Here is a 51,340-nt window from a genome sequence, read left to right on the forward strand (position 1 = left end):
TCGAGACCGAGCTCATCCTCGCCGACCTGCAGACCCTCGAGAAGGCCATCCCGCGCCTCGAGAAGGAAGCCCGCGTCAAGAAGGACCGCAAGCCCCTGCTCGACGCCGCCAAGGTCGCCGAGGGTTTCCTCAACGAGGGCACCACCCTGTTCGCGGCGGGCAAGAAGATCGACGCCGAGTTGCTGCGTGAGCTGTCGCTGCTCACGATCAAGCCCTTCCTCTACGTCTTCAACGCCGACGAATCCGTCCTCACCGACGAGGCCAAGGTCGCCGAACTGAAGGCCGCCGTCGCCCCCGCCGACGCCGTCTTCCTCGACGCCAAGGTCGAAGCCGAACTCCTCGAACTCGACGACGAATCCGCCCTCGAGCTCCTCGAATCCATCGGCCAGACCGAACCCGGCCTGCACGCCCTCGCCCGCGCCGGCTTCCACACCCTCGGCCTGCAGACCTACCTCACCGCAGGCCCCAAGGAAGCCCGAGCCTGGACCATCCACCAGGGCGACACGGCCCCCAAGGCCGCAGGCGTCATCCACACCGACTTCGAACGCGGCTTCATCAAAGCCGAGATCGTCGCCTTCGACGACCTGGTCGAAGCCGGCTCCATGGCCGCCGCCAAAGCCGCGGGCAAGGTCCGCATGGAAGGCAAGGACTACATCATGGCCGACGGCGACGTCGTCGAATTCCGCTTTAATGTGTAGTTCGTTGCACATGGGCTGACTGAAAGAGCCAGGAGCAAAGGAGGCCGGCGTCGGTCGTCGACGCCGGCCTCGGATAGATGCGCGGAATCAGCGTGCGTTTACGCGCGTCTTCTCGCTCGGGTTCGCCCGATGCCGACGCTGCGCCACCAGAACCACGGCCGCCGCCGCGCTTGTGAAGACGGCGCTGCACAGCCATGCCGTGGCGGGACGGGTGGTGCGGTCGACGACGAGGCCGGCGGTGATCGGGCCGAGAACCGCGCCGACATTGAATGCGGTGGTCGCCAGGGCGCCTGCGATGCGCGGCGCGGTGGGGGCGGCGATTCGCACGATCGTGGCGATCAGTGTCGACCCCACGCCGAACGCGACCGTGCCGGTCACCACTGCCATGATCAGCACCCCGATCAGCAGGTGCGCGGTGAGTGCGGCCAGTAGCCAGACCGCGAGGAGCGCAATGGTTCCGGCGGTGATGATCCGGTGGCGATGGGTGTCGCTGTAGCGGCCGGTGATCGTGACGCCGACGGACGAACCGAGGCCGAACAAGGCGAGCGCGAGGGGGACCCACCGGCCGTTCGCGGCGGCGGCGTTCGTGATGGTGCCTAGGTAGGTGAACCCGGCGAAAGTCGCTGCGTTGACGAGGATTCCAGCCGCGACAGCTACCTGGACCTCTGGCAGCCGCACGACCGACCATTCATGACGCAACGACAGCGCCTGCGGGTCCGGCCGCTCGTCGCGACCGAACATGAACCACACCGGAACCAGCGCGGCCGCACTGATCACGGCAACGGCCCAGAAAGTCGACCGCCAGCCCCATGCCTGCCCGAGCAGGGTGCCCGTGGGCACACCGGCGATGCAGGCGACCGTCACTCCTGAGATCACCACAGATGTCGCTCGGCCGACCGACGCCGGGCCGACCAAGCGCGGCAACGCGGCCAGGGTGACCGCGAGGAACCCGGCGTTGGCGACGGCGGCGACCACCCGCGTCACCAGCAGGACCCCGAACCCGGTCGCGACCGCACCCACCACGTGGGCGGCGCAGAACAGCGCCAGGAACGCGGTGACCGAATACCTGACCGGCAACCGGCCCGCCGCCGTCGCCATCAACGGTGCACCCAGCACCATGCCTGTCGCGAACAGCGAGGTCAGCAGACCCGCGGCGCCGAGGGAGATTCCCACGTCACCCGCTATCTGCTCGAGCAATCCCGACACCATGAATTCGGATGTGCCCTGCGCGAACACCGCGACAGCCAGCACGAAAACCACAACGGGCATAAGAGAAGACTCCCCGGAAACAAGGGCGCCACCATCACCACGACGGCACCCGGGATGAGTGCGGAAGCGGGTGATCGGTCACCCGTCCGCGAAAAGCGACATCATCCGGCGTCGCGAGATGGGCGAATACCGCCGGGCGCACGGCGACCAGCGGGAACCACACTCACAACGCCGCCCGGCGCAGGCCGAGCGGCTACCGTCTCGACGCCTCCGGGGAATTCACGCCGCCACCTTAACAACCGGCGAGCCGACCTGCCGAAGACGACGTCGAGGAATTCCGTTTCGACGTCCAGCGTTGACAGGCGCTGTGGAATCCGAACGTTTACCTCGTTACCGCCTGCTGACCGGCCCCGACGACTCGAGCTTCTGCCGACGGGTCAGTGAAGCACTGGATATGGGCTATGAGTTGCACGGTGGCCCGGCCGCGACTCATGACGGCGAGCGCGTCGTCGTGGCTCAAGCTGTCATCTGGACGCGCGACGAGCCGACGCCTGGCGCGTGACTGCCAGGGCACCATATGGCCGAGATGCGTCGGAAGCGTGTGGGGTGAGGCGGTCGAGTTCGGTGAAGCCTGCGGAGGTGAGGACTTCGGCGAAGGTGTCGACGGGCCAGCGGTAGGCGGTGGTCACCTTGTGCGGAAACGGTTCGACAGCGGTTTCGTCGGTGAAGAAGCCGACGACGAGCCGACCCCCGGGGCGAAGAACTCGCCGGAATTCGGCCAGCACGCCAGGGAATTCGTCCGGCGGCAGGTGGATGAGGGAGAACCAGGAGAGCAGGCCCGCGACGGATTCGTCCGGTGCGTCCACGGCGCGGATCGAGCCGACCTCGAACGGAATCCCGGGGTAGGTCGCGCGGGCGTGCTCGATGAATTCGGGGACCATGTCGAGGCCTTCGGCCGCGATACCCGCCTCGGTGAGGATGTGTGTGAAATGCCCCGGCCCGCAGCCGAGGTCGAGGACAGGACCCTCGGTGAGGTGGCGGAGGACGAAAGCGGAGTCCTCGGGATCGACGGCGGCGGGAAAGCCGCAGACCTCGATGTAGAGCTCGTGCAAGTCGCTGTAGGCCGCGCGGACGGTGTCATCAATCACGATGCGACCGTATCAACGCGAAACAGGGCGGTCGGTCTGTTGTTCGTTTGTGCGGAGGGGGACAGGGTAAGGCGGGAAGCGAGGAACCGACAAGCCAGACGAAGGGACCCGACCATGCCGATCAGGCCTGTCCGCCGCATTGCCCGCACACTGCTGGGGACGACGTTCATCGCCACCGGAGTGAACGGTTTGATGAATCCGAAGCCGCGTGCCGAGGCGGCCGCCGCCCTTGCCGACAAGGGGCGCGACAGCCTGCCCGACGCGCTGGCCGCCAAGGTCCCCGACGACCCCGGCAAGATGGTGCAGATCAACGCGATGGTGCAGGTGGCCGGTGGTCTGCTGCTGGCGAGCGGTCGCGCACCCCGCCCCGCCGCCTTCCTGCTCGCCGCGACCGTCGTCCCGGGCACCGTCACCGAACAGGACTTCTGGTCCGAATCCGACCCCGATCGCAAGGCCGTGAAGCGGGCGGGGTTCCTGAAGGATCTCGGCCTGCTCGGCGGCCTGATGATCGCGGCGGCCGACACCGAGGGCAAGCCGTCGCTGGGCTGGCGGGGTCGCCGTGCCGCCCACAAGCTGATGGATCGCAGCCCGAGCCTGGCCGAGCAGGTGCGCGACGAAGGAGTGGTTGTCCTCGACGCCGCCAAGACGCGCGGGTCGCAGCTTGCCGAGGTCGCCAAGGAACGTGGCCCCCAGCTGGCGGAGCTGGCTCGCGCCCGCAGCGAGCAATTGGCCGAGCTGGCCAGGGAACGCGGCCCGCAGATCGCCGAAGCCGCCCGTGAACGCGGCGCGCACATCGCCGAGGTGGCGCGCGACCGTGGGCCCGAGGTTGCCGACGAGGCGCGCGGTCGCAGCTCGCATCTGGTCGAGGTCGCCAAGGAGCGCGGGGCGCAGCTGGCGGAGATCGCCAGGGAGCGTGGTTCGCAGGCGGCCGAGGTCGCGCGGGAACGCGGTTCGGAGGCGGCCGAGGTCGCGCGGGAACGTGGTGAGGAAGCCAAGATTCGCGGCAAGTACGCCGCCGAGCTGGCCCGCGAACGCGGTTCGGAACTGACCAACGGCAAGCACCGCCGGCTCCCCGCCGCAGCGGCCGACCTCGCCGACCTCGTCGAAAAGACCACGTCCACAACGGCATCCGCGGTCCGTCAGCGTTCGGCTCGCCGATAGCCGAGAGATCGACGCACCCGAAAGTCCGACTGCCGGATCACGAATAGGCGCAACCGCCGCACCGCCACAGCCGGTGCGGCGGTTGCCGTATCGGGCTGCCCTTGGGACTCCCCACAAGGATCTGCCCCGATATCCGTGGTCTGTCAGACCCGCCCCGCATGACGGAGGATGGGAACTCGCGCGGGAGATCGGGTAATCCCGGCGAATCGGGTTTGATGCCGCGCTCAGGCGTGAATACTGGGCTTTCGCAGTTGTTTTCGGAGAGTGGGATTCATCAGATGTTGTCCGGTCGTGAAACGTCCAAGCCGTATGCCGTTCGAGTCGCGTTGGTCGCGGCGGCGGTGACGATCGGGGTGCTCGGTTCGGCGGGCCAGGCGGCCGCGCTACCGGGCTCGGGTTCGGCGAGCGGGTCGGCCGATCTGGCGACCGGGTCGGCCACCGGTTCGGCGAACCTGGCGACGGGTTCGGCGGCGGGCTCCTCGGATACCGGTGCCGCGGGCGGCTATTTCGCCTGGCAGTCGTCGCAGTTCCTGAACAACACCCTGCGGTTCCTGCTGTCGCTGCCGCAGGGAAATCTGCGGTAGGCCACTTACTTCCAGGCGTTTTCCCAGCGCTCGGCGGCCCAGTCGCGCACATCGGGGCTCACCAGGATCGCGGGTAGCAGCAGGGCGAAACCGATGGCGAGCACCGCGAGTCGCACCCACACGCTGAGTTCGGCGAGCGCGCGCAACAACGCGGGCAGCACACACAGTGCCGCGAGGACGACCAGGATGATCGCGGCGAGGTTGCGGCCGGGGCCGGCGATCAATGCCGCGCAGATACCGAAGCACAGTCCGAGTACCAGCCCGACGACGCCGACGAAGTAGTTGTCCCAGGCCAACCAGCCTGGGCGCGCTGTCCGTTGCGTGGCCACGGCCGCAGCTTAACTCGAGCAGCTACTGGTTTGCGGCGTCTCGGACGGAGCCGTCGAGAAGCGGGCAGAAGGTGACGAGCGACCATTCCCGCCGGGGCACGATCGAGTCGTGCACCTGCATGGTCATCGCTACGGCCGCGCCCGTGTCGGGGTGCCGGAACCGCTGCACGGGCCGGTCGAGGTGGGAGGGCACGTCGGGCTCGGTGGTCCAGAACCGTTCCCATTCCTCGGCGACCGCGCAGGCCGCGAAGAGCCGGTCGATCCGCTCCTTGGGCACGACGCCGGGACTCATCACCCGGAATCCGTAGACGCACAGGTGAACCTGCTTGTCCCAGTCGAGCATCACCTCGCGGGAGCGCGGGTCGAGCAGCATCCATTCCAGCAGCGTGGTGCTGGTGTCGAGGCCGGGAAAGTACCGTGTCCAGGCCGAATTCGTGGCGACCACATCGTAGGTCGTGTACATCTGCAGGCTGGCTGGATACGAGATCGAGTTGAGCAGCACGAGATCGGCGGTGGGGATGTCGCTCGGGATGTCGGCCGCCGGGCTGCCGTAGCGGTCGGCCAGCGACAGCGACACCAGGTGATCGCGGAAAAGGGCGGGCACGTCGAGTGCGTCGAACAGCGCGGTGAGCGCCTCGAGGGTCGGTGTGCGCGAACCCTGTTCGATCTTCTGGATCAGGGCGGGGGAGATGCCCGCCCGCGCGCTGAGTGCGACGCGGGTGAGGCCTGCCGCCTCGCGACGTTCGCGCAGGTACCTGGCGATCGCCAGGTGCGAGTCTTCCACGTCGCGGTCCTCTTTCCTGCGGTGGGACAAACTGGGACAGTCGTCTAGCTTGACCGACCGTACGGCGTTCGCGAAAATTCTTACAGCCGGGCGGGGCAGCGCCGGGCTGTCCATCAGTAGTTCCGGAGCGGAACGGTCGCCGGAGGGGACGGCACGCGTGGTTGTCGCGCGCCGAGAGCGCCGTCGCCTGTCGAGGCGTCGATACCCGGGTGGCGCAGGGGTCCACCCGGTGATCACGATCCGCGTCCGCTCCGGGGCCACGCTGTGAGATTCTTCCGTAGACAGGGAACCGTCGGCCCTCGCGATTCGTCTAATGAAGCAGAGACCGATGAAAGCGGGGGGCGATGACGCAGCTGCAGACCGGGCGGACCGGGCGTGGTTCCAGATGGATCCTAGGTATTTCCGGGGTGCTCGCGGCCACGGCGGTGCTGGTCGCCGGGCTGGTGTGGTGGCAGCACGACTGGGGTGAGCCGTTCCCGGCCCTCGACAGCGAACACCTCGACGAACAGCAGATCGCACTGGTTGACGTGTTGCGCCGCGAATACGAGAAGCCAGGTGACGGACCCAAGTACGCCGAGGGCGTGAAGGAGGCGTGGTGCGCCGACTTCGTCAGCTGGACCATGCGCGAGGCGGGCAGGCCACTGAGCAACCCGAACTCCGGTTCCTGGCGCATCCCCGGGGTGTACACGCTGCAGGAGTACTACGAGACCGTCGGCCGGTTCACCCGTCCCGACGTGGGTTACCGGCCGCGCACCGGCGACGTGGTGCTCTACGGTCCCGACAGCCCGCTGGGTCAGCACACCAACATCGTGTTGAAGGCCGAGGGTGACACGATCACCACCATCGGCGGTAACGAGATGGGCACCATCCGGATCCGCACTATCGAGGTGAGCGAAACGCCCGACCTCGTGGGGTACGGAAGATTCTGAAAGTTACTGTCGCGCAAGGTAACCGACCCCACCGACGCGGCACGACCGGGCCGGTGCACGTACGATGGTTCACGCGGCGCCCGGCAGCGCCGCAGCCGACCCCTCCGTCCTGCTTCCCCCTCATCGGCAGGACGGGGGAGTTGCGCCGACACCTGGCCGCGCACTCCGATCCCGTACCGTGTTCGATGTGCGTGTGAAGGTGACCGGAGAAGCACGTCGTGACCCGAAGCGGATCGAGTACGCCGATTTCGGCGAGCGATTCGTCAGGTACGCGGTGACCGAGGACCGGATCGCCGCCGCCGTCGCGGGCATGACCGGGCGTGGTGTGCAGATCGGTCCGTTCTCCCTCGGCCCGGCGGGATTGGCCGGTTTCGCCGCCGAAGGCACCCTCGGTACCCCGGTGGTCACCCGCAATCCCGGCGACGCGCTCACCTTCGGCGTGAAGGTCCCCCTGAAACTCGCGGTGAACCTGATTCTCGGTGGCCGCAAACTCGGCGTGGCCGCCCTCGTCGAGATCGCCCTCACCCTGCACGCCCGCACCGCCGCACCACTGCTCCTCGTCATGGATGTCGGCACGGTGACGGCCAAGGACGTGAGTTTCACCCTGCGTGCCGAGGCCATCGACACCGCCTGGGAAATGCTGCTCGACCCCATCGCGGGCCTCGTTCAGCGCGAGGTCGCGGGCCGGGTCAACGCCATCATCAGCGATCCCAAGGCGCGAGCCGAGCGCGTGTTCGACATCGAGGCGATTCTCGACGGTTACCGCTCCCCGCACCGCAACGACACCGTGTTCGACTGGATCGACCACCGCGAATTCGGGCTGCGCTTCTTCACCCAGATCGTCACCCGCGACCGCGTGCACAGCGTGGTCGCTCAGATGGCGGGCGGGGAGATCGCGATCGGACCGCTGTCGGAGGGCCCGCGCGGCGCGGCGACGGTGACCGTGCGTGGCGCGATCGAGCAGCCGCGCGTGGTCGAGCGCGGTGCGGCGGTGCCCGGCGAGCTCCGGGTGTTCGACATGACCCTGCCGGTCGGCCTCGACATCACCGTCGACGTGCTCAAGGCCAACCACTACCGCGCCGACCTCGAGATCCCCCTGGTCCTCACGGCGCGCGCCGCCGAACCGCTGCAGATCGTGATCGAGGTGCCGCCGCCCGCCATCGAGGACATCTCGATGGAATTCACCGCGAAGGGTTTGCGCGCCGCGACGCTCGCCCGGCTGGCAGGTATCAAGAAACAGGTGATGGCACAGGTCGTCGCGGTGGTGAGTACCGAGCTCGCCGACCCGACGGGCCGGACCATCGACGTCGGCGCCGCCATCGACGGCGCTACCTGAGCTGTGACCGATGGTGCTGCTGTGATTACTGGGTCTAGCGGTGCTGGTGTTAGCTGTGGTGAAATGAGTCGCACGTTCTAGGCTCCCGGCGCGTACGGGGTTGACGCGCCGGGCTCGCTTGCCGGTTGTGGTCGGGTTGCGCGAAGGAGTCCTGTCATGCGTTCTGTTCCGGTCACCCGGCGTGAATTCTTCGGATTCGCCGCCGCCGCGACAACTCTCGGCCTCGGACTGGTTGCCACACCTGCCGCGGCACAGTCCTACGGCACCCTGGTCGACTACGCGGCAGGCGTCCCCTCGGCCGCGGCGATCAAGGCCGCGGGCCACATCGGTGTGATCCGCTACGTCTCCGACCGCAGGCCGGGTGCGGAGTGGATGGAAGGCAAACCGCTGCTGCCCGGCGAAGTGGAAGACCTGTGGGCGCACGGGTTGTCGATCGTGTCGAACTACCAGTTCGGCAAGGGCCCGACCGCCGATTGGCGCGGTGGTCTCGAAGCGGGCAAGCAACATGCCGAGCGCGGGTGGGAACTGCACACCGCCGCAGGCGGACCCGACACCGCCCCGATCTACGCCTCGATCGACGACAACCCCTCCGAGCAGGAGTTCGACGAGATGATCGCGCCCTACATCGCGGGCTGGCAGTCGGTGCTCGGCCCCGACCTCGTCGGCATCTACGCCAACACGCCGACCATCGACCGCGCCCTCGCCGCAGGCCTCGGATCCTGGTTCTGGCAGCACAATTGGGGCACCCCGAGAGGTTTCGTGCACGACAACGCCCACCTGCACCAGTTCGAGATCGACAAGCGCGCCATCGACGGCGTCGGCGTCGACGTGAACACCGTGCTGGCCTCGGACTACGGCCAGTGGTGACCCCCTGAGACAACTCGAGCCCGGCACCGTTCGCGAGAACGGGACCGGGCTCGAGCTCTGCCTACCTACACGGTGAAGAACCCGAGGGTCGGCATGAAGTTGCAGGTGCGTGGGGCGGCGCCCTCGGCGGCGGTGGTCAGCGACCCGGAGATCACCGCGACCACCCGGCCGTGGCCGGTGTTGGCGATGGTCGACAGCGTGGCGGGCCCGCCGGGGTTGATCTTCGCCTCGTCGGTGAGCGTCTGCACGCCCGACTGACGGGTGTCGAGATTGAGCCACTGCACCGTCATCGGCGGGTTCTGTTCGGCGGTCGGCGCCTTGGTGCCGAGCGCGGTGAACACGAAACCGGCTTGGCCGGCGGCGGGGCCGGGCGGAGGCAGCTGCGCCGGACCGGGGACCGCGAGCGCGGTGCCGACCGAGTCGGCGCCGTCGCCGATGCACGCCTTGCCGATGGTCGGGTACAGGAACTGCGCGATGACCGGGCCGTTCTCGGGGATGTCGGGGCCGCCGCCGCCGCTGCCGTCGAGGAAGGTGATGATCCGCTCCAGCGTCGCCTTGATGGCGGGCGGCAGATTCATGGTCGCCAGCAGGACCCGCGCCTGATCGAGCAGGGCGGTCTGCGGGCTCGCGACATCGGCGGGACCGGCGATCAGGCCGGTCACAGCGGGCGCGAAAGCGGCGAGCGCGTCGACCGGGACGCCCTCGGGCACCATCGGCACGCTGACCGGGGCCGCCTGCGCGGCGGGCGCGGCCGTTGTCGACGCGGGCACGGCGAGCATGGCGCCTGCCGCGAGGGCGAGAGCGGTCGTTGCGATCCGCGATGCTCGGCTACGAAGCACTTGTCCAGCCGTCCTTACCTCGGTGTTGCGATGGGCGAGGGTTGTCGGTCCCCATGACGGGGTCACTCTAAGGACAACGCTGCCGTGTTGTACAGCCGCCGGGCCAGTGAAGACATCCCGGCCGAAAATACTCTGCATCGAAGCTAGCCCTGTGAAGTGTTGCACGTGGGGACGTTGATGCAACTGTGACCAGCGGTGTCGCGTCAAGGGGAGAATCGACGCCCGCCAGGGCCGAAAACCCGCGGCGCCAGCCGCCAAACTATTGTGATCTGGCACCGCGTACGCGCCATTTCATACGACCGAAAGCACGGCCTTGAACCGACACCTCCGATGGGCTCTCGCGCTGCTCGGACTGTCCGTGCTCGCCCGGCTGGCCTGGATGCTGTTCGCGCCCAACGGGCTCAACGTCGTCGACCTGCACGTGTACGTCGATGGTTCGGCCTCGCTGCTCACCGATCGTCTCTACGACTTCACCTACGCGGAGAAGACACCCGACTTCCCGCTGCCGTTCACGTATCCACCGTTCGCCGCGCTGGTCTTCTTTCCCCTGCACTACCTGCCGTTCCCGGTGGTCGCGGTCGGCTGGATGCTGGCGACCGTCGCCGCGCTCTACGGCGTGATCGCGATCGGTTTCGAACTGCTGCTCGGTAGGAAGACGGCGCGGGAAACGAAGTGGGTCACCGCCGCGGTCGGCTGGACCGCGCTCGGTGTGTGGCTGGAGCCGGTGCGCACGACCATCGATTACGGCCAGGTGAATGTGTTCCTGGTGTTCGGCGCGATGCTCGCGGTGCGCAGCTCGCGGTGGTGGGTCTCCGGTGGGCTCGTCGGTGTGATCGCGGGGATCAAACTGACGCCCGCGATCACCGGCCTCTATTTCGTGGCGCGGCGTCGGTGGGCGACGGTGGTGTGGTCGGCGGCGGCGTTCGGCCTGACGGTCGCTGTGAGTTTTCTCATCAATGCGCACGAGGCGAAGCGCTATTTCGGCACGCTCCTCGGTGACGCAGACCGGATCGGCCCGGTGGGTTCGGTGTGGAATCAGTCGTTGCGTGGCGCGTTGAGCCGCATCCTCGGCTACGACGTGGGTTCGGGTCCGTGGTGGATCGCGGGCGTGCTCGTCACCGCCGTGCTGGCGTTCCTGGCGTGGCGCACCCTCGGCCCCGACGACCGGCTCGGCACCCTGGTGCTCGTGCAGCTGTTCGGCCTGATGATCTCGCCGATCTCCTGGTCGCACCACTGGGTGTGGCTGATCCCCACTGTGTTGTGGCTGCTCTACGGCCCGCTGAAGGCCGAGCGGATGGCGCGCGCGCTCGCCGCGTTCTGGGTGCTGACGATGCTGGTCGGCGTGCCGTGGGTGCTGTCTTTCGCGCAGCCGACGATCTGGGAGATCTCGCGTCCGTGGGTGCTGGCCTGGCTCGGCGCGGTGGATGTGATCGGGGTGTTCGTGCTCCTCGGCTGGCTGGTGTGGCACGGGCGCGACACCCTCGCCGCGCAGGTGCGCGGCCGTCGCGCGGTGGAGGTCGCGGCGGGCTGACTCAGCCCGCGACGATGTCGTCGATCACGTGCGCCATCGCCGTGTCCTGCCCGGTGAGCCCACCCGCCGAATGCGTGCTGAGCGTGAAACGGATTGTGCGCCAACGGATATCGATGTCGGGATGATGATCGGCCTGCTCGGCGGCGGTGGCGACCTTGCGGACGAGTTCGATGCCGTCGAGGAAACTCGGGGCTTTCACCGTCCGGGTGATGGCGTCGCCTTCGCGCGACCAGTCCGGCAGCGTGGCCAGGGCGATGGTGATCTCGGGGTCGGAGAGCAGCGAATTACCCATAACTGCAGTTCTACGCCTCATCCGGGCAGGGCGCATCGCCCGTCGTCGGATGCTCAGGCGGCGCGCGCCTGTTTGAGGGCCTTTTTGAGATCTTTACCGCTCAGACCGGCGGCTTCGGCCTTCTTCATACGCATGATGACGACGGGGCATTTGAAGCAGCGCGTCTTCTTCCGGCAGCACTTTTTCTTCGGCTTGAGGCTGGAAACCTTCTTCGCCTTTACCTTGCCCACGCGGGTTAGCTTACCCTAAGTACAAAGGCTGACACGTGCCCGCCACTTCGGTACCGGTAGTCTGGAACAGGCCGCGAGCAAGATTCATGCGTGCCAAATACATCAACAGCAGGAGGATCCAGGCGTGTCGTCTACACGCGATTTCCGCAACGTCGCCATCGTGGCCCACGTCGACCACGGCAAGACGACCCTGGTCGACGCCATGCTTCGTCAGTCGGGCGCGTTCGCTGAGCGAGCCGAACTGGTCGACCGAGTCATGGACTCCGGTGACCTCGAGCGCGAGAAGGGCATCACCATTCTCGCGAAGAACACCGCCGTCCACCGGCACCATCCCGACGGTTCCGTCACCGTCATCAATGTCATCGATACCCCCGGCCACGCCGACTTCGGTGGTGAGGTCGAACGCGGCCTCTCCATGGTCGACGGTGTCGTCCTGCTCGTCGACGCGTCCGAGGGTCCGCTCCCGCAGACCCGTTTCGTGCTGCGCAAGGCGCTCGCGGCCAAGCTGCCGGTGATCCTGGTCGTCAACAAGACCGACCGCCCCGACGCCCGCATCGCCGAGGTCGTCGAGGAGTCGCACGATCTGCTGCTCGACCTGGCCTCGGATCTCGACGACGAGGCCGCCGAAGCCGCCGAGCTCGCGCTCGACCTGCCGGTGCTCTACGCCTCGGGTCGTGAGGGCAAGGCGTCCAAGGAGCAGCCGGAGAACGGTCAGGCGCCCGCCGCCGAGAACCTCGACGCGCTGTTCGACGTGCTCATGGAGTACATCCCGGCGCCCAAGGGCGACCCGGAAGGCCCGCTGCAGGCCCACGTCACCAACCTCGACGCCTCGGCCTTCCTCGGCCGTCTCGCGCTGGTTCGTATCTTCAGCGGTGAGCTGCGCAAGGGCCAGAACGTGGCCTGGATCAACGCCGACGGCGTGAAGACCGTCAAGATCACCGAGCTGCTGCAGACCGTCGGTGTGGAACGTCTGCCCGGTGAGGTCGCCGTGGCCGGTGACATCGTCGCCATCGCGGGCATCTCCGACATCATGATCGGCGACACCCTCGCCGACGTGGAGAACCCGGTCGCGCTGCCGCGCATCTCGGTCGACGAGCCGGCCATCTCGGTGGTCATCGGCACCAACACCTCGCCGCTGGTCGGCCGGGTGCAGGGCCACAAGCTCACCGCCCGCATGGTGAAGGCGCGTCTGGATCAGGAACTGATCGGCAACGTGTCGCTGCGCGTGCTCGACATCGGCCGTCCCGACGCCTGGGAGGTGCAGGGCCGTGGTGAGCTGGCGCTGGCCATCCTGGTCGAGCAGATGCGCCGCGAGGGCTTCGAGCTCACCGTCGGCAAGCCGCAGGTGGTCACCAAGCAGGTCGACGGCAAGGTGCACGAGCCGTTCGAAGAGCTGACCATCGACTGCCCCGACGAGTACCTGGGTGCCATCACCCAGCTGCTGGCCGCCCGCAAGGGCAAGATGGTGCAGATGAGCAACCACGCCGCCGGTTGGGTGCGCATGGAGTTCATCGTCCCGTCGCGTGGCCTGATCGGCTTCCGCACCGTGTTCCTCACCGAGACCCGCGGCACCGGCATCGCCAACGCCGTGTCCCACGGGTACGCGCCGTGGGCCGGTGAGATCCGCGCCCGCCACACCGGTTCGCTGGTGTCGGACCGCGCGGGCTCCGTCACCCCGTTCGCGATGATCCAGCTGGCCGACCGTGGTCAGTTCTTCGTCGAGCCGGGCGCGGAGACCTACGAGGGCCACGTGGTCGGCATCAACCCGCGTGCCGAGGATCTCGACATCAATGTGACCCGCGAGAAGAAGCTGACCAACATGCGCAGCGCGACCGCGGACACCTTCGAGACCATGGCCAAGCCCCTGCAGCTCGATCTCGAGCTGGCGATGGAGTTCTGTGCCGGCGACGAGTGCGTCGAGGTCACCCCCGAGGTGGTCCGCGTGCGCAAGGTGGTGCTCGGTGCCAACGAGCGGGCGCGTGACCTGTCGCGTCGCAAGGCCCGCGACAAGGCCGCCGCCTCGAGCTAGCGGTCGGTAGGTGTTTCACGGCGTCGGCCGGGTACCGGAAACGGGCCCGGCCGACGCCTTTTGTGCAGTCCGGCAACGGATCGAGGGGTCAAGTAGAGTGCGCAGGGTGAATTCGGGGTGGCGCGCGATGTGGCGCGCGATGGTGCTGGCGATGATCGCCTCGACGGTGGTCGTGGCCGGGTGCACCGCGAATCCGCCGCCGCCGATCGAGAGCACCGATTCGCCCAAGACCACCCAGGCCAAGCCGGGCAAGAACACCGTCGTCGTCGCCATCGACGACATCGGGATCGGATTCAATCCGCATCTGCGTTCGGATCAGTCGCCCGCCACCAACGCGGTGAGTTCGATGGTGTTGCCGAGCCCGTTCCGGCCGGTGCCCAATCCGGCCCACCCAGGTGTGGTGGATTTCGTGCCCGACTCGGCGCTGATCGTGTCGGCCGATGTGACCTCGCAGGAACCGTTCACCATCACCTATACCCTGCGTAATCAGGCGAATTGGTCCGACGGCGCGCCGATCGCCGCCGAGGACTTCCGGTTCCTGTGGCAGCAGATGATCTCCCAGCCCGGTGTGGTCGATCCGGCGGGCTACCGGCTGATCTCCGACGTGGCGTCCTCGGGTGGGGGCAAAACGGTCACTGTGACGCTGACCCAGCCGTATCCGGCATGGCGTGAGCTGTTCGCGAACCTGCTGCCCTCGCATCTGGTGAAGGACTCCCCGGGTGGATTCACCAGCGGACTCGTGGATCGGATTCCGGTGTCGGGCGGCAACTTCACGATCAAGTCCGTGGATCGCGGGCGCGACGAGATCCTGCTCGAACGCAACGACCGGTTCTGGGGCACCCCGGCCGCACCCGATCAGATCCTGTTGCGGCGCGGCGGATCTCCCTCCCAGCTCGCCGAATCCCTGCGCACCGGCGACGCGCAGATGGCGCTGGTGCACGGCGGGGTCGCCACCCAGGCGCAACTCGGCGCCATCCCGTCGGTGCGCACGACGATCATGCCGCAGGCGCGGGAACTGCAACTCACCCTCAACGGCCGCTCCGGCGACCTGGTCGACGTGCGGGTGCGCAAAGCGCTGCTCGCCCTGCTCGATCCCGCCCTGCTCGCGACCGTCGGGGCGCAGAGCGGTGGCTGGGTGGAACCCGCTCGCGCTCAAGTACTTCCACCGTCGAGCCCCGGCTATCTGCCGACCGCCCCGCCCCGGCTCAGCGCCGACGAGGCGTTCGCCCTGCTGGCCGAGGCCGGTTTCGGACGGGCACCGGAGACGCCGCAGACGAGTTCGCCCACTTCGCCCGCACCACAGCCACGTTCGGTGGCGCGCAACGGCAAGGGCTTGTCGGTGCGCATCGGCGCGGTCGCCGAGGACGAGGCGGCACTGGCCGTCGCCAACACCGCCGCCGACCAATTGCGCAGTGCCGGAATCGATGCCACCGTGCGCGGCATCCCCGCCGACGAACTCTACGGTCGCGAACTCACCGAGTCGTCGGTCGACGCGATCGTCGGGTGGGAACTCGCGGGCGGTGATCCGGCGACGGTGCTCGCCTCCCGGTACGGATGTCCGCCGGTGGAGCCGCCGGGTGCCGACGGCCCGGTGCTGGCCGCGGCCGAGGCCTACCGGCAGGCGCCGAGCAATGTCGGCGGCGTTTGCGATCCGGGCTTGCAACCGTCGATCGACGAGGCGCTGCGCGGAATCGACGTGGGCCGGATCGTCGCCGAGGCCGAGCCCAAACTGTGGGAACTGTCGACGGTGCTGCCGATCGTGCAGGACAACGTCGTCGCGGCGGCGGGCCCTCGTGTGGACGGTGCGTCCCTGTCGGGCGCCATCCAGGTCGGCATCTTCGGTGATACGGCACAGTGGCGGAGGATCCCATGACGCGCGAGACCGGCGGCCTGCTCCTGGTGCACGCCCACCCCGACGACGAAACCCTCACCACCGGTGGCACTATCGCGCACTACCGCCGTCGCGGTGTGCCGGTGACAGTGGTGACCTGCACGCTCGGTGAGGAAGGTGAGGTCATCGGCGAACGCTGGGCGCGCCTGATCGCCACCGAGGCCGACCAGCTCGGCGGCTACCGCATCAGCGAACTCACCGCCGCCCTCGCCGCGCTGGACGCGGGTGAACCGCTGTTCCTCGGTGGGCCGGGTCGCTGGCGTGATTCCGGGATGGCGGGCACGCCGTCGGCCGAGCATCCGCGCGCGTTCGTGAACTCCGGTGACGCGGCGGTCGACGAACTCGTCGCGGTGCTGCTGGAACTGCGCCCGCGCGTGGTCGTCACCTACGACCCGCGCGGCGGCTACGGGCATCCCGACCACATCCGGGCACACCACGTCACAACCGCCGCCGTGGCCGCGGCCGCCGAACAGGGCTACGACGTGCCCAAGTTCTACTGGACCGTCACCGACGCCGACCTGCTGCGCCAGCACACCGCCGCCCTCGCCCGCCGCACCGTCGACGGGCTGCCCGGCGCCCTGCCGGAAGGGTGGCGGTTGCCCGTGGAGGCGGAGCTGGCGGCGATGTCGACCACCGCCGGGGTGAGCACCGTGGTCGACGTGTCGGACGTGCTCGTCGCCAAGCGTGCGGCCATGCGCGCGCACGCCACCCAGGTGACCCTCGCACCGAGCGGCCGGGAGTTCGCGCTGTCGAACAACATCGCCCTGCCGGTGCTGCCGGAGGAACATTTCACCCTGGTGCGTGGCACCCGTGGGCCGGTCGGCGACGACGGGTTCGAGCACGACCTGTTCGCCGGCCTCGAATGAGCCGACCGGCCGAATAGACTCGCCCGCATGGTGACCACCGACCAGTCCACCGCGCGCCGTGGCGTGCGTCTGCCCGCACCGCCCGATCCCCTCGTCGCCGGGCTCATCGTCGTGTTGCTCATGGTCGACGCGCTCATCACCCTCGCGCTCGAGGTGCTGTTCCTGCCGCTGTACATCGGGTCGGTGCCGTTGCCGATCGCGGCGCTGGTGGCCGGAGTGGTGAATGTCGGTCTGGTGTACGGGATGGCGAGCGTCACCGATCGGCTCGGTTTCGTCTTCGCGCCGATCGTGTTGTGGCTCTTCGGTTTCCTGCTGTGCGCGTCGCGGGGTCCGGGTGGTGACGTGATGCTCGGCAACGACGGTCGCACCCTGCTGCTGTTGGCCTGCGGGGTGCTCGCGCCCATGGGTTACCTGTATTCCCGGGCGAATTCGCCCCGCGCCCGCCGAGCGGGCTGATCACGCTCGACGGGTCTCGATCCCGTCGAGGATGAGGTCCAGTTCGCGGGTGAACTTGTCGAAGACGGCCGGATCGGGCTTGTCGCGCAACCGCGCGAGCTGGTCGGTATAGCGCTGGTGCAGGCGGGGGAACGGACGGGCGGCGGCCTCGCTGGCGGCCAGCACCTGGGTGGCCCACTGTTCGCTGGACAGGCCGCTCTGCGCGATCGTCATCAGCATGGCGGCCTCGCCACCGCAGGAGCCGACGACGAACTGGAAGACGGCGTTACCCGCGATGTCGACCACGTCGTCGGGCAGGCCCGCGGCGTCGAGGATCGCGATCATCGAGTCGGTGAGTCGCATCATGTTGGGGCCGAGGTACATCAGCGCGGCGGTGCTGAGCACGACGGTGATCCACGGGTGCGCGAGCAGGGTCTTGCGCACTCCGGCGGCTTGTTCGTGCATCACCTCGCGCCAGCGGTCGCCGTCGGGGGCCGGGACCGGAACCTCGCCGATCACCTGGTCGACGACCAGTTCCAGTAGCTCGTCCTTGTTGGCGACGTGAGTGTAGAGCGAGGTAGCTCCGGCGCCGAGCCGGGCGCCGAGTTTGCGCATGCTCAGGGCGTCGAAACCCTCCTCGTCGAGCAGGCGGATCGCCTCCGCCACGATCTGGTCGCGGCTCAGCGCGGGTTGGTCGCGGCGTTCGCGGGGCGGCCTGGTCCACACCGACGGGATCCCGGTCGGGCTCGCTGCCATCGCTGCCTCCTCTTCTGTGGCGGGTCTCGTCCAGCATAGCCGGTTCATGAACAGTGTTCGGTTGCCGTACAACGTTCCCCTTGCGGACGGCGTTCAGTAGACCGTACAGTGTTCGCATTGGCCGCACACTGTGCGGGTAGCTTCGGAAAGGGGAGCAGAGATGACAACGCTCACGAAGGTGCGCGATCCGCGCCGGTGGCTGATCCTGATCGTGCTGTGTCTGAGCAGCCTGGTGCTGGTCGTGGACAACATGGTGCTCACGGTCGCGATCCCGCAGATCGCCACCGACCTCGGCGCGAGCGCACCACAGATCCAATGGATCATCGACGCCTACCTGCTGGTCTTCGCAGGCCTGCTGCTCACCTCCGGCAGCCTCTCCGACCGGTTCGGCCGCAAGCTGGTGATGATCATCGGGCTGGTGATCTTCGGCGCGGCCTCCCTGCTCGCGGCCTATGCGGGCAGTCCGGAACTGCTGATCGCCGGGCGCGCGCTGATGGGCATCGGCGGGGTGCTCATCATGCCGAGCACGCTGTCGATCCTGATCACCGTCTTCGACGACGACGAACGACCCAAGGCCATCGGCGCGTGGAGCGCCGTGGCGACCGTTGGCCTGGTCGGCGGCCCCGTGGTGGGTGGTGTGCTGCTCGAACACTTCTGGTGGGGTTCGGTTTTCGTCATGAACGTGCCGATCGTCGTGGTCGCTCTCGTCGCCGCGCTCGTGCTCATGCCCGAATCGAAGGGCCCGTGGCGCACCCCCGACTTCCCCGGCATGCTCACCTCCATCATCGGCATGACGGCGCTGGTCTGGACGATCATCTCGGTGCCGCACGCGGGCTGGACCGATTCCGGTGTGCTCGCCGGCTTCGCCGTGACGGTCGTTGCCCTCGCCGCCTTCGTCGTCCGTGAGATGCGCACCGACTCCCCGATGGTTCCGCTGCACTTGTTCCGCGACCGCACCTTCACCGGGTCGAGCTTCTCGCTGGTGCTGGTGACCTTCGCCAACGGTGGACTCGTGCTCGTGCTCACCCAGTATCTGCAGTTCGTGCTCGGCTACACCCCGATGCGCACCGCGCTCGCCTTCACGCCGATGGCGGTGACGCTGCTGCTCGCCAACGGGGTCGGTGCGGTGCTGGTCGGCAAGCTGGGGGCGCGGATCGTCACCATCGCCGGACTCGTGGTGGTCGCCGCCGGTTTCGCGGTCCTCGCCACTCTCGACGCCGGAGCGAGCTTCACCCTGCCCGCCGTGGCGATGGCGCTGCTCGGTGCCGGTGGTGGTCTGGCCATGCCCGCCGCGATCGGCGCGCTGATGAGTGCGGTTCCCGAGGACCACGCGGGGGTGGGCTCGGCGCTCAACGACACCATCCAGCAGGCGGGCGCCGCGCTCGGTGTCGCGGTGCTCGGCGCCATCCTGGCGGGCACCTTCGCCGGCGCCATGCCGGACTCCGCGCCGCACGCGGCGCGGGAGTCCATCGCGGGTGCGCTCGGCACCGGCGACGCCGGGCTGATCGGCCTGGCTCGCGACGCCTTCTGCACCGCCATGCAGGTCACCTTCGGTGTGGGTGCGCTCGCCTCGGTCGCGGCCTCGGTGCTCGCGGTGGTGCTGATGCGGGACGTGAAAAAGCCTGCGGCCGAGACTGATTCGGCGCCGGAGACGGTGGGCGTCTGACGCAACGGCGCGGCGCGCTCAGGTTCTCGGCCGCTGCGGTGTCATGGATTCAGCGGTGCCCTTGCAGCCCGGGGGTGACGGCGTCGATCAGGGCGACCGCGTCGGTGTAGGGGATGTCGTCCACCAGGTACGCCTTCTTGCCCGCGGCCGTGGCGGCGACCACCGTGGCCAGGCCGACGCGGCGCTGCCAGAAGGTCTGGCGGATGGTCCAGCCGATGATGCCGGGGGCTTCGAGGCAGTCGCGATTGCGGTCGAGGCTGCCGCGGCGGGTGATGAGCCAGGTGGGGCCGGTGTCGGCGGGCAGGACGCGGTGGCCGAGGCTGCGGTACCTGTCCTCGGCCAGCGCCGCCATCAGCCCGGCGAACACCACGGGCACGACCCAGATCCACACGGGCAGTGGACCTTCGACCAGCGCGAGCACGATCATGGCGACCAGCAAGATGCCCACCGGCCAGGCCGCCCGCACATACCGACGCCGGTGCGCCGCGCGACCGTGCGAGATCAAGTCGGCAGTGCCCAGCATGGTGCCGGAAATGCCCTGCGGCACAGCAGGGTCCGTCTTGGTGAGCTGTGGCCGTCGATGAGTGCGCAGGAGTTCGTCGAGGGTGCGTTCGACGGCGGCGCGCGGCGCCTGGGGGAGCACCTTCTGACGCGGATTCTCCCCGGTCATGATCATTTCCAGCTGGGCGGCGCGGGCCGCACGCAGCAGCAGCGGATCGTTGAGCGTGGCGCCGCGGAAGCGGGCCAGGTCGAGGGTGATCTGGCGGGTGGTGAAGAGCCCGTGTCGCAGGTGCAGTGTCGAACCGTTGTCGAGGACACGCAGTCCGTACCACGTGGCCAGGTACTGCCCGCAGGCGGCGAGGCTCACCAGCAGCAGGGTGAGGACGACCATCGCGGCGATCACGAGGGCGACCACGGCGACGCTGTCGTGCCCGATCTCCTGTGCCGGAGCGGATTTCACGATCCACTCGAGCACCCCGTACTGCGCCGCCAACCCGGCGATCGGGGCGACGATGGCCAGCCCCGTCAGCGACAACGGCGCGTACCGAACCCACGCGGGTCGCCAATGCCCGATCTCGACACCGGATTCGTGGATGGGTGTGGCGTCGTCGGCCGGCCGTTCTTCGGATCGACCTGTGTGCGCGAGCAATTCGGTGCGCAAGGTGGGAATCCGGCTCGTGTCGAGCGCGTCGAGCTTGAATTCCTCGTCCTTGGCGGTATCGGTTCCGGTGCCGATGGTCAGCACCGCAAGACCCAGAACCCGGTGCAGCAGATCGGCTTCCACGTCCACCGAGCGGATCCTGGGCCGTGGCACCGACAGCGTCCGGCGGCCGACTACCCCGGTGCGCAACTGCACGTGATCGGCGTCGATGCGATAGGTCGTGGTGAACCACCGCAGCACACCGAACGCGGCGACGAGCAGCACCGGGATCAGGCTCCACAGCGGATTGCCGCTGGTGGTACCGACGATCACCGAACCGAGCAGGACCGGAATGTATTTCACGATCTCGGTGACCGGATACACCAGCAGCATGCGTGGATCGAGCCGCTGCCATGGTGTCTCGCTCATGTGGCGTCTCCGCGATGCTGGGCGGCGATGGCGGTCAACCGAAGCACCGTCTGCTCGGCGACGGGCAGGTCGAGCGCGCTGATCTTGACCGCGCCGGCCGACGACGCCGTTGTGACCGTCACCGTGGCCAGCCCGAGTATCCGCTCGAGCGGGCCGCGCTCGGTGTCCACCGTCTGCACCCGCGAGATCGGCGCCACCCGGGACTCCTGATCCAGCCAGCCCACCCGCGTGTACACGGCCTCGTCGGTGACCTCCCACCGGTGCACCGCGAACCGCCACAGCGGAACGACGACCAGCCCGAGCACCGTGAGCGCGACCAGCGCCAGCCCGGCGACCAACTGCCAACCGCGCCGGTCGTCGACGAACACCCACACCGCGAGTGCCACCGCGAGCACCACGATGCCGACGGCGTTCTCCAGCGCCCACAGCAGTTTCGCCTTGGGACTCGGCCGCCAGGCCGGGTCGGCGAGGATGGTTGAACGCGGCAACGACATGCTGCCATCGTGGCACGAGGGTGCGACGAGTTCGCCCGGCTCGGGAATATGTGCCCGCGCGGCCGAGGTTGTGGCCGAGGAAGACGACCCTCGCGCGCCCGCTACGGGCGGCGTGACCAGCCCACCACACGTTCGGGAGAGAAGTAGCGCATGATCGACGGGGTGAGCGACCTTCCACTGCCGAGCGTTCCGCCGAACCCGCCGAGTGCCTCGGCCATGCGCCGGGCGCTGCGACGGGCCCGCGACGGCGTCACGTTGAACGTCGACGAGGCAACCGTCCTGCTGCACGCCACCGGCGACGACCTGGCCGATCTGTGCGCCAGCGCCGCCCGGGTCCGCGACGCCGGGCTCGAATCCGCGGGCAGACCACGCACCATCACCTACTCGCGCAATGTGTTCATCCCGCTCACCCGCCTGTGTCGCGACAAGTGTCACTACTGCACCTTCGTGACCGTGCCGGGCAAGCTGCGGGCCGAGGGCAAGGGGATGTTCCTCGAACCCGACGAGGTACTCGAGATCGCCAGGCAAGGTGCGGCGCTCGGCTGCAAGGAAGCTCTGTTCACCCTGGGCGACCGCCCCGAGGACCGCTGGCCCGAGGCCGCGCAGTGGCTCGACGAACGCGGCTACGACTCCACCCTCGACTACCTGCGCGCGGTGTCGATCCTCGTGCTCGAGGAGACCGGCCTGCTGCCGCACCTGAACCCCGGCGTGATGAGCTGGAACGAGATCGCGCGGCTCAAGCCGGTCGCCCAGTCGATGGGCATGATGCTCGAGACCACCGCCACCAGGCTGTTCACCGAGAAGGGCGCCTGCCATTTCGGCAGCCCCGACAAAGACCCGGCGGTGCGGCTGCGGGCCATCACCGACGCGGGCAGGCTCTCGGTGCCCTACACCACCGGCATCCTGGTCGGTATCGGTGAGACGCTCGCCGAACGCGCCGACTCGATCATGGCGATCCGCAAGCTGCACCGCGAGTTCGGGCACATCCAGGAAGTGATCGTGCAGAACTTCCGGGCCAAGTCCGACACCGCCATGCGCGACGCGCCCGATGCCGATGTGGCCGAGTTCCTCGCCACGGTCGCGGTGACCAGGCTGCTGCTCGGCCCGGATGTCCCGGTGCAGGCGCCGCCGAACCTGGTCTCGCACAGCGACTGCCGCGCCCTGATCGACGCGGGTATCGACGACTGGGGCGGTGTGTCGCCGTTGACGGTCGACCACGTGAACCCCGAACGTCCGTGGCCCAATCTCGACACGCTGCGCGAGATCACCGAGGCGGCCGGGTTCACCCTCGCCGAACGCACCTCCGCGCACCCGAAGTATGTGCGCGCGGGCCATCCGTGGATCGATCCGCGCATCGGCGCGCACGTCGCGGCACTCACCGATCCGGTCACCGGGCTGGCCAGGTCCGAGGCGCTGCCCGTCGGGCTCGCCTGGCAGGAACCCGACGAGTCGTGGGACTCGGCGGGCCGGGTGGACCTCAACACCGCCATCGACTCCGAGGGCCGCATCACCGACAGCCGCAGCGACTCCGGCCTCGGCCAGGAGGTGGTCGGCGCGTTCGGCGACTGGGAGACCATTCGCGAACACGCCCGCGACCTGGCCGTCGCCGCACCCGAACGGCTCGATTCCGAGGTACTCGACGCGCTGCGTGCCGCCGAGAACGACCCGGCGGGCCTGACCGACGACCAGTACCTCGCGCTCGCCACCGCCGACGGTGTGGCAATGGATGCCGTTGCGGCTCTTGCCGATCAGCTGCGGCGCGAGGTGTCCGGTGACGAGGTCACCTACGTGGTGAACCGCAATATCAACTTCACCAACATCTGCTACACCGGCTGCCGGTTCTGCGCGTTCGCCCAGCGCAAGGGCGATGCCGACGCCTTCACCCTCAGTACCGACGAGGTGGCCGACCGGGCCTGGGAAGCCCATGTCGACGGCGCCACCGAGATCTGCATGCAGGGCGGCATCGACCCCGAGCTGCCCGTCACCGGGTACGCCGACCTGGTGCGCGCCATCAAGGCCCGCGTCCCGTCGATGCACGTGCACGCCTTCAGCCCGATGGAGATCGTCAACGGTGCCTCCCGTGGTGGGCAGAGCATCCGCGACTGGCTCGCGGCGCTGAAGGAGGCCGGGCTCGGCTCGATTCCCGGCACCGCCGCCGAGATCCTCGACGACGAGGTGCGCTGGGTGCTCACCAAGGGCAAGCTGCCGACCTCGGCCTGGATCGAGGTGATCACCACCGCTCACGAACTGGGCATCCCGTCGAGTTCGACCATGATGTACGGGCACGTCGACAACCCGAAGCACTGGGTCGGTCACCTGCGTGTGCTGCGCGAAATCCAGGACCGCACCGGCGGTTTCACCGAGTTCGTGCCGCTGCCGTTCGTCCACCAGAGCGCCCCGCTGTACCTGGCGGGCGCCGCGCGTCCCGGCCCGACCAACCGCGACAACCGCGCCGTCCACGCCCTCGCGCGCATCATGCTGCACGGCCGCATCCACAACATTCAGACCAGCTGGGTGAAGCTGGGCACGGTCGGCACCCAGATGATGCTCTCGGGCGGCGCCAACGACCTCGGCGGAACGCTGATGGAGGAAACCATCTCTCGCATGGCGGGCTCCCAGCACGGCTCGGCCAAGACCGTCGCCGAACTCACCGAGATCGCGGCGGGCATCGACCGCCCGGTCCGCGAACGAACCACCACTTACGGCACCGTCGAGCCGAAGGCTGCCCCGATCGCGCTGACGATCAGCTAGACCCACATCGGGCAGGACCGTCGTATTATGCGCAGATTGCATGAATTCCAGGACGACGATATAGCATTGCTGTTATGTCATGGGGTACCATCGAGCTCGAAACTGAGGTGCGGGATTGGCTCGAGAAGCTGTCCACCGAGATGTTCGCGCGAGCGGCGTTCCACGTCGATCTGTTGGCCGAGTACGGGCCCCCGCTTGGCGAGCCGCACACGCGACAACTCGATGGAAAGCTCCGCGAGCTGCGATTTCAACTGGAATCCGAGGCGACTCGGGTGTCCTACTGGATCGCGCCCGGCCGCCGCATCATCCTGCTCACGGTATTTGTGAAGTCCAGGATGCGGGAGCGCCGCGAGGTCGACCGCGCTCGCAAGGCGATGCAACGTTGCGTCGTCGAGCGACACACGGCTGAGGAGGACGAGAGCGATGACTGAGAGAGCCGATTGGGCCGAGATGCGCGACCGCCGTCTGCGGGAGCCTGGTGCGGCTGAGGCGTACGCCGCGGCGAAACTCGCCTACGAACTCGGTCGCGATATCCGGCGCATGCGCGAGGACCGAGGCTGGACTCAATCGGTTCTGGCCGATGCCGCGGAAATGACTCAGTCGGCTGTCGCCCGATTCGAGGCGGGCGGGACGATCCCGAGCCTTCCGGTACTGGAGCGGCTGGCCCGCGCACTCGATGCCGACCTGGTCGTACAGGTACGCCCGCGGGTTGCTTGAGCTCGAATTCGAGTCCGGCATCACTCGAAGCCGTTGCGATGAACTAGTTAGGGCAGGCTGACCTGGGGGTAGCGTGTAGTTCGGGATAGGGTTCGGGGGGCGGAGTTGGCCCCCGCAGCTGTGGACAGACTAGGAGAACGGCAGTGCCGTACATCATCGCTGAACCGTGCGTTGACGTGAAGGACAAGGCGTGCATCGAGGAATGCCCCGTGGATTGCATCTACGAGGGTGGCCGCATGCTCTACATCCAACCCGACGAGTGCGTTGACTGTGGTGCGTGTGAGCCGGTCTGCCCCGTGGAGGCGATCTTCTACGAGGACGACACTCCGGACCAGTGGAGCGGCTACATCAACGCCAACGTCGACTTCTTCGACGAACTCGGGTCGCCCGGCGGCGCGACCAAGGTGGGCAAGGTCGACTACGACCCGGCCTTCATCAAGGCGCTGCCCCCCATGGCCGAAGAATGAGCGCAGGGGTGCCGACCCGTGGCCGGGTGAGCAGCCTGCTGCCCGACTTCCCGTGGGACACCATCGCCGCGGTCAAGCAGAAAGCCGCCGCGCATCCGGGCGGGCTGGTCGACCTGTCGGTGGGCACACCGGTCGACCCGGTCGACCCGCTCATCCAGGCCGCACTCGGCTCCGTCGCGGCCGTCCCCGGGTACCCGACCACGCACGGCACCCCTGAACTGCGCGCCGCGGCCGTCGCCGCGCTGGCGCGCCGGTTCGGGATCACCGGTGTCGATCCGGCGGCCGTGCTGCCGGTGATCGGCACCAAAGAGCTCATCGCCGGACTGCCGCGCCTGCTCGGCATCGGCGCCGACGACCTCGTCGTCATCCCCGAGATCGCCTACCCCACTTACGAAGTGGGCGCCCTGCTGGCCGGTGCGAAGCCGTGGCGCGCCGACGGCCTCACCCAGATCGGCCCGCAGAACCCGGCGCTGATCTTCGTGAACTCTCCGTCCAACCCCACCGGCAAGGTGCTGCCCGTCGAGCACCTGCGCAAGGTGGTTGCCTTCGCCCGTGAACGCGGCGCGGTCGTCGCCTCCGACGAGTGCTACCTGGGCCTGGTCTGGGAGGGCGAGGCGGTCTCCATCCTCGACCCGCGCGTCTGCGACGGCGACCACACCGGCCTGCTGGCCATCCACTCCCTGTCGAAGACCTCGAACCTGGCCGGCTACCGCGCCGGTTTCGTCGCTGGTGACCCCGAACTGGTCGCCGAACTGCTCGAGGTGCGCAAACACTCCGGCATGATGCTGCCCTTCCCCATCCAGGCCGCCATGACCGCCGCCCTCGCCGACGACGCCCACGAGGCGGCGCAGCGCGAGCGGTACCGCGCCCGCCGCGACACCCTGCGAAAAGCCTTGGAGCAGGCTGGCTTCCGCATCGACTTCTCCGAAGCCGGCCTCTATCTGTGGGCCACCCGTGGTGAAGCGTGCCGGGTCACCCTCGACTGGCTCGCCGACCGCGGCATCCTCGCCGCCCCCGGCGACTTCTACGGACCACGCTCCCCGGAGCACGTCCGGGTCGCCCTCACCGCCACCGACGAACGCATCGCCGAAGCGGCCGCCCGGCTCTCCTGAGACGTCCGGGTCCGGTTGCCTCGCCTCCTGTCTCGCGCGCGAATCGGTTAGTGTCCGCACAGTCGACATCGGCGCGAACAGGATCGAAAGGCTCGCAACACATGCACGGGGTGGATTTGGTCGCGGGCACGGTGTTCGCCGGATATCGGATCGAGCGGGTGCTCGGGCGCGGCGGAATGGGCACCGTGTACCTGGCCGCACACCCACGCCTGCCGCGACGGGTCGCACTGAAACTGCTGAATCGCGACCTGTATTCGGACCAGGAGGTGCGGGCCCGTTTCGAGCGTGAGGCCGACGTATCGGCCCGCCTCGATCACCCCGGCATCGTGTCGGTGCTCGATCGCGGTGTCGAGGACGGGCTGATGTGGATTTCCATGCAGTACGTGGACGGCACCGATGCCTCGGTGTTCCGTGGTCGCCCGCTGGACCCCGCCCGCGCGGTCGACATCATCGCCCAGACCGCCGAAGCGCTCGACTACGCCCACGAGCGCGACGTGCTGCACCGGGACGTGAAACCCGCCAACATCCTGCTCTCCGCCGGCCGGGGCCGGGATCGCGTGCTGCTCACCGACTTCGGGATCGCCCGTCTGCGCGGCGACGCCCGCCAGCTCACCCGCACCGGCGACTTCCTCGCCACCCTCGCCTACGCCTCGCCCGAACAATTGTCCGGTGCGACTGTGGATCACCGATCCGACCAATACTCGCTCGGTTGTTCCCTGTACACGCTGCTCACCGGCGAAAGCCCGTTCCCCGCAGACAATCCCGGTGCCGTCGTCGCCGCACATCTCACCAAGCCCGTGCCGCGGGCCTCGGACCGGGTAAGCGGTCTGGCGCCCGGCCTGGACGCGGTGATCGGTCGTGCCATGGCCAAGGATCCGGCTGAAAGATTCGGCAGCTGTGCCGAATTCGGTCAGGCGGCGGCCGCGGCATCGGCTGTCGCTCCAGCGCTGATCGGCGGCCCGCAGCGCACCGGACCGGCGCTGTCGCCCGGCGAAACGCGGCGCTACCCGGCCATGAGTGCTTCCGCCGCACCGTCGAGTGCTCCCACCGGAACTTCTACCACTCCAGCCGACCTGCCAACGGTTGCCGCGGCTCATCCGGGTGCTCGCGCGGTGCGTCCGCGCGCGACCGAGGTTCCGGGTAAAGCTGTCTCGTCTCGATGGCGGGCGCTCGCGGTGGGTCTGCTCGTACTCGCGATGATCGCCGGTGTCGGCGTTGTCGGTGCGGGCGCGGTCTACTGGAAATTCGTCCGGCCGCAGCGTGTTCCACCGCCGCCGACCTGGGGTGAACACTCTTCGATCGCCACGGCGTTCCCGAGCTTGATCGCCTCGAATCCGGCCGGTCGTGGCTGGCGCGATGCCGTCTGTTCGCCGACGTCCACGTTCGTGGTCGCCCCCGGCGACCCGGCGCCCCTTCGCCAGATCTCGTGCACCGACGCCGACGGCGTCATCACCTGGTTCACCGCGTACCCGTCCGCCGCCGACGTCGAGAACTATTTCTCCCGGCACACCGTCGTCCACGACGTCCGGACCCACCCAGCGCGAAATTCGGCCGTCGCCGTCGCCCGCCCGAGCGACCCGGGCGCCCCCTTCACCCTCGCGGTGAGGGAACGCGATCACAGCGCCACAGCCGACATTCTCGTCGAGGTCTCCTGGCCCGGCCACACCTTCGACGAGACCTACGCATCCTGGTTCGAACAAGCCCCGCTCTGAGTCGGCGGATCAGCTCAGGGGACCAGCCATGCCCCTAAATCTGAAACACGCGTTGGTCAATGCCCCTCAACGCGGGACGGCGGTCCCGTAAGCGGCGAACCTGGAGCGATGACGTTTCCGGCGGCGAAGCGGTCGGCGAGGTGACGGCGGGGTGCGGCGTTCTGCGATCACCCGGGTGAGTGGCTCGGTATAACAGGTTCTCATTTGCAGTCTCGATGAGGAGCCGCACAGTGCGTGAATTCTTGCATGAAAACCCAGGTCGAACCCGATACGCGGGAGGGTTCACGCGGCGGCGGTTCCTAGCTGCAACAGGTGTCACTTTAGCGGTGGCGACCGTGGGGAGCCGCGCGCTCGCCTCCGCCGCACCGCTGGCCGACGGGGACACGGTTCCCGCAGTGGTGATCGGTAGCGGGTACGGCGGGGCCGTCGCCGCGTTGCGATTGGCGCAGGCGGGGGTGGACGTGGCGATCGTCGAGATGGGAATGTCGTGGGATGCGCCGGGCCCCGACGGGCGGGTGTTCTGTCCGGTGCTGAAACCGGACGGGCGGTCGTACTGGTTGCGCGAGCGCACCGATCAGCCGGTCGGGTACTTCATGGGCGGCTCGTACAACAAGGACATCGACAGGTACACAGGCGTTCTCGACTCCGAGGACTTCGGCGGGATCCGGGTGTACCAGGGGCGCGGCGTCGGCGGCGGATCGCTGGTGAACGGCGGGATGGCGGTGACGCCGAAACGGGAGAATTTCGCCGCGATCCTGCCGTCGGTGAATGCCGAGGAAATGTATTCCACCTATTACCCGCGCGCGAATACCGCGCTCGGCGTCAATCACATCGACAAGACGTGGTTCGAATCGGCGGAGTGCTACCAATTCGCACGCGTGGGTCGCAAGCATGCCGAAAGATCCGGTTTCGGTTGGACTTTCGTACCCAATGTCTACGACTTCGAGTACATGAAGAAGGAGCAGGCGGGCACGGCGACCCGCTCGGCACTGGCGGGCGAGGTGATCTACGGCAACAACTACGGCAAACGCTCGCTCGACCGCACCTACCTCGGCGCGGCCGCCGCCACCGGCAAGGTGCGGATCAGTCCGCTGCACAAGGTCACCACGGTCACGCCCGGCGCGGGCGGGTACCGGGTGGAAATCGCCCAGCTCGATTCGAGCGGCAAGACGGTCGCCGTCAAGAACGTGACGGCCCAACGGGTCTTCTTCGCGGCGGGCAGTGTCGGCACGAGCAAATTGCTGGTGGCGATGCGGGCGACGGGCAAACTGCCCGACCTCCCGGGCGCGGTCGGCCAGAAGTGGGGCAACAACGGCAATGTGATGGTCGGCCGTGCCAACCACATGTGGGACGGCACCGGCAGCCTGCAGTCCTCCATGCCCTGCCTCGGCATCGACAACTGGGCGGACCCGGGCGGGCCCGCCTTCGCCGAGGTCGCGCCGTTCCCGGCCGGCCTGGAGACCTACGTGAGCCTGTACCTGGCGATCACCAAGAACCCGAACCGTGCGGCGTTCAGCTTCGACTCCGCCACCGGAAAGGTGAACCTGAACTGGCAGAAGTCGTGGAGTCAGTCGTCGATCAACGCGGCGAAACGCATCTTCGACAAGATCAATGCCAAGGAAGGCACCATCTACCGGACCGATCTGTTCGGCGTTACGAAGACCTGGGGTGACGACTTCACCTACCACCCGCTCGGCGGGTGCGTGCTGAACGAGGCCACCGACAACTACGGCCGCCTGCACGGGTACCCGGGCCTCTACGTCATCGACGGTGCCCTGATCCCCGGCAATACCAGCGTGAACCCGTTCGTCACCATCACCGCGCTCGCCGAACGCAATATCGAACGGATCATCGCCGACGACCTCTGAGCCCGCGCGAGCTGCCCGGCACCGGGCAGCTCGCGACGCCCTCAGATCAGCGGCTTGCCCCGGCGCCGCCTGCGCCGCATGTCGGCGAGGGTGGCGTTGAAGGGGAAGCTGCGGATGGGGCGCGGCATGCGGCCCCAGACCGCGCCGGTGGTCCGCAGCAGGCGGGCCAGACGGCGTTCGTCGCGCTCGGTCCAGGTGAGTCCGAGTTCGTCGCGCAGGTGCTCGGGGAGCAGGCCGGTGGTGTACCAGCGATGGAAACGGGCGAAGACCACGCGCAGGGGCGGGTAGAGCATCCGCAGGTCGAGCAGGCCGTCGAAATAGGCCTTGATGGTGTCGTCGACGCTGGTCTTGGCCAGGTTCTCCGTCCAGTACGCCTCGAAGGCCGCGCGGTCGGCGGGCCACATCTCGCGCGGCACCTGCAGGGTGGTGCCGAAGCGGTGGGCGTACTCGTAGAAGGAGTCGGCGGTGTCGTCGTCGATGGGGCCGTGCAGGCGCTCCATCAGGTCGACCGAGCCCCAGTACAGGCAGGCGGCCACCCACATCTGCAGGTTCTTGTCGAAGGCGTTGTACTTCACCGGGCTCTCGGGCGTGGAGTGCACGTGCCGGTGCGCGCCGTTGATCGCGGTGCGGTAGGCGGCGCGGTCCTCGTCGGTGCCCATCATCGCCACCGACAGATAGGTGATGGTGGTCCTGGTTCGTTTGAAGGGGTGCAGCATGATGCTTCCGCTGTGCACGCGCGATTCCGCGACGCCGTAGCCGACCGGGGCCAGGCTGAGCTGCATGATCACATTCGCCGTTGCGCCGAAGAAGACGGCGGCGCCGTCGACGTGATCCCGGATGTCGAAGTCCGCGGGTCCGGTGTGGCTGGACCGCGAATGCGCGAGGCTGGTCATCGTTGACCCCAATTCGTCGGTGAGAGAGTTGTAGCTTGAATGTCTCATTCTGTCGTCGGGGTGTCAACGGGCGGTGGCGCGTGCCGCCGGAACGCGCCGGGCTAGCGTGGACGGATGTCCTACGGTCCGCCGCTGCTGCTCGCCTCGTTGAATCCGCTCGCCGTCGCCGCCGGGGACGACCTTCCCGATGCCGTCACCATCGATGATGCCACCGTCTCGCGCAGTGATCTGCTGGGTGCGGCCACCTCGGTCGCCGAACGGATCGGGCGCGCCGAACGGGTCGCGGTGCTGGCCGAGCCGACCCTGCGGACCGTGCTCGCTGTGGTCGGCTGCCTGATCGCCGGGGTGACGATCGTCCCCGTTCCGCCCGACGCGGGAACCGCTGAGCGTGAACACATCCTGCGTGATTCCGGCGCCCAGGCCTGGCTCGGAGCCGCGCCGGCGGACACCGATCTGCCGGTGGTTCCGGTGCGCCTGCACGCTCGGTCCTGGCACACCTACCCCGAGCCCGACCCGGCGGCCATCGCCTTCATCCTCTACACCTCGGGCACCACCGGCGCCCCCAAGGGCGTGATGCTCAGCCGGGGCGCCATCGCCGCCGGGCTCGACGCGCTCGCCGACGCCTGGAACTGGACGCGCAAAGACACACTCGTGCACGGACTTCCGCTGTTCCACGTACACGGCCTGATCCTCGGCCTACTCGGGCCCCTGCGTTTCGGCAGCCGCTTGATCCACACCGGCAAGCCGACCCCCGACGCCTACGCCGCCGCCGAGGGAACGCTGTACTTCGGGGTGCCGACGGTATGGTCACGCATCGCCGAAAAGCCGGAAGCGGCCAAGGAATTGAGCCGGGCGAGGCTGCTGGTTTCGGGCAGCGCGCCGCTGCCGGTTCCGGTCTTCGAGAAGCTGGCCGAGCTCACCGGGCACGCGCCGGTGGAGCGGTACGGCATGAGCGAAACCATGATCACCCTGTCGACCAGGGCCGATGGTGAACGTAGGCCGGGCTGGGTCGGCACGCCGGTGCGCGGCGTCGAGACCCGGCTGCGCGACGAAGCGGGCAATCCCGTCCCGCACGACGGCGTGAGCATCGGTGGCCTGCAGGTTCGCGGCCCGATGCTGTTCGACGGCTATCTCGGCCGCCCCGACGCCACGGCCCGTGACTGGACCGAGGACGGCTGGTTCCGCACCGGTGATGTCGCCGTCATCGACGCCGCCGGTTTCCACCGCATCGTCGGCCGCGAGTCCATCGACCTGATCAAGTCCGGTGGGTACCGGATCGGCGCGGGCGAGATCGAAACCGCCTTGCTCGGGCATCCGGCGGTCGCCGAGGTCGCCGTGGTGGGGCTGCCCGACGACGATCTCGGACAGCGGATCGTCGCCTTCGTCGTCGCCCGCGACACCGGCTCCGACGATCTCGCGACCGAACTGATCGCGCATGTGGGCGACCAGCTCTCGGCCCACAAACGGCCGCGTGAGATCCGCTTCGTCGACGCGCTGCCGCGCAATGCGATGGGCAAGGTGCAGAAGAAGTCGCTGACCTAGCGGTTCATGCTGCCCCGCGCGCTCAGCCGGCGGATGGGCCCGATCAGGGCGTGATACACCGGACGAACCACGCGCCCCGGCAGATACCGGTGCCGTTCCTCGGCCCACACCCGTGCCCTGGCGTGCGAGGCCAGCGGCGACCACTTGTCCGGGTCCGGCGGGGCGGCGGTGTGAACTTCGATGCGGCACAGGTGTTTTGTGTTGACGAATCCGTACTGCTTCGGGCTCACCAGCCGGATCGGGGCGCCGTGGTCGCTGTCGAGGGGTTCGCCGTCGAGGCGGTCGGCGAGGAAGACGTCGTCGGCGAGGGCGTCTTCCAACTGCACGACCGAGCGGAACTCGTCCAGGCCCTCGAAGCTGAGGTGGGTGATCGTCGCTCCCGGTGCGAGCGCGGGCTCGATCACCAGCCGGTAGAAGTCGCGGAACGGTGTGCCCTCCCAGAGCAGGTCGGTCGCCGACCATCCTGCTACGCAATGGAAATCGGCCTTCTGCTCGCGCCGCGGCAGCTGCGCCAGTTCGGTGAGCGCGATGGTGACGGGCTCGACCGCGGCCCCGCAGACCTCGATCGCGGGGTGCTCGGGAACCGGCGGCGGCGGGTGATGCAGATGCGTACCGAAGCGGGGGAACCCTTCGACGGCGCGTTGGCCCGGGGGAAGAAGTGCCATGCCGATCCTCCTGTTATACGACTCCGTATAACAGCTGAAACTACTCCGTGCCGGTGGCCGCGTCGAGTATCGGCTTCGTCACCCCGGGCAACGAAAAGGCCCCGCACTCGGGCGAGTGCGGGGCCTTTCGGTTCAGTGGATCAGGGCTGGCCGGTCGCGAACGCGATCACCGCGTCCAGGAACTCCTGGCCACCCATCACGTAACCACCGATCAGCATCCCGGCGGGGATGGTGAACAGCCACAGGAACGGGAAGAACGCGCCGATGATGCCACCGATCGCGATGCCCGGCAGGTTCTTGTTGACCTGGGCCATCAGGCGGTCGTAGGAGCTGATGTCCTTCAGTTCGGCGATGTCGCCGAGCTTGGCGGTGTCCTCCGGCGTCATCGAGGCGGCCAGCTTCACGCTACGGCCGTCCTCGGCGATCTGCGGGGTCACCGAGATCGGCAGACCCGCGACCTCCGAGCGCAGCGCCGTCTGGTCGACGGTGACGCCCTCGGCATTGCGCAGCAGCACGGCCGACCCGTCGGCGGCCAGCTCGAAGCGGCCGTTGTCGACCGCCCAGGTGATGGTCTTGTCGGTGGGCGACACCGCGGTGGTGTAGTCGATCCCGTTGCTCACACCCGAAGTCACGCCCCCCGCAGCCACCACCGCGGGCTGTTCGGTCGCCACGGCGGGCTGACCGTTGGCGGTGGCCGCGGTAATCCCCACCGCGACAACCGACATCACAACAGCAGTAGTGAACTTTCCGAACTTCATACTTGAATCCCTCCACATTCGAAAGCCCCCCGACCGGGTGGGCGAATTCAAGCTAGCGGACCCGAAAAGCCTTGCCGCAACGGGATACCCGTCGTCAACAAACCGCAATAAATGCGATATTGCCGAATGCGGGATTCAGTCGTTGGCGTGCAGCGCGGCATTGAGCTCGATACCGGTGCCCTTGCGCGGCACCACTTCCACCGCACCCGTGGTCGAATTGCGGCGGAACAGCAGATTGTTCTGCCCGGCCAGGGTGGCGGCTTTGACGACGGTGCCGTCGGGCGCGGTGACCTTGGTTCCGGCGGTCAGGTACAGGCCCGCCTCGAGCACGCAGTCGTCGCCGAGCGGAATGCCGAGACCCGCGTTGGCGCCGAGCAGGCTGCGCTCACCGACCGAGATGACGGTGGTTCCGCCGCCCGACAGCGTGCCCATCGTCGACGCGCCACCACCGATGTCGGAGCCGTCGCCCACCACGACACCAGCCGAGATACGGCCCTCGACCATCGAGTTGCCGAGGGTGCCCGCGTTGAAGTTCACGAAGCCCTCGTGCATGACGGTGGTGCCCGAGGCGAGGTGCGCACCGAGGCGGACGCGGTCGGCGTCGCCGATGCGCACACCCGAGGGCACCACGTAGTCGACCATGCGGGGGAACTTGTCGATGCTGTACACGGTGACCGGGCCGCGGGCGCGCAGCTTGATCCGGGTCTGCTCGAAACCCTCCACCGCGCACGGGCCGTGGTTGGTCCACACCACATTGCTGAGCAGGCCGAACTGGCCGTCCAGGCTCAGGCCGTGCGGCTGGACCAGGCGGTGCGAGAGCAGGTGCAGGCGCAGGTACACGTCGTGGGCGTCGGTGGGGGCCGCCGACAGGTCGGCGATGGTGGTGCGCACCGCGACCACCTCCACGCCGCGCGCCTTGTCGGGGCCGAGCAGGTCGGCGAACTCCGGCGCGTCGGCCGCGTCGAGGCGCTGGGAGCCGGTCTCGGTGAACTCGCCCAGCTCCGGGCTCGGGTACCAGGTGTCGAGGACGGTGCCGTCCGAGGTGATGGTGGCGATACCGACTGCGCTTGCTCCTTGAGTGCTCACGGACCACATTTTGCCGCCTCGATCCAGGTCGAGGTGGCGCGGGGGCTGTGCGATGGACCACCCGGTCCGATTCCCGCACCCGGACACGGCGTCGTACGCGCGTACTACTGTCGAGATGTGACTCTCGATTTGCGCGCCGACCCCGTCCAGTTGACCGCCGCCCTGGTCGATGTGCCGAGCGTTTCCCGCGACGAGGCCGCCATCGCGGATCTGGTCGAGCAGGCGCTGCGCGATCAGACCACCGGTTTCGAGATCAAGCGGCACGGCAATGTGGTGCTGGCGCGCACGAACCTCGGCCTGCCCACCCGGGTGATTCTGGCCGGGCACCTGGACACGGTGCCCATCGCCGACAACGTGCCGAGCAGGTCCGCCGAGGTGGACGGGGAGCCGGTGCTGTTCGGCTGCGGCACCGTCGACATGAAGTCCGGTGACGCGGTATTCCTGCACCTGGCCGCCACCATCACCGACCCGGCCCACGACCTCACGCTCATCTTCTACGACGGCGAGGAGATCGCCGCCGAGTTCAACGGCCTCAACCACATCGAACGCGATATGCCCGAGTGGCTCGACGGCGACCTCGCCGTGCTCGGCGAACCCTCCGGTGGCTGGATCGAGGCGGGCTGCCAGGGCACGCTGCGCGTGCGGTTGAGCACGTCCGGTGTGCGCGCGCATTCGGCCCGGGCCTGGTTGGGGGAGAACGCGATTCACGCGCTGGCGCCGGTGCTGGAACGTCTGGCCGCCTACCAGGCGCGCCAGGTCGACATCGACGGCTGCGTGTACCGCGAAGGGCTCTCGGCGGTGCGCGTGTCCGGTGGCGTCGCGGGCAATGTGGTACCCGACGTGGCCGAGGTGGACGTGAACTTCCGCTACGCCCCCGACCGCACGGTCGAGCAGGCCATCGCGCACGTGCGCGAGGTCTTCGACGGGCTCGACGTGGGTTTCCGGGTCACCGATTCCTCGCCCGGCGCCCTGCCCGGTCTCACCGCACCGGCCGCGCGCAGCCTCATCGACTCGGTCAACGCCCACGGCGGCGGCGGAGTGCGCGCCAAGTACGGCTGGACCGACGTCTCACGCTTCGCCGCCCGGGGCATCCCCGCCGTGAACTTCGGCCCCGGCGACCCCAACCTCGCCCACAAGCGCGACGAACACGTCCCCCTCAGCCAGATCACCGCCGTCACCGCCATGCTGCGCACCTACCTCACCGCGGGTGCCCAGTAGCGTGGAGGACATGTCGAGCGAATCCGTGGATGAACAGGTGGGGAAGGCCAAACCGAAGTTCCGTGGGCCGGTGATGTTCCGACGCGAACGCAAGCCGGGAGCGCGGACCGCGGACCGCAATCTTCTCGACACCCGTCAGGACAGCGAGTGGGTGCACACCGATCCGTGGCGGGTGCTGCGGATCCAGGCCGAGTTCGTCGAGGGCTTCGGCGCGCTGGCCGAGGTGCCGCCCGCCGTCACGGTGTTCGGCTCGGCGCGCACGCCGGCCGACCACCCGGAGTACGCGGCGGCACGGGCGATCGGCTCCGCGCTCACCGACGCCGGTTTCGCGATCATCACCGGCGGCGGACCGGGGGCCATGGAGGCGGCCAACCGCGGGTCGTCGGAGGCGGGCGGCTACTCGATCGGCCTGGGTATCGAGCTGCCGTTCGAACAGGGGCTCAACGACTGGGTGGACCTGGGGATCAACTTCCGCTACTTCTTCGTCCGCAAGACGATGTTCGTGAAGTACTCGCAGGCCTTCGTCTGCCTGCCCGGCGGTTTCGGCACCCTCGACGAACTGTTCGAGGCGCTCACCCTGGTGCAGACCCGCAAGATCACCCGCTTCCCGATCATCCTGTTCGGCACGGCCTACTGGTCCGGGCTGGTGGAGTGGATGCGTAATTCGCTGGCCGGGTCGGGCAAGATCTCGCCGGAGGATCTCGACCTCATCCAGGTCACCGACAGCGTCGAAGACGTGGTGCGCATCGTCAAGGAGGCGACCGGCAGCGGCAACAGCGACATCGAACGGCTCGGCACCGAGGATCAGTGGTGAGCTACTCGATCTGCGTTTATTGCTCGGCGAGTACAACCGAACCGGAACTGATCGATCTGGCGTCCCAGGTGGGCACCGAAATCGCCCGTCGCGGTTGGCAACTGGTGTCCGGCGGCGGCCGGGTGTCGATGATGGGCGCGGTCGCGGCGGCCGCGCGGGCGGGCGGCGCGCACACCGTCGGGGTGATTCCCAAGCATCTGGTGCACCGCGAGGTCGCCGATACCGCCGCCGACGAACTGCTCGTCACCGACACCATGCGCCAGCGCAAACTGCTGATGGAGGAACGCGCCGACGCCTTCCTCACCCTGCCCGGCGGCGTCGGGACGCTCGAGGAATTCTTCGAAACCTGGACCGGCGGTTACCTGGGCGAACACACCAAACCCGTGGTCGTGCTCGACGCCGACGGTTTCTACCGCGGGCTGTTCGGCTGGTTGGACGAGCTGTTCGAGCGCAAGATTGTCACACAGCAGGCGCGCGACCGCATCGTCGTGGCCGCCGACCTGCCAGCCGCGTTCGCCGCGTTGACACCGGCCGCGGCCCGAGGGTAGGAGATCGACGTGAGCAACGACGCCCGCGACACCGTCAGCGTGTTCGACTTGGCCAAGAAGCTGCCCGGCATGGCCATGGACGCACCGCGCATGCTGCGCAACGCACCGGGAATGCTGGTGGGGCCCAAGGACAAAGCCTCCATCGGCAAGTACTTCCAGCGGCTCGCCCACCGGCGGCCCGACCGGGTGTTCCTGCGCTTCGAAGACCGTTCCTACACCTATCGCGCCGCCAACAGCGAGGTGAACCGGTACGCCGCAGTGCTTTCCGCGCGCGGAGTCGATCGCGGCGACGTGGTCGGCGTGCTCATGACCAACCGTCCCGAGACGCTGTTCACGGTGCTCGCGGTGCTCAAACTCGGCGCCACCGTCGGGTTGCTCAACTACAACCAGCGCGATCAGGTGCTGGCCCACAGCATCGGTCTGCTCGACAGCGTGCTGGTCGTGGTCGGCGAGGAATGCCTGGAAGCGCTCGATTCGCTGCCCCAGGCACCGGCGAACGTGCTGATGTCCGAGGAAATCGCCGAATCGGCGCGTGGCGGAACAGCTTCCGACCCCGCGGTCTGTGAGCAGGTGACGGCGGGCGAACGCGCGTTCCTGATCTTCACCTCCGGCACCACCGGTATGCCGAAGGCCAGCGTGATGACCCACCTGCGCTGGACCAAGAGCATGGCCGGGCTCGGTGGGCTCGGCGTGCGGTTGCGCGGCGACGACGCCCTGTACTGCTGCCTGCCGCTGTACCACAACAACGCGCTCACAGTGGCGCTGTCGGCGGTGCTGGCCGGTGAGTCCACCTATGTGCTCGCGCGCAAGTTCTCCGCCTCCGGCTTCTGGGCCGAGATCGCCCGCGAAGGGGCGACGGCGTTCATCTACATCGGTGAGCTGTGCCGCTACCTACTCAACCAGCCCGTACGGCCCGGCGAGGAGAACAACCGGGTACGGCTCGTCGTCGGCAACGGGCTGCGGCCGGAACTGTGGGACGAGTTCCGGCGCCGCTTCGGCATCGACCGGGTGGTGGAGTTCTACGGGTCGAGCGAGGCGCCGCTCGCCTTCGTCAACGCCTTCGGTGTCGACCGGACGGCCGGGTTGTGCCCGCTGCCGTACGCGGTGGTCGAGTACGACGACGAGACCGGTAAGCCGCGTCGCGGACCGGACGGGAAGCTGCGCAAGGTGCGTTCCGGTGGCGTCGGGCTGCTGCTGGCGAAGGTGAACAACCGTCAGCCCTTCGACGGTTACACCGATGCGAAGGCCTCCGAATCCAAGCTGGTCCGCGACGGGTTCAAGAAGGGCGACTGCTGGTTCGACACCGGCGACCTGGTGCGCGACCAGCACTTCTGGCACATCGCGTTCGTCGACCGGCTCGGTGACACCTTCCGCTGGAAGGGCGAGAACGTCGCGACCACCGAGGTGGAGGGCGCGCTCGATCAGCACCCGAGCGTCGAGCAGGCGGTGGTGTTCGGGGTGGACATCCCCGGCACCGACGGCAAGGCGGGCATGGCCGCGATCACCCTGCACCCCGATGCCGAATTCGACGGTAAGGGGCTGGCCGCCACCGTGTACGAGCGGTTGCCGCTCTACGCGGTGCCGCTGTTCGTCCGGGTGGTCGCCGAACTCGAGCAGACCTCCACCTTCAAGAGCCGCAAGGTGGAACTGCGCAAGCAGGGCTACGCCGCCGACGCCGAGGGACAGCTGTATGTGCTCAGCGGACCGACCGAGGGCTACGTCCCGGCCTACGACGGCTACGCCGACGACGTCGCCGCGGGTAGAGCTCCGCGATAGCGATGCCTGAACCCACCTTCTGTGGTCGGCCCGTGCCGACCGATCGCGCGCTGGTGATGGCGATCGTGAACCGCACCCCCGACTCGTTCTACGACCGGGGCGCCACTTTCACCGACCGGGCCGCGATGGACCGGGTGACGCGGGCCGTCGACGAAGGCGCCGATCTGGTCGACATCGGCGGGGTGAAGGCCGGGCCGGGGGACACGGTCGACGCGGCCGAGGAAACGCGACGGGTGGTTCCGTTCGTCGCGGCGATCCGGGAGAAGTATCCGGAGCTGTTGATCAGTGTGGACACCTGGCGCGGCAAGGTCGCCGGGGATGCCGTGGCAGCCGGTGCCGACCTCGTCAACGACACCTGGGCCGGGGCCGACCCCGAGCTCGTCCACGTGGCCGCCGACCTGGGTGCCGGTATCGTCTGCAGCCACACCGGTGGTGCCGTGCCGCGCACCCGTCCGCACCGGGTCCGCTACGCCGACGTGGTCGCCGAAGTGACCGCCACCGTGGCCGCCGCGGCCGACCGCGCGGCCGCCGCCGGGGTGCGTCGCGACGGAATCGTGATCGATCCCACTCACGATTTCGGAAAAAACACCTATCACGGGCTCGAGTTGTTGCGTGGAATCGACAGTCTCGTAAAAACCGGGTGGCCAGTGCTGATGGCCCTGAGTAACAAGGACTTTATCGGGGAGACTCTAGGTGTCGGTCTGACCGAGAGGGTCGAGGGCACACTGGCGGCGACCGCGTGGGCGGCCGCTGCGGGCGCTCGGGTCTTCCGGGTTCACGAAGTCGCCGAGACCCGGCGGGTCGTGGACATGATCGCCGCAATCCAGGGCATCCGGCCCCCCGCACGAACTCTGCGAGGTCTGGCATGAAAATCCAACACCGCGAGCCCGCCTGGGCCACTACCCACACCTGGGACACCCCTGACTGGACGGTCGGCGACCTCGTCGCCGCCAAAGCGGGTCGCACCGTTTCGGTGGTGCTGCCCGCCCTCGACGAACAGGACACCGTCGCCGACGTGGTGGCCAGTATCCGGCCGCTGCTCGGCACCCTCGTCGACGAACTGATCGTGCTCGATTCCGGATCCACCGATGCCACCGCCGAACGTGCGCGGCGCGCGGGTGCCGAGGTGGTGACCCGCGAGGAGGCCGTGCCCGAGCTCGAGCCGGTGGCGGGCAAGGGCGAGGCGCTGTGGCGGTCGCTGGCCTGCACCTCCGGTGACCTCATCGCCTTCGTCGACTCCGATCTCATCGATCCTGATCCGGCGTTCGTGCCCAAGCTGCTCGGCCCGCTGCTGACCATGCCCGGCACCCATCTGTCCAAGGCCTACTACCGGCGCCCGCTGCGCCAAGGCGAGTCCGTGGACGCCAACGGCGGTGGCCGGGTCACCGAACTGGTCGCCCGCCCCCTGCTGGCGGCGCTACGCCCCGAACTGGTCCAGGTGTTGCAACCGCTCGGCGGTGAATACGCGGGCACCCGCGAACTGCTCACCGCCGTCCCCTTCGCCCCCGGCTACGGCGTGGAGATCGGTCTGCTGCTCGACACCTACGACCGCCTGGGTCTCGACGCCATCACCCAGGTGAACCTCGGCGTCCGCACCCACCGCAACCGCCCCCTCTCCGACCTCGGCGTGATGAGCCGCCAGATCCTCGGCACCGCCCTGCGCCGCAGCGGCGTCCCCGACTCCGGCGCCCCCCTCACCCAATTCCCCCTCATCGCAGGCGAATTCATCCCCCACACCACCGAGGTCTCCCTCGAAGACCGCCCCCCGATGAAAACCCTCCGCCCCGAACAGGTCGCCGCCTGACACCTCCCCCGACCGCCTCGTCGTCCCGACGAGGCGGTCATCGGCGCGCGCACCCCTTGCCGCGTGGCTCGACTGTGCGGGGCTGCCGACGACGCCGAACTCGACGACCTACGTACCGATCGGCCGCGGCGCGGTTATCGGAAGCGAAGACGGTCCGCACGGGGATCAGTGTCGAGGGGCTCAGGGTGTTGGAGGGTGGATGGGGCCGGTCAGGGTGGTGAGGGGGCGGGCCGAGGTGTTGGTTCGGGTGGCGAGGATCTGGGCGAGGATGGAGACGGCGGTTTCCTCGGGGGTGTGGGCGCCCAGGTCGAGGCCGAGGGGGCTGTGGATGCGGGCGATGGTGGCGGGGGAGAGGCCGTGGTCGCGGAGGCGGGTGGTGCGGTCGCGGTGGGCTCGGCGGGAACCGAGGGCGCCGATGAAGGCGACTGCCGGCAGGTCGAGCGCGGCGGCCAGCATGGGGACGTCGAATTTGGGGTCGTGGGTGAGGACGCAGACGACCGTGCGGTCGTCGATGCGGTCTGCCGCGGCTTCGGCGGTCAGGTAGCGGTGGGGCCAGTCGACGACCACGTCGTCGGCGGTGGGGAAAAGTGCCGGGGTGGTGAAGGTTTCGCGGGCGTCGACGACGGTGACGCGATAGCCGAGCTGAGTGGCGGCCGTGGTGAGGGCGCGGGTGTAGTCGTTGGCCCCTGCCAGGATCATGCGGGCGGGGGAGCGGAACACCTGGACGAAGGTGCGGGGGCGGGTCGCGGCGGCAGGCGTGCAGTCCTGGGCGCCGACCATGCCGTTGTGGCCCGCGGCGAGCAGTGCGGCCGCGTCCTGGTCGAGGCCGCGCCACGGCGTGACCTGCCCGGGCCGCAGCAGCCGGCGATCCGGGGTGGATTCGAGAGTCGTGGCGTAGGCGATGGGCTGGTGCGCGGTGAGCGCGGCCCGCAGCTCTCGCAGCAGCGGAAGATCGGCGTGGTCGAGCCGTTCGACGAAGACCTCGATCTCCCCACCACACGGCAGTCCGACGGTGAGCTCGTCGGCTGCCGCGAACCGCTCCACACAGGCCGAGCCGTCGGCGAGCGCCTGTTGGGCCGTCACCAGTAGCGCCGCCTCGACGCATCCACCCGAGAGCGAGCCGACGACCCGACCATTCGGAGTGACCACCATCGCGGCCCCGGTATCGCGCGGCCCCGCCCCGATCCGGTCGATGATCCGGGCCAGCGCCACCGGCCCCTCGGCGAGCAGATCGAGCGCCTGTCCGAGCAGATCGCGCATCGCCCACCGGCCTCTCCACCGACTGTGACCTTTCGGTCCAGCCTAGCTAACCGCGAGCATCCAGGCGCGGTGAAAGCTCAGTCGAGGATCTCGCGGTGCTGGAGACCGGCGGGCACGGCGCCCTGATGGAAGAAATCGTGGAAGATCTGCGCCGCGTACTCGGCGGTGAAGACCTCCTCCGGGTAGACGTAGGTGTCGTCGTCGCCGTGCGGCACGTACACCGTGGGCAGTCCGAGGCGGCTGCCGGGGAACCCGAGGGTGTAGCGGCGCGGCAGATGGTCGATCGTGGTGCGCAGCTGCAGCGTCATCGCGTCGGCGGAGCCGGTGCAGCGCAACGCCAGATCGCCGCGGGCCGCGCTCACCGACGCAGTCACCTCGGTGGCGGGCATGGGCTCGGGTAGGACCGTCAGATCGATCGCGAAGCGCTGATGACCGTCCATCCGGCGCAACGGGCGCAGGAAGCTGTCCACGTCCTCGTGCGGGCCGATGAAGACCTTCAAACGGTCGCTGTAGGTCACGCGGTGGGTCGTCACGACCACTTCACCGCCGACGGAGTCGGTCTCGGACGCGGAAACAGGCCGGGGGCCCGCGACGCCGGCCGCGCGCACGGGCAGGACCCGGCAGGCATTGGCCTCGGGAGACGAGAACATGTGAAGCTCACCTACTCACACTCGGTTACTCGCTAGCAATCTAACCATCGGGCTCGGGTTGTGATCTATAACATTACCGTGATGCAGATCACAAAGTGTCCGTTGTTTAGATGCAGTTATGGGCGAGTCCGGTTCGCAGCGGACTTTTGGTCGGTTTCGTGCCGATAAACCGGGGTGAGTAGGTCTGCATCGACCGGTTCGCCGGTCGTGCGGTCGTACCGCACGGCGATGAGAACCGAGAACAGATGCGTGCTCGCCCGCTCGTGCAGCGTCGCCAGCCGAGTGGCCAGCAACCGGATCGCACCCAGGGAACCCGGCGGGTGCAGCCCGTCGATGAGCATCACGGTGCCGCGCCGGTCGGGGCGGGGCAGCCGGGCCAGGTACGCGATGTCGTGTGGTTCGGTGCCGCCGGGCCGGTAGACGCGGCGCGCGGCCCGGTCCTCGATGCCGCGCCGGGTATCGCCCGCGCGGGTGACGGTGCGCCGCAGTCGTGGATCGGCCGCCACCAGCTGACGCAGGCTCGGCGACAGCTCGGGCCCGCCGAGGACCACCAGGCCGTCACGATTGAGATCGATGGGTCTGCCCGGCAGGAACGTCTCGACCGTCGCCACGAAACCGAGCTGGCGCAGCAGCTCGGCCAGCCGTTGCGCGGCCGCCGGATCAGGTGCGCCGAGCAGCCTGCCCGTGCGGACCTCCGGTGCCAGCACGGTGAGCGTGCCGTGTCCGAAGAACAGCCCTTCGGGCACCGGACCCTGGGTGCTCACCTGGTGGATGCGCGCCCGCGACAAGCCCGCGGCGGCGCCGATGCGGGCGAACGTCCAGCCTTCGGCGTGGAGTTCGCGGATCACGGCGCGGCGGATCCTGGTGAGTTCGTTGATGGTCTGCTGAGCAGCCGCCACCCCGTCGGTGGCTGCTTTGAGTCTCTCGACCTTGTCTTCGATCGCGAAGACTCGTGCCACGTCATCGGCCGACATGTGCGAAGTCTAGACAGCTGGACGGCGATTCGTGTCTATAACGATTGACATCGAATGTCTTGGCGCACAACGCCGATCGAGGTGTGCCTGTCGGCAACCACAAAGACGGCGAGGTCGGCACGGACATCGGCGGTACGCGCGATCGGGTGGCAAATGACGACCGTGTGGTCTGTTCGCGGGTGTCAGGTGGCGTCGGAGTCGATCGGCGGCCGCTCGTTGTGCTCCAACGGCTTCGGCGCCTTCGACAACGAGGGTCCGCTGCCGGGCATTCCGCTGCTCGTGCCGAACAGCTCCTTGCGGTCCGGCACGGCCTTCTCCAGATCGCGCAGCACCGAGTCGTCGCCGCCCAGCAGATGCTTGGTGACCGCGGCACGCGGTGTCATCCCGCGCAGCTCGTTGAGTTCGGCGAGCGGTTTGCGCAGCTCGTCGAACTCCGGGCCGAGTTCCTGCTTGAGCGTGGAGGTGGCCCCGCTGGCGTAGTCGCGCACCTGACGCAGCGACGACGTGGTCCAGCGGATCGCCCCGGGCAGGCGCTCCGGGCCGAGGATCACGAGGGCGGCGACGAGCAGGATCATCATCTCGCTCCACCCGATGTTGCTGAACACGATCCCAGGTTACCCGGCGCGCGTCGTCGCAGCTCAGTCGGATTCGAGGGTGACGGGCACGTCCACCTGCCTGCCATCGCGGATCAACTGCACGTTCACCCGCTCGCCGATCTTGTGCGACTGCACCGCGACGACCAGTTCGTCGGGGCCCTCGACGATGCGGTCACCGACCTTGACGATAACGTCGCCCTCGACGATGCCCGCCTTGGCCGCAGGTCCGCCCGCCACCACGTCGGCCACGGCGGCGCCGCTGCGCAACTCGTTGGCGACGGCCTTGGTGCGCGCGCTGAGCCCGAGCTGCGGGTGGTTGACCTTGCCGTCGCGGATCAGGGTCTGCGCGATGGAGGTGACCACGTCGATCGGGATGGCGAACCCGAGACCGACCGAGTTACCGGTGTTGCTCTTGATAGCGGTGTTGACGCCGATCAGTCTGCCGTCCATGTCGACGAGGGCGCCACCGGAGTTGCCGGGGTTGATCGAGGCGTCGGTCTGCACCGCGTCGATCACGGCATTGGTGTCGGTGCCCTCGCCGCCGAGGCTCACCGGGCGGTGCAGCGCGCTGACGATGCCGGAGGTGACGGTTTTCTCCAGGCCGAGCGGCGAACCGATGGCGAGCACGTCGTCGCCCACCTGCACGTCGTCGGAGCGGCCGAGGTTCGCCTCGGTGAGGTTGTCGGCGTCGACCTTGAGCACCGCGAGGTCGGTCTTGGGATCGCGCCCGACGATCTGGGCAGGCACCCGGGTGTTGTCGGAGAATTCGATCTGGATCTTGGCGTTGCCGGACTTGTCGGTGGCCGCCGCCGAGATCACGTGGTTGTTGGTGACGATGTAGCCCTGCTCGGCGTCGAGGACGACACCCGAGCCGGACGGCCCGCCGTCACCGATGATGACCTGGATCGACACCACCGACGGCAGCACCGCGTCGGCGACGGCCGCGATCTTGCCGTGCGGAGAATCGGAGCTCTCGCTCTGCTGGAGGGTGACCTTGCGCGAGGTGAGGGTGGACGCGGTCTCGGCGGTGATCCGCCCGACCAGCCCACCGACGACGGCGATACCGAGCGCGATCACGGCGAGCAAGGCCAGCGCCTTGGGCGCAACACGGGAGCCGAACAGCACCTCGCGGGCCGACAGTTTGGGAGCGACAGGCAGTGGGGCGGGTTCGGGTGTCTCGATCGCCGGGGCGCCGAGGCGCGCGCCCGCGGCCGGGTCACGCCAGGGGTCCACCGGACCCGCGACGACGATCTTGCGTTCGCCGGAATCGGGTTCGCGCTGCAACAGTTCGTCGGAGCCCTCGGGGCGGGCGAACGCCTCGGCGAGCACACCGTCCGGCGGCCGGCGATCGACCAGTTCGCCGTCGCCGGAACGCTTGCCATCGCGCATCGGATCGTGCGGGGCGAACGAACCCGTCTGGCCGTTCGGGCGGCGGAACGCGTGCGCGGTATGGCTGTCGATGTGCGGCCGGTACACCGGACGCGGGCCGAGGGTCGGCGCGTCGGAGGGCCGCAGATTCCCCCGTGACGCCGCCGAATCCGAGTTGTCGGTCGATCCGGGATTCGTCGATTCGCCTGTCACGCCCGTGACTCTACTTGCGCCGCCACGTAGTCCACCGGGCTGCGGGGAACGAATCGGTCAGGAATCCGAGAAATGCCTCGTTACGGCGGGGAGGTTCGGGTGCGGCGGCGGGCAGTTCGGCCAGCGGGATGCGGCTGAGGCTGTCGTGCAGGCTGCGTGGGACGGCGATTTCGCCCGCCCGGCGCAGCGCGATCCGCGCCTGCTGCTGGGCGTCGACCTCGGCGGCGCATTCGGGGCACACCGAGAGATGCTGGGCGGCACGCAGATAGGCGTTCATGCGCAGCTCGCCGTCGACGTAGGCCGCGATCGCCTCGCTGGCCAGATGCTCGGTGGGCTGAAAGCGCGGTGTGCGACCTGAGGATGCTGGATCCACGCTCATGCGGAGTTCTTCCTTCCGACCGACATCAACCCGACCAGGCCGGGTGTGGCCGCTCGCGGCCGTCACCCTGCGTAGGTGTCAGCGGAGTATCGCTGCTCTATTCCATTATGCGCAAGGTAGTCGCGCAGTGCCTGGCGCCCGCGGTGGATGCGGCTGCGCACAGTGCCCAGCTTGACGCCGAGCGTGGCGCCGATCTCCTCGTAGGACAGGCCCTCGATGTCACACAGCACCACGGCCGCGCGGAACTCCGGCGCGAGCGCGTCGAGCGCCTTCTGCAGGTCCGGGTCGAGGCGGGAGTCGTGGTAGGCGTCCTCGGGCGTCGGCCCCTCGGCGGGCACCCGGTCGTAGTCCTCGGGTAACGCCTCCATGCGGATGCGATTGCGCCTGCGGACCATGTCGAGGAACAGGTTCGTGGTGATGCGGTGCAACCAGCCTTCGAACGTGCCCGGCTGGTAGCTCTGCAGGGATCGGAACACCCGGATGAAGGTTTCCTGAGTGAGGTCCTCGGCGTCCTGGGCGTCGCCGGAGAGCCGGTAGGCGAGGCGGTAGACCCGGTCGGCGTGCTCGCGGACCAGTTCGTCCCACGACGGCATCACCGTGCGGTCACCGGTGGCGTCGAAAGCCGCGGTGCCGGTGAGTTCGGCATCGAGATCGTCCTCGACGGACGGCGGAAAGTCGGTGGGAAGGGTCTGGGCGGGCAGTGTGGCGTCGGAACGCGCCGTGTCTACCATCGGGATGGGACACCTCCTACTCGGGACCGCCGGCACGAAACCGAACCGGTCCGGGTCAGCGGACCTTGTCTTTTCAGAAACAACCGCCGGATGTCTGCGGTTGTTCCCGCGTCTCGTACCCGCCGCGATCGGCTGGTGTGGCAACTATTTCCTGTCGCGATATGGGGCACGTGTGGAGACCCTGAGTGGCGCCTGAGAATCCTGATGTGCCCCGACACTCACCCCGCGTGGGCGCCTTCGCTGAATACACAGACCCGGTCGGTGACATAGCCTCTTAGCTGTGGCATCGAACGTGGAGCGGAACCTGGCCTATGTGGAGGAGTCCGTCGTCGAGGACGAAGTCCTCCTCGACGCGCGCGAGCGGGCCACCGAATTGGGCGCCGCGCCCGTGCCCGCCTCGGTCGGCGCGCTACTGAGCATGTACGCGCAGATGCTCGGCGCCCGCTCGGTCGTCGAGGTGGGCACCGGCGCGGGGGTGAGCGGATTGTGGCTGCTCGACGGCATGCGTGAGGACGGAACCCTCACCACCATCGACTCCGAACCCGAGCATCAGCGGGCCGCCAAGGAGGCCTTCCGCACCGCCGAGATCGCGCCCGCGCGCACCCGGCTCATCAACGGCCGCGCCCTCGACGTACTGCCGCGCCTGGCCGACGGCGCCTACGACCTGGTGTTCGTCGACGCCTCGCCCATGGAACACCCGCTCTACGTGGAGCAGGGTGTGCGATTACTGCGCGAGGGCGGTGCGTTCATCCTGAACAACGCGCTGCTCGGCGGGCGCGTCCCCGATCAGTCCCAGCGCGACCCCGCCACCCAGGCGGTGCGTGCAGCGACCAGGGCGATCGCCGAGAATCCCGAGCTCACCAGTGTGCTCATCCCGATCGGCGACGGGTTGCTCTGCGCCTCGCGTGGGTAGTCAGCCCACCCAGATGCCCTTGCCGACGGTGACGACCCCACCGTTGCTCACGGCGAATCGTTCCCGGTCGCGATCGAGGTCAACGCCGATGATCTCGCCCTCGCCGACCACCACGTTCTTGTCGAGGATGGCGTGGCGGACCACCGCGCCACGCCCGATGCGCACACCGGGCATCAGCACGCTGCCCTCCACGGTCGCGCCGTCGTCGATCATCACGTTGGAGCTGAGGACCGAGTTGCGCACGGTGGCGGCCGACAGGATCGAGCCCGCACCGACGATGGACTCCTGAGCGAGCCCGCCACGCGCGAACTTGGCGGGCGGCAGGTTCTCGGCGGCGCCGCGGATGGGCCAGTGCTTGTTGTAGAGGTTGAACACCGGGTGCACCGAGACCAGGTCCATGTGCGCCTCGTAGAAGGCGTCGATGGTGCCGACATCGCGCCAGTAGCCCCGGTCGCGATCGGTGGCGCCCGGTACGTCGTTGTCGGCGAAGTCGTAGACGGCGGCCTGCCCGGCCGCGACCAGCGACGGGATGATGTCGCCGCCCATGTCGTGATCGGAATCGGAGTTCTCCGCGTCGGCGCGGATCGCGTCGACGAGCACGCGGGTGGTGAACACGTAGTTGCCCATCGACGCGAAGGTCATGTTCGGGTCGTCCGGGGTGCCGGGCGGATGGGCGGGTTTCTCGAGGAACTGGGTGATGCGGCCGGACTCGTCGGAATCGATACAGCCGAACGCCCTCGCCTCGCTGCGCGACACCCGAATCCCCGCGACGGTGACGCCCGCGCCCGAGGCGATATGGCTGGCCACCATCTGTTCCGGGTCCATCCGGTACACGTGATCGGCCCCGAAAACCACGATGTAGTCGGGGTCCTCGTCGTAGATCAGGTTGAGCGACTGCATGATCGCGTCGGCGCTGCCGGTGTACCAGCGCGGTCCGAGCCGCTGCTGCGCTGGCACCGGGGTGATGTACTCCCCGGTGAAACCCGACAGTCGCCAGGTCTGGGAGATGTGGCGGTCCAGCGAATGCGACTTGTACTGGGTGAGGACGCACAGGCGCAGATATCCCGCGTTGACCAGGTTGCTGAGTACGAAATCGATCAGCCGGTAGGCCCCACCGAACGGAACCGCGGGCTTGGCGCGGTCGGCCGTGAGCGGAAACAGTCGTTTGCCCTCGCCACCGGCGAGCACGATCCCGAGTACGTGCGGCTGGCTCCTCACCCTGTCAAAGTACAGGTCCCGGGCCCACCCGGTGGCCCATGTCGACCCGAGCGTCTAATTTGGACCGCGTGAGTGATGGCACCGACGGGGAACGAGCGATCGCGGATCCGTTGCGGGTGGCCATGCTGACCCGGGAGTATCCGCCCGAGGTGTACGGCGGCGCGGGCGTGCACGTCACCGAGCTCACCGCCCGGCTGCGCGCGCTGTGCGAGGTGACCGTGCACTGCATGGGCGCGCCGCGCACGGGGGCGGTGGTGCACCGGCCCGACCCCGAGCTGTACGCCGCCAACGCCGCGTTGCAGATGATGTCGGCGCAGCTGCGGATGGCCGACGCCGTCGGCGCGGTGGACGTGGTGCATTCGCACACCTGGTACGCGGGCCTGGCCGGCCATCTCGCCGGTGCGCTGTACGGCATTCCGCACGTGCTCACCGCGCATTCGCTCGAACCGCGCAGGCCGTGGAAGGCCGAACAGCTCGGCGGCGGATACCGCCTGTCCTCGTGGTCGGAACGCAACGCCATGGAACAGGCCGACGCCGTGATCGCGGTGAGCGAGGGCATGGCCCACGACGTGCTCGACGCCTATCCCGCCATCGACCCCGGCCGGGTCCACGTGGTGCACAACGGCATCGACGCGGGCGTATGGCATCCCGGTGCCCCCGTCGGCACTGAGCAGCCGGTACTCGACCGCCTCGGAGTGCGTGCCGATCTGCCGATCGTCTCGTTCGTCGGCCGCATCACCCGGCAGAAGGGTGTCGGCCACTTGCTCGCCGCCGCAGCCGATTTCGACCCCGACATCCAGCTGGTGTTGTGCGCCGGTGCGGCGGACACGGTGGAACTCGAGCAGGAAGTGGCCGCCGCGGTCGACGAGCTGCAAATCCGGCGCGGCAATGTGTTCTGGGTGAAGGAGATGCTCCCCACCGAACAGGTGCGTCAAATCCTCACGGCCTCAACAGTTTTCGTCTGCCCGTCGGTATACGAACCCCTCGGCATCGTGAACCTGGAAGCGATGGCATGCGCGACCGCCGTCGTCGCCTCGGACGTGGGCGGGATCCCGGAAGTGGTCGCCGACGGTGTCACGGGACGATTGGTGCACTACGACCCGGTCGCCTCGGGTGACTACGAACGCGCACTCGCCGCCGCAGTGAACGCGGTGGCGGCCGACCCCGAACTGGCGACGCGCTACGGGCAGGCAGGCCGCGCGCGAGCCATCGCGGAGTTCGATTGGGCGAGGATCGCGGAGCAGACTGTGAATGTCTATCGCGAAGTCATCCGCTGAGAGCATCCGCGCCGCGTACGCCTCGCCGCATCCCAGCCACGCGGCACCACTCGAGTCCGCCACCAAACGCACTCCGGCCCACGCGGCACCACTCGGTGCGCCAGTTACCGCACTCCGGCCCACGCGGCACCACTCGGTGCGCCAGTTACCGCACTCCGGCCCACGCGGCACCACTCGGTGCGCCAGTTACCGCACTCCGGCCCACGCGGCACCACTCGGTGCGCCAGTTACCGCACTCCGGCCCACGCGGCACCACTCGGTGCGCCAGTTACCGCACTCCGGCCCACGCGGCACCACTCGGTGCGCCAGTTACCGCACTCCGGCCCACGCGGCACCACTCGAGTCCGTTACCTACCGCATTTCCAGCCGCACGGCACTACTCGAGT

At 68.5% G+C, this 51,340-nt stretch carries 51 protein-coding genes (1 of these 51 only partly in view); 29 read left to right on the top strand and 22 right to left on the bottom strand.

From position 1 onward, the window contains the following. Positions 1-698 carry the 3' portion of a redox-regulated ATPase YchF gene (gene ychF, locus NI2_RS03435; protein WP_067485710.1) on the top strand. It extends 382 nt beyond the left edge of the window, so only the last 698 of its 1,080 coding nucleotides appear in the window; its start codon lies off the left edge, out of view; the stop codon is at positions 696-698. An 87-nt stretch (positions 699-785) separates the two neighbouring features. Here the strand turns inward: ychF and NI2_RS03440 are convergent, their stop codons facing one another. After that, positions 786-1,967 (bottom strand): Cmx/CmrA family chloramphenicol efflux MFS transporter, encoded by a 1,182-nt coding sequence (locus tag NI2_RS03440; protein WP_067485712.1) that lies wholly within the window; start codon positions 1,965-1,967, stop codon positions 786-788. Between the two features lie 118 nt (positions 1,968-2,085). Here NI2_RS03440 and NI2_RS32720 point away from each other — a divergent pair, with 118 nt between their 5' ends. Further along, positions 2,086-2,469 (top strand): DUF1737 domain-containing protein, encoded by a 384-nt coding sequence (locus tag NI2_RS32720; protein WP_084475866.1) that lies wholly within the window; start codon positions 2,086-2,088, stop codon positions 2,467-2,469. On the opposite strand, the gene NI2_RS03445 is transcribed toward NI2_RS32720, so the two are convergent. Then, complete coding sequence (locus NI2_RS03445; RefSeq protein WP_243749747.1) at positions 2,432-3,055, bottom strand: class I SAM-dependent methyltransferase; 624 nt, start codon at positions 3,053-3,055, stop codon at positions 2,432-2,434. The two genes, NI2_RS32720 and NI2_RS03445, sit on opposite strands and share 38 nt — an antisense overlap. A gap of 114 nt (positions 3,056-3,169) precedes the next feature. On the opposite strand from NI2_RS03445, the gene NI2_RS03450 reads away from it, so the two are divergent. Continuing rightward, a complete protein-coding gene (locus NI2_RS03450) occupies positions 3,170-4,216 on the top strand; it encodes a DoxX family protein (protein ID WP_084475827.1) in 1,047 nt (348 codons plus the stop codon). Between the two features lie 278 nt (positions 4,217-4,494). Continuing rightward, the gene (locus NI2_RS03455) at positions 4,495-4,800 is read left to right on the top strand and encodes a hypothetical protein (protein WP_067485716.1); all 306 of its coding nucleotides are present in this window, start codon (positions 4,495-4,497) and stop codon (positions 4,798-4,800) included. Between the two features lie 5 nt (positions 4,801-4,805). On the opposite strand, the gene NI2_RS03460 is transcribed toward NI2_RS03455, so the two are convergent. Both NI2_RS03460 and NI2_RS03465 read right to left on the bottom strand, forming a co-directional pair. Further along, entirely contained in the window at positions 4,806-5,129 is a 324-nt protein-coding gene (locus NI2_RS03460) for a hypothetical protein (protein WP_133733840.1), read from the bottom strand. Positions 5,130-5,151: 22 nt separating this feature from the next. After that, positions 5,152-5,913 carry a helix-turn-helix domain-containing protein gene (locus NI2_RS03465; protein ID WP_067485720.1) on the bottom strand — a complete coding sequence of 254 codons (762 nt, stop codon included), beginning with the start codon at positions 5,911-5,913 and terminating at the stop codon, positions 5,152-5,154. Between the two features lie 344 nt (positions 5,914-6,257). On the opposite strand from NI2_RS03465, the gene NI2_RS03470 reads away from it, so the two are divergent. The 3 genes from NI2_RS03470 (at position 6,258) to NI2_RS03480 (ending at position 9,045) form a co-directional block, all read left to right on the top strand. Then, positions 6,258-6,842, top strand: coding sequence for a CHAP domain-containing protein (locus tag NI2_RS03470; RefSeq protein ID WP_067485722.1), 585 nt, complete (start codon positions 6,258-6,260; stop codon positions 6,840-6,842). A gap of 187 nt (positions 6,843-7,029) precedes the next feature. Next, positions 7,030-8,178 (top strand): hypothetical protein, encoded by a 1,149-nt coding sequence (locus NI2_RS03475; RefSeq protein WP_243749746.1) that lies wholly within the window; start codon positions 7,030-7,032, stop codon positions 8,176-8,178. Positions 8,179-8,334: 156 nt separating this feature from the next. Further along, positions 8,335-9,045 (top strand): DUF1906 domain-containing protein, encoded by a 711-nt coding sequence (locus tag NI2_RS03480; RefSeq protein WP_067485724.1) that lies wholly within the window; start codon positions 8,335-8,337, stop codon positions 9,043-9,045. A gap of 65 nt (positions 9,046-9,110) precedes the next feature. On the opposite strand, the gene NI2_RS03485 is transcribed toward NI2_RS03480, so the two are convergent. Continuing rightward, positions 9,111-9,884 carry an Rv1157c family protein gene (locus NI2_RS03485; RefSeq protein ID WP_067485726.1) on the bottom strand — a complete coding sequence of 258 codons (774 nt, stop codon included), beginning with the start codon at positions 9,882-9,884 and terminating at the stop codon, positions 9,111-9,113. A 313-nt stretch (positions 9,885-10,197) separates the two neighbouring features. On the opposite strand from NI2_RS03485, the gene NI2_RS03490 reads away from it, so the two are divergent. Next, entirely contained in the window at positions 10,198-11,415 is a 1,218-nt protein-coding gene (locus NI2_RS03490) for a mannosyltransferase (protein ID WP_067485728.1), read from the top strand. Position 11,416: 1 nt separating this feature from the next. Here the strand turns inward: NI2_RS03490 and NI2_RS03495 are convergent, their stop codons facing one another. Then, a complete protein-coding gene (locus NI2_RS03495; protein ID WP_067485730.1) occupies positions 11,417-11,707 on the bottom strand; it encodes a 4a-hydroxytetrahydrobiopterin dehydratase in 291 nt (96 codons plus the stop codon). Between the two features lie 53 nt (positions 11,708-11,760). Continuing rightward, positions 11,761-11,937, bottom strand: a complete 177-nt coding sequence (locus tag NI2_RS34355) for a hypothetical protein (protein ID WP_166655726.1) — start codon at positions 11,935-11,937, stop codon at positions 11,761-11,763. A gap of 124 nt (positions 11,938-12,061) precedes the next feature. Here NI2_RS34355 and typA point away from each other — a divergent pair, with 124 nt between their 5' ends. From typA to NI2_RS03515, 4 genes are all read left to right on the top strand, one after another. After that, the gene (gene typA / locus NI2_RS03500) at positions 12,062-13,966 is read left to right on the top strand and encodes a translational GTPase TypA (protein ID WP_067485732.1); all 1,905 of its coding nucleotides are present in this window, start codon (positions 12,062-12,064) and stop codon (positions 13,964-13,966) included. Between the two features lie 127 nt (positions 13,967-14,093). Next, positions 14,094-15,839: an ABC transporter family substrate-binding protein gene (locus NI2_RS03505; protein ID WP_067486003.1), complete on the top strand. Its 1,746-nt coding sequence runs from the start codon at positions 14,094-14,096 to the stop codon at positions 15,837-15,839. Next, the gene (gene mshB, locus NI2_RS03510) at positions 15,836-16,723 is read left to right on the top strand and encodes an N-acetyl-1-D-myo-inositol-2-amino-2-deoxy-alpha-D-glucopyranoside deacetylase (RefSeq protein WP_067486005.1); all 888 of its coding nucleotides are present in this window, start codon (positions 15,836-15,838) and stop codon (positions 16,721-16,723) included. Before NI2_RS03505 ends, mshB begins: the two co-directional genes overlap by 4 nt. Before the next feature lie 27 nt (positions 16,724-16,750). Continuing rightward, positions 16,751-17,179, top strand: a complete 429-nt coding sequence (locus NI2_RS03515) for a hypothetical protein (RefSeq protein WP_067485734.1) — start codon at positions 16,751-16,753, stop codon at positions 17,177-17,179. Here NI2_RS03515 and NI2_RS03520 read toward each other — a convergent pair whose 3' ends face one another. Further along, on the bottom strand, positions 17,180-17,914 hold the full coding sequence (locus NI2_RS03520; RefSeq protein WP_067485736.1) for a TetR/AcrR family transcriptional regulator C-terminal domain-containing protein: 735 nt from the start codon (positions 17,912-17,914) through the stop codon (positions 17,180-17,182). A 160-nt stretch (positions 17,915-18,074) separates the two neighbouring features. On the opposite strand from NI2_RS03520, the gene NI2_RS03525 reads away from it, so the two are divergent. Continuing rightward, complete coding sequence (locus tag NI2_RS03525) at positions 18,075-19,580, top strand: MFS transporter (protein ID WP_067485738.1); 1,506 nt, start codon at positions 18,075-18,077, stop codon at positions 19,578-19,580. Positions 19,581-19,629: 49 nt separating this feature from the next. Here the strand turns inward: NI2_RS03525 and NI2_RS03530 are convergent, their stop codons facing one another. Then, the gene (locus tag NI2_RS03530) at positions 19,630-21,150 is read right to left on the bottom strand and encodes a PH domain-containing protein (RefSeq protein WP_067485740.1); all 1,521 of its coding nucleotides are present in this window, start codon (positions 21,148-21,150) and stop codon (positions 19,630-19,632) included. Continuing rightward, positions 21,147-21,644, bottom strand: a complete 498-nt coding sequence (locus NI2_RS03535) for a PH domain-containing protein (protein ID WP_067485742.1) — start codon at positions 21,642-21,644, stop codon at positions 21,147-21,149. The genes NI2_RS03530 and NI2_RS03535 overlap by 4 nt, the downstream gene beginning before the upstream one ends. A 150-nt stretch (positions 21,645-21,794) precedes the next feature. Between NI2_RS03535 and NI2_RS03540 the strand changes: the two genes are divergently transcribed. From NI2_RS03540 to NI2_RS03570, 7 genes are all read left to right on the top strand, one after another. After that, the gene (locus tag NI2_RS03540; protein ID WP_067485744.1) at positions 21,795-24,395 is read left to right on the top strand and encodes a bifunctional FO biosynthesis protein CofGH; all 2,601 of its coding nucleotides are present in this window, start codon (positions 21,795-21,797) and stop codon (positions 24,393-24,395) included. A gap of 107 nt (positions 24,396-24,502) precedes the next feature. Then, a complete protein-coding gene (locus NI2_RS03545) occupies positions 24,503-24,826 on the top strand; it encodes a type II toxin-antitoxin system RelE/ParE family toxin (protein ID WP_243749745.1) in 324 nt (107 codons plus the stop codon). Further along, the gene (locus NI2_RS03550; RefSeq protein WP_067485748.1) at positions 24,819-25,112 is read left to right on the top strand and encodes a helix-turn-helix domain-containing protein; all 294 of its coding nucleotides are present in this window, start codon (positions 24,819-24,821) and stop codon (positions 25,110-25,112) included. The genes NI2_RS03545 and NI2_RS03550 overlap by 8 nt, the downstream gene beginning before the upstream one ends. A 143-nt stretch (positions 25,113-25,255) precedes the next feature. Further along, positions 25,256-25,579 carry a ferredoxin gene (gene fdxA / locus NI2_RS03555; RefSeq protein ID WP_022566345.1) on the top strand — a complete coding sequence of 108 codons (324 nt, stop codon included), beginning with the start codon at positions 25,256-25,258 and terminating at the stop codon, positions 25,577-25,579. Continuing rightward, positions 25,576-26,691, top strand: coding sequence for a succinyldiaminopimelate transaminase (gene dapC, locus NI2_RS03560; RefSeq protein WP_067485750.1), 1,116 nt, complete (start codon positions 25,576-25,578; stop codon positions 26,689-26,691). The genes fdxA and dapC overlap by 4 nt, the downstream gene beginning before the upstream one ends. Positions 26,692-26,792: 101 nt before the next feature. Further along, positions 26,793-28,403 (top strand): serine/threonine-protein kinase, encoded by a 1,611-nt coding sequence (locus NI2_RS35530; RefSeq protein WP_067485752.1) that lies wholly within the window; start codon positions 26,793-26,795, stop codon positions 28,401-28,403. 326 nt (positions 28,404-28,729) lie between these two features. Continuing rightward, positions 28,730-30,271 (top strand): GMC oxidoreductase, encoded by a 1,542-nt coding sequence (locus tag NI2_RS03570; RefSeq protein ID WP_452445560.1) that lies wholly within the window; start codon positions 28,730-28,732, stop codon positions 30,269-30,271. A 41-nt stretch (positions 30,272-30,312) separates the two neighbouring features. On the opposite strand, the gene NI2_RS03575 is transcribed toward NI2_RS03570, so the two are convergent. Further along, positions 30,313-31,164: an oxygenase MpaB family protein gene (locus NI2_RS03575; RefSeq protein WP_067485756.1), complete on the bottom strand. Its 852-nt coding sequence runs from the start codon at positions 31,162-31,164 to the stop codon at positions 30,313-30,315. A 114-nt stretch (positions 31,165-31,278) separates the two neighbouring features. Between NI2_RS03575 and NI2_RS03580 the strand changes: the two genes are divergently transcribed. Beyond that, complete coding sequence (locus NI2_RS03580; protein WP_174552176.1) at positions 31,279-32,706, top strand: acyl-CoA synthetase; 1,428 nt, start codon at positions 31,279-31,281, stop codon at positions 32,704-32,706. On the opposite strand, the gene NI2_RS03585 is transcribed toward NI2_RS03580, so the two are convergent. The 3 genes from NI2_RS03585 to dapD all read right to left on the bottom strand — a co-directional run bounded on the left by NI2_RS03585 (position 32,703) and on the right by dapD (position 35,215). Next, positions 32,703-33,371 (bottom strand): molybdopterin-dependent oxidoreductase, encoded by a 669-nt coding sequence (locus NI2_RS03585; protein WP_067485758.1) that lies wholly within the window; start codon positions 33,369-33,371, stop codon positions 32,703-32,705. The genes NI2_RS03580 and NI2_RS03585 overlap by 4 nt on opposite strands. Positions 33,372-33,511: 140 nt before the next feature. Next, positions 33,512-34,129 carry a DUF8020 domain-containing protein gene (locus NI2_RS03590; protein ID WP_067485760.1) on the bottom strand — a complete coding sequence of 206 codons (618 nt, stop codon included), beginning with the start codon at positions 34,127-34,129 and terminating at the stop codon, positions 33,512-33,514. Between the two features lie 135 nt (positions 34,130-34,264). Continuing rightward, positions 34,265-35,215, bottom strand: coding sequence for a 2,3,4,5-tetrahydropyridine-2,6-dicarboxylate N-succinyltransferase (gene dapD, locus NI2_RS03595; protein WP_067486014.1), 951 nt, complete (start codon positions 35,213-35,215; stop codon positions 34,265-34,267). 117 nt (positions 35,216-35,332) lie between these two features. Here dapD and dapE point away from each other — a divergent pair, with 117 nt between their 5' ends. Genes dapE through NI2_RS03625 form a run of 6 tightly spaced genes read left to right on the top strand, consistent with a single transcriptional unit; the run spans position 35,333 to position 41,375 of the window. Further along, positions 35,333-36,433, top strand: coding sequence for a succinyl-diaminopimelate desuccinylase (dapE, locus tag NI2_RS03600; protein ID WP_067485762.1), 1,101 nt, complete (start codon positions 35,333-35,335; stop codon positions 36,431-36,433). A 10-nt stretch (positions 36,434-36,443) separates the two neighbouring features. After that, entirely contained in the window at positions 36,444-37,247 is an 804-nt protein-coding gene (locus NI2_RS03605; RefSeq protein WP_067486016.1) for an LOG family protein, read from the top strand. After that, positions 37,244-37,795: an LOG family protein gene (locus NI2_RS03610; RefSeq protein ID WP_371851929.1), complete on the top strand. Its 552-nt coding sequence runs from the start codon at positions 37,244-37,246 to the stop codon at positions 37,793-37,795. Before NI2_RS03605 ends, NI2_RS03610 begins: the two co-directional genes overlap by 4 nt. 9 nt (positions 37,796-37,804) lie before the next feature. Then, positions 37,805-39,571: a long-chain-acyl-CoA synthetase gene (locus NI2_RS03615; RefSeq protein WP_067485766.1), complete on the top strand. Its 1,767-nt coding sequence runs from the start codon at positions 37,805-37,807 to the stop codon at positions 39,569-39,571. Positions 39,572-39,573: 2 nt separating this feature from the next. Continuing rightward, positions 39,574-40,440 (top strand): dihydropteroate synthase, encoded by an 867-nt coding sequence (gene folP, locus NI2_RS03620; protein WP_067485768.1) that lies wholly within the window; start codon positions 39,574-39,576, stop codon positions 40,438-40,440. Then, positions 40,437-41,375: a glucosyl-3-phosphoglycerate synthase gene (locus NI2_RS03625; protein ID WP_067485770.1), complete on the top strand. Its 939-nt coding sequence runs from the start codon at positions 40,437-40,439 to the stop codon at positions 41,373-41,375. Before folP ends, NI2_RS03625 begins: the two co-directional genes overlap by 4 nt. Before the next feature lie 180 nt (positions 41,376-41,555). Here NI2_RS03625 and NI2_RS03630 read toward each other — a convergent pair whose 3' ends face one another. From NI2_RS03630 to sigE, 7 genes are all read right to left on the bottom strand, one after another. Continuing rightward, positions 41,556-42,635, bottom strand: a complete 1,080-nt coding sequence (locus NI2_RS03630; RefSeq protein WP_067485772.1) for an XdhC family protein — start codon at positions 42,633-42,635, stop codon at positions 41,556-41,558. A 77-nt stretch (positions 42,636-42,712) separates the two neighbouring features. Further along, positions 42,713-43,285, bottom strand: a complete 573-nt coding sequence (locus NI2_RS03635; protein WP_067485774.1) for a hypothetical protein — start codon at positions 43,283-43,285, stop codon at positions 42,713-42,715. Positions 43,286-43,401: 116 nt separating this feature from the next. Beyond that, positions 43,402-44,259 carry a hypothetical protein gene (locus NI2_RS03640; RefSeq protein ID WP_067485776.1) on the bottom strand — a complete coding sequence of 286 codons (858 nt, stop codon included), beginning with the start codon at positions 44,257-44,259 and terminating at the stop codon, positions 43,402-43,404. Positions 44,260-44,441: 182 nt separating this feature from the next. Then, positions 44,442-44,864 carry a Sec-independent protein translocase protein TatB gene (gene tatB, locus NI2_RS03645; protein WP_067485778.1) on the bottom strand — a complete coding sequence of 141 codons (423 nt, stop codon included), beginning with the start codon at positions 44,862-44,864 and terminating at the stop codon, positions 44,442-44,444. 33 nt (positions 44,865-44,897) lie between these two features. Further along, complete coding sequence (locus NI2_RS03650; protein WP_067485780.1) at positions 44,898-46,436, bottom strand: S1C family serine protease; 1,539 nt, start codon at positions 46,434-46,436, stop codon at positions 44,898-44,900. Positions 46,437-46,446: 10 nt separating this feature from the next. Beyond that, positions 46,447-46,815 carry a zf-HC2 domain-containing protein gene (locus NI2_RS03655; RefSeq protein ID WP_067485782.1) on the bottom strand — a complete coding sequence of 123 codons (369 nt, stop codon included), beginning with the start codon at positions 46,813-46,815 and terminating at the stop codon, positions 46,447-46,449. A gap of 62 nt (positions 46,816-46,877) precedes the next feature. Further along, entirely contained in the window at positions 46,878-47,546 is a 669-nt protein-coding gene (gene sigE, locus NI2_RS03660; protein WP_084456750.1) for an RNA polymerase sigma factor SigE, read from the bottom strand. Positions 47,547-47,826: 280 nt separating this feature from the next. On the opposite strand from sigE, the gene NI2_RS03665 reads away from it, so the two are divergent. Then, positions 47,827-48,459: an O-methyltransferase gene (locus NI2_RS03665; protein WP_067485784.1), complete on the top strand. Its 633-nt coding sequence runs from the start codon at positions 47,827-47,829 to the stop codon at positions 48,457-48,459. Here the strand turns inward: NI2_RS03665 and glgC are convergent, their stop codons facing one another. Beyond that, on the bottom strand, positions 48,460-49,677 hold the full coding sequence (gene glgC, locus NI2_RS03670; protein WP_067485786.1) for a glucose-1-phosphate adenylyltransferase: 1,218 nt from the start codon (positions 49,675-49,677) through the stop codon (positions 48,460-48,462). Between the two features lie 110 nt (positions 49,678-49,787). Between glgC and glgA the strand changes: the two genes are divergently transcribed. Continuing rightward, positions 49,788-50,954, top strand: coding sequence for a glycogen synthase (gene glgA / locus NI2_RS03675; RefSeq protein WP_067486020.1), 1,167 nt, complete (start codon positions 49,788-49,790; stop codon positions 50,952-50,954). Positions 50,955-51,340: the final 386 nt, after the last annotated feature.

This window comes from Nocardia ignorata NBRC 108230, from assembly GCF_001612905.1.
Classification (GTDB): Bacteria; Actinomycetota; Actinomycetes; order Mycobacteriales; family Mycobacteriaceae; genus Nocardia; species Nocardia ignorata.

Excerpts from the sequence above, each read along its gene's own strand:
- NI2_RS03540 (WP_067485744.1), top strand. The coding sequence starts at position 21,795 with ATGATCGACGGGGTGAGCGACCTTCCACTGCCGAGCGTTCCGCCGAAC.
- NI2_RS03535 (WP_067485742.1), bottom strand. The coding sequence starts at position 21,644 with ATGTCGTTGCCGCGTTCAACCATCCTCGCCGACCCGGCCTGGCGGCCG.
- NI2_RS03630 (WP_067485772.1), bottom strand. The coding sequence starts at position 42,635 with ATGCGCGATCTGCTCGGACAGGCGCTCGATCTGCTCGCCGAGGGGCCG.
- NI2_RS03470 (WP_067485722.1), top strand. The coding sequence starts at position 6,258 with ATGACGCAGCTGCAGACCGGGCGGACCGGGCGTGGTTCCAGATGGATC.
- NI2_RS03520 (WP_067485736.1), bottom strand. The coding sequence starts at position 17,914 with ATGGCAGCGAGCCCGACCGGGATCCCGTCGGTGTGGACCAGGCCGCCC.
- NI2_RS03575 (WP_067485756.1), bottom strand. The coding sequence starts at position 31,164 with ATGACCAGCCTCGCGCATTCGCGGTCCAGCCACACCGGACCCGCGGAC.
- NI2_RS03480 (WP_067485724.1), top strand. The coding sequence starts at position 8,335 with ATGCGTTCTGTTCCGGTCACCCGGCGTGAATTCTTCGGATTCGCCGCC.
- NI2_RS32720 (WP_084475866.1), top strand. The coding sequence starts at position 2,086 with ATGGGCGAATACCGCCGGGCGCACGGCGACCAGCGGGAACCACACTCA.
- NI2_RS03635 (WP_067485774.1), bottom strand. The coding sequence starts at position 43,285 with ATGTTCTCGTCTCCCGAGGCCAATGCCTGCCGGGTCCTGCCCGTGCGC.
- folP (WP_067485768.1), top strand. The coding sequence starts at position 39,574 with ATGCCTGAACCCACCTTCTGTGGTCGGCCCGTGCCGACCGATCGCGCG.
- NI2_RS03525 (WP_067485738.1), top strand. The coding sequence starts at position 18,075 with ATGACAACGCTCACGAAGGTGCGCGATCCGCGCCGGTGGCTGATCCTG.
- NI2_RS03655 (WP_067485782.1), bottom strand. The coding sequence starts at position 46,815 with ATGAGCGTGGATCCAGCATCCTCAGGTCGCACACCGCGCTTTCAGCCC.
- NI2_RS03450 (WP_084475827.1), top strand. The coding sequence starts at position 3,170 with ATGCCGATCAGGCCTGTCCGCCGCATTGCCCGCACACTGCTGGGGACG.
- NI2_RS03550 (WP_067485748.1), top strand. The coding sequence starts at position 24,819 with ATGACTGAGAGAGCCGATTGGGCCGAGATGCGCGACCGCCGTCTGCGG.
- NI2_RS03625 (WP_067485770.1), top strand. The coding sequence starts at position 40,437 with ATGAAAATCCAACACCGCGAGCCCGCCTGGGCCACTACCCACACCTGG.
- NI2_RS35530 (WP_067485752.1), top strand. The coding sequence starts at position 26,793 with ATGCACGGGGTGGATTTGGTCGCGGGCACGGTGTTCGCCGGATATCGG.
- NI2_RS03495 (WP_067485730.1), bottom strand. The coding sequence starts at position 11,707 with ATGGGTAATTCGCTGCTCTCCGACCCCGAGATCACCATCGCCCTGGCC.
- NI2_RS03580 (WP_174552176.1), top strand. The coding sequence starts at position 31,279 with ATGTCCTACGGTCCGCCGCTGCTGCTCGCCTCGTTGAATCCGCTCGCC.
- NI2_RS03455 (WP_067485716.1), top strand. The coding sequence starts at position 4,495 with ATGTTGTCCGGTCGTGAAACGTCCAAGCCGTATGCCGTTCGAGTCGCG.
- NI2_RS03505 (WP_067486003.1), top strand. The coding sequence starts at position 14,094 with ATGTGGCGCGCGATGGTGCTGGCGATGATCGCCTCGACGGTGGTCGTG.
- NI2_RS03640 (WP_067485776.1), bottom strand. The coding sequence starts at position 44,259 with ATGTCGGCCGATGACGTGGCACGAGTCTTCGCGATCGAAGACAAGGTC.
- NI2_RS03590 (WP_067485760.1), bottom strand. The coding sequence starts at position 34,129 with ATGAAGTTCGGAAAGTTCACTACTGCTGTTGTGATGTCGGTTGTCGCG.
- sigE (WP_084456750.1), bottom strand. The coding sequence starts at position 47,546 with ATGGTAGACACGGCGCGTTCCGACGCCACACTGCCCGCCCAGACCCTT.
- mshB (WP_067486005.1), top strand. The coding sequence starts at position 15,836 with ATGACGCGCGAGACCGGCGGCCTGCTCCTGGTGCACGCCCACCCCGAC.
- NI2_RS03605 (WP_067486016.1), top strand. The coding sequence starts at position 36,444 with ATGTCGAGCGAATCCGTGGATGAACAGGTGGGGAAGGCCAAACCGAAG.
- dapC (WP_067485750.1), top strand. The coding sequence starts at position 25,576 with ATGAGCGCAGGGGTGCCGACCCGTGGCCGGGTGAGCAGCCTGCTGCCC.
- NI2_RS03585 (WP_067485758.1), bottom strand. The coding sequence starts at position 33,371 with ATGGCACTTCTTCCCCCGGGCCAACGCGCCGTCGAAGGGTTCCCCCGC.
- NI2_RS03530 (WP_067485740.1), bottom strand. The coding sequence starts at position 21,150 with ATGAGCGAGACACCATGGCAGCGGCTCGATCCACGCATGCTGCTGGTG.
- NI2_RS03515 (WP_067485734.1), top strand. The coding sequence starts at position 16,751 with ATGGTGACCACCGACCAGTCCACCGCGCGCCGTGGCGTGCGTCTGCCC.
- NI2_RS03440 (WP_067485712.1), bottom strand. The coding sequence starts at position 1,967 with ATGCCCGTTGTGGTTTTCGTGCTGGCTGTCGCGGTGTTCGCGCAGGGC.